The following is a 57,671-nucleotide window of genomic DNA, read 5'->3' on the forward strand; positions in this document are numbered from 1 at the left end:
AAATCCAGTCGCCCCGACCATACTTTTCTCACCGGTAATCCAATCACCAAGCAGAGCCTGGAAAGGCTGGTTCCGAGCTCTTTCGAGAGCCGGCGCCCTTTTTTTGACCTTCCTTCTCCTTTCGGTTAAAATGCGCACGTGGAGCGGGCGCGCCGCGCCTCCTCTTCGGCAAGCAACCGGTTTTTCTTCTCGAGCGCCGTCGTGGCCCCCGCCTCACGGCTCTTCTTTTAAGGGGAGAATACTCGATGCAGATCGGCATCATCGGCGCAGGCAGCTGCGACGCCGCGACGGCCGGGAAGGCGGAGAAAGTGGGGCGACTCATCGCGGAACGCGGGGCCGTTCTTGTCTGCGGCGGAATGGGAGGAGTGATGGAAGCGGCCGCGAGGGGCGCCCGCGAGGGGGGAGGGATCGCCGTCGGCGTGCTCCCCACCGCGGATCCGGATGAAGGCAATCCTTATCTGACGGTGCGGATCGCCACCGGTTTCGGCCAGGGGAGAAACGTGCTGATCCCCCGCTCCTGCCACGGGGTGATCGCGGTGGCGGGCGGTTACGGCACCCTTTCCGAAATCGCCCTGACCAGAAAACTGGGGGTGCCCCTGGTCGGAATCGACACATGGGATCCGGACGGTTCATTCCCGGTCGTTTCCGAACCGGAGGAGGCGGTGAAGCTCCTGTGGAAGCAGATGGGAGAGTGAGCGACACGATCCGCAGGCAGCTCCTGGTGCGGGGCCGCGTGCAGGGGGTGGGATTCCGCTATTTCACACGCCTCGAGGCGGAGAGGCTCGGCCTGACCGGTTTCGTTCGAAACCTCCGGGACGGCGGCGTCGAGGCGGAGGCGCAAGGTCCGACGGAGGACGTGAACCGACTGACCGAGTCGGTCCGCCAAGGACCGCCCGGGTCGCGGGTCGACGGGGTGAACGTGCTCGCCCGTCCGGTCCGGGAAAACGAGGAAGGCTTCCGGATCGAGACCACGATCTGAAGGGGAAGGGATGAACCGGGAACCGCGGGAGAAAATGTCGGACCGGGGCCGCCATCTGATCCGGGAGGGCCGGAAAAGAGGGTATATCCGATCCGAAGAGATCGATGAGTTGGTCTCCTCCGGAAACCTGACCGATGACGATCTGGAATCCGTCCTGCAAGCAGCGGAGGAAATCCGTATCCCGATCCGGGAGGCCGAAGAGGAGAAACGGGAACCCAGAAACGCGGACGAGGCGTCTCCCCTCAGAATCTACCTGGACGAGATCGGGAAGATTCCCCGGATCACCCCGGAGGAGGAGGTGGAGCTCTCCCGGAGGATACGCGCCGGCGACGAGGAAGCCCGCAGGAAGATGATCCTCGCCAACCTCCGGTTGGTGGTCACCATCGCCCGGCACTACTGGAGCCGCGGTCATTCCTTCCTCGACCTGATCGAGGAGGGAAACCTGGGATTGATCCGGGCGGTCGATAAATACGACGGAGATAAAGGTTATCGATTCAGCACCTACGGCGCGTGGTGGATTCGCCAGTCCATCTCCCGGGCGATAGCCAACCGGAGCCGCGTGATTCGGATCCCCATCTACATCGTCCAACTCGTGAGCCGCTTCGAACAGACGCGGCGCCGCTTCCACCAGGAAAACGATCGTGAGCCGACCGCGGTGGAAACGGCGGAGATGATGAACATCCCGGAGAAGCGGGCCCGCATGCTCTCCCGGTTGATCGAAAGCATCCGCGCCCTCGACTCGGTGGCGAGCATCGAAACGATGCAACGGATCGTGAGGCAGATTCCCGAACGTTCCGAGTCGAACCCCTACGAGCTGGTGGAGCTCCAGCTCGAGCACGAGCGCCTCAACCGGCTCCTGCAACGCCTCTCCTCGCGGGAAGAGTCGATCCTCCGGATCCGCTTCGGCTTTGACGACGGCAACCCCAAGTCGCTGGCGGAGACCGGCGAAACCTTCGGTCTCAGCCGGGAGAGGATCCGCCAGATCGAGAAACGCGCCCTCGCCAAGCTGCGCCGCCTTTTAGACTTGACCTGAAAAGGGGGTTGTTCCCCCTCCACGGCGGTGGTATTTTCCGGAGACGAAACCGGAGGAGGACGCCCATCATGAATTGGAAAGAGCGACTTCGGGTGATCCGGGATTTCCCCAAACCGGGGATCGGTTTCATCGACATCACGACTCTGCTCGGCGATCCGGTCGCCTTCGAAGAAGCGGTGGAGGCGATGACCGAACCGCTCCGATCGCGCGGGGTGGACAAGGTGGTTTGCATCGAGTCACGGGGGTTCCTTTTCGGCGCGCCCATGGCTCTCCGGCTCGGGGCGGGCTTGGTGCCCCTCCGCAAGCCGGGAAAGCTCCCGGCGAAGATTCTTCGGGAGGAGTACTCCCTCGAGTACGGCGTCGATTCGATCGAAATGCACGCCGACGCCCTCCGCGAGGGGGAGCGTGTGGTGATCGTGGACGACCTGCTCGCCACGGGGGGAACCGCCGCCGCCGCCGCCCGGCTCGTCGAAAGGGCGGGGGGGCGCGTGGAGGCGATGCTCTTCCTGGTGGAACTCGCCTTCCTGAACGGGCGGGAAAAATTAAACGGGCGCGAGATCCTCTCGATCGTCCGTTACGACACAGAGGCTTGATCGGTTCGCCCCCGTAGCTCAGTTAGGATAGAGCGCCGGTTTCCTAAACCGGGTGCCCAAGTTCGAGTCTTGGCGGGGGCATTTCGACGAGTCCGGAGGGTCCGGGAGTGAAGGTGCAGCGGCGCGAACGGGACGGCGTGGTCGTCCTCGATTTGAGCGGCAAGATCCTCGGCGGCAACGACTCGGAGGACCTCAAAAACGAGATCGACCGCGCGATCGACGAGGGGATCCCCTCGCTTCTGATCAACCTGGGGGGAGTGGCGTGGATGAACAGTTCCGGGCTGGGCATTCTGCTCTCCGGTTTCCTTCGCCTGAAAGAGAAGGGGGGGGCGACCAAGTTTCTCCGCGTACAGCCGCGGGTCAAGGAGATCCTGGTCACGACCAAGCTGATTCAGGTCTTGGAGGTATTCGACGATGAGGAGGAGGCGATCCGCTCTTTCGCGGAGGGAGGAAGCCGAAGCGTCCCGCGCCCCTAGCGAAATCGCGGTGCGCGCCGTCCGGTTGGTCCTTCTCCTCGCCCTCGCCGGCTGCCTCGCGTACGCTTTCTACGTCTTCTGGTACGGCGTTCTTCCACGTACCGGCCCTTCCCCTCTTCGTTGGATTCTTCCCGCTCTTTTCGCGGTCAGCGTCCTCGTCCTTCTGCGTCGGGCGATTCGCACCGCCATCGAGATCCGAAAGGGACTCCGCCGATGAACGACCGCGGCCATCCATTGACGGACGAGGTTTTCATGCTGCTCGCGTCCCTCCGCGAACACCGCGGCTCCCGGGACCGCATGCTCCGGCATTTCCTTTCGGAGATCCTCGCCCGAAAGGGTTTGATGGACGCGACGATCCTTCTCCGCCTGCCCGGCCGGCGGGCGCTCCTCTGCCGCGAACGTCGGGGCGTTTTCGCCTGCGAGGAACGACCCGCGGGGACGGAACTCCCTTTCGGAGCGGAGGGGCGATTCGACGGATCCCCTCCCGAATGGATCGCCCCGAAAGGTGAGAGTATCCACGCCTTCCCGTTGGGGGAGGGGATTTCGTCCCACGGCCTTCTGCTGGTCGGATCGGAAGGGGACCGTCTCGACACGGGCGTGAGGGAAGACCTCGTGCGGCTCGCCCGTTTCCTGGCGGTGGGCTTGGACAACGTCCACCTTCTCGACGAAGCGCGGCAGGAGAGCCGACTCGATCCCTTGACCGGTCTTTTTAACTACAAACATTTAAACGAACAGCTCCGCCTGGAGATCGAACGGGCGCGGCGGTTCGGGAGCCGTCTCTCCATCCTGTTGGCCGATCTGGACCGGTTCAAGGATCTGAACGACCGTTTCGGCCACCCTTGGGGGAACGAGGCGCTCAAGGAGGTCGCCCGCCTTCTCGCCGATTCCACACGATCCATCGACACGGCCGCCAAATACGGAGGCGACGAGTTTTTGCTCATCCTGCCGAACACGGACCGACGCGGCGCCTGTCGCGCCGCGGAGCGGCTGGTGAAAAAGATGCGGGGGCTGCGGCTGCCGGGAGTGGGGGACCGTTTCCGGCTCACCCTCTCGGTGGGAGTGGCTTCCTTTCCGGAGGACGGAACGGATGTCCGCGCGCTGATCCGAGCCGCCGACGAGGCGCTTTACCGCGCCAAGGGGCGGGGCGGCGACAGCGTGGCGGCCTGACCGAACCCACCATAGACGCCCGCCGGTCGCGACCGGGGCGCCAAAGGAACGGCTCACCATGACCTTGAAAGAACGAATCGAAACGAAACGGGCGCGGGTCGGCGTGATCGGACTCGGCTACGTGGGACTCCCACTGGCCGTGGAGTTCGCCAAAGCGGGTTTCACCGTCGTCGGGATCGACACGGACCGGGAGAAGGTCGAAGCGATTCACGCCGGACGAAGCTACGTGGGCGATGTGTCGTCGGAGGATCTGGCGCGCGCCGTGAATGGCGGGGCCTTCACGGCCACCACCGCCTACGACGCGATCGCCGAGCTGGACAGCGTGAACATCTGCGTCCCCACGCCGCTCCGCAAGACGGGAGACCCCGATATCTCCTACATCCACGCCGCGGTCCATGAAATCCAGTCCCGTCTGAAACCGGGCATGTTGGTCATTCTGGAAAGCACCACCTACCCGGGCACCACCGAGGAAGTGATTCTTCCGATCCTCTCCGCCGAGGGTCTCGAGGTGGGGAAGGATTTCTATCTCGCCTTTTCGCCGGAGCGGGTCGATCCGGGCAACAAGCGTTTTCTGACCCGCAACATCCCCAAAGTGGTGGGGGGGGTGACGCCGGCCTGCACCGAACTCGCCATGAGCCTGTACCGCGCCTGCCTGGAGCAGGTCATCCCCGTCTCCTCCACCAAGGTGGCGGAGATGGTGAAGCTGCTGGAAAACACCTTCCGCAGCGTCAACATCGGCCTGGTGAACGAGATCGCGCTCATGAGCCGCGAGTTGGGCGTCAACGTCTGGGAAGTGATCGACGCGGCGGCCACCAAGCCCTTCGGCTTCATGCCTTTTTATCCGGGCCCCGGCCTGGGCGGCCACTGCATCCCCATCGATCCCTTCTACCTCAGCTGGAAGGCGCGCCAATACGGTTTCGAAGCGCGCTTCATCGAGTTGGCGGGGCAGATCAACGGCTACATGCCCCGCTTCGTGGTCGACAGGATCGCGGACGCGCTGAACGGGAGGGAAAAGAGCCTCCGGGGATCGCGGATTCTGGCGTTGGGCGTCACCTACAAGCCGGACATAGACGACATCCGGGAGTCGCCGGCGATCGATGTGATCGAACAGCTGAAGAAAAAGGGCGCCTTGGTCGAAGCGTGCGATCATCATCTGCGCCCCGCCGACCGGGATCTGGTCGGCTGTCCGATTCGGGAGTATTCCTTGGAAGCCCTCCGCGAGGCGGACTGCGCGGTGATTCTCACCAACCACTCCGATTTCGATTACAAGACGATCCTCAAGGAGAGCGCCGAAATTGTCGATACGAGGAATGCGCTGAAAGGCTTCTCTTCGAAGAAGATACACCTCCTCTAGGGGCTGCTCGTACCGGCCGCCGGAGAACGGAAGGACGCGCGGGGCATGAATGACGTAATGGTCACCGGCGGAGCCGGTTTCATCGGATCCCATCTCGCGAGGCGGCTGGCCGAGCGGGGGGATCGGGTCCGGGTTCTGGACAACTTCTCAACGGGAAAAAGGGACAACCTGGCGGACATCACCGACCGGGTGGAGGTGATCGAGGGGGACCTGCGGGACCTGGAAACGGTTCGCCGCGCCGCCCGGGGGGTCCGCTGGATCCTGCACCAGGGAGCGCTGGCTTCGGTCCCCCGTTCCCTGGCCGATCCCGTCGCCTGCAACGACGTGAACGTCGGTGGGACTCTCAACGTTCTGATCGCCGCGAAAGAGGAGAGCGTGGACCGCGTGGTTTTCGCCTCCTCGTCGTCGGTTTACGGGAACTCGGAGAAATCGCCGAAACACGAGGACGACCCCACGGACCCGCTCTCCCCCTACGCGGTCAGCAAGAGGGTGGGGGAGATGTACGGCGGAGTGTTCCACGGGCTTTTCGGCGTCCCCTTCACGGCGATTCGCTATTTCAACGTCTTCGGTCCCTACCAAGACGAGAAATCGGCTTACGCCGCGGTGATCCCGATCTTCATCCGCTCTCTTCTGGCGGGGGAAAGGCCGACCATCTTCGGCGACGGGACGCAATCCCGGGATTTCACATTCATCTCGAACGTGGTGGACGCCAATCTACTCGCCCTGGAGCGTCCGGACGCGGTCGGCCGGATCCTCAACGTCGCATGCGGCGGAAGCTACGACCTGAACCATCTCGTGACGGTCCTGAATCGTCTGCTCGGGACGGATCACGAACCGGTCTACGAAGAGCCCCGCGCCGGGGACGTGAAACACTCGCGGGCGGACATCGAGCGGGCGCGACGACTGCTCGGGTACGAGCCGAAGGCCGGCTTCGAGGAAGGATTGGAACGGACCCTGGATTGGTACAGGCGGAAGATCGCCGCCGAGGAAGAGAGCTTCTCCACCGGCCGGGGGAAAAACCGTTCGGAATAAGTCGGGCGCGCCGCCCCGAACGCGCACCGCGGGTAGGCCCATGACACCCAGTTCTCCATCACGAACCCCCGCGGATGGGGCGCGGCTCCCCGCGGACCTGGTGGACTCACTCCACGTGGGTGTCCTTCTTCTCGATCCCTCGGGCCGCGTGGAGCGGATGAACCGGACCGCCGAACGGCTGTTGCTCTGCGCGGGCGCGACGCGCGCCGCCGGCGTCGACTTTCGGGAGTTCCTCCCGCCGGAAAGCGTGGTGCGCGAGGCGATCGAGGAAACCTTCCGGGACGGGCGCGCCGTTCCGAATCGGGTCGGCCCCGTCTCCGGGGCGCGCGGCGCCCGAACGGTCCGCTGCATCACCTCGATCCTTCGCTCAGCCGCGGGGGAAACCGAGGGAGTGGTCTGCGAGCTGCAGGACGTGACCTCCACCACCCGCCTCGAGGAGGAACTCCACCAGCTGGACCGCCTCGCCACGGTGGGGCGCTTCGCCTCCACCATCGCCCACGAGATCCGCAATCCACTCACCGGTATATTCGCCGGCATCCAATTTTTGGAAAAGACACTTCCCGCCGAGACGGAAGAGCAGAGGATGACTTACCAGATCGTGCAGGAAGAGGTGGAACGGCTGGGCCGCGTCGTGACCGACATGCTCGAGGCGGCGCGGCCGCCGAAGCCGAAACTGATCGAGTCCGACCCCAACCGTCTATTGGAGAAGGTGGCGCGGCTGCTCGCGGAGGACGCACGCCGGCGAAGAGTCCGTGTCGTGCTCGCCGCCGACGACACGCTCCCGCGCATTCGGCTCGACCCGGATCTGATCAGTCAGGTCCTTCTCAATCTGGGCCGGAACGCGGTGGAGGCGAGCCCGCCGGGAGGGAGCGTCACGATGGAGACTTCCGTTTCCGTCGGCGCGCCGACCCGCGGGATCCTCCCCCGGAGCGGCACCCTGCCCGGTATGGAGTTCCGCGTTCGCGACGAAGGACCCGGGGTCCCCCCCGATGACCGGGAGAGGATCTTCGAGCCTTTCCACACATCGAAGGACGGGGGGACCGGCCTCGGTCTCTATATCTCCTTTCAGATCATGGAGCGGCACGGCGGCGCGCTCTGGGTCCGCACCGGTGAAAGGGGGGGGGCGGAGTTCGTCGCGCGCGTCCCTTATCTCCCGGTCGAAGAAGGGTCGGGCGGATGCGGGGGAGAGACCGGTGCGCGGTAGCGTTCTCGTCGTGGACGATGAAGCGGCGATCCGTCTCACCTTCACACGCTCCCTCTCCTCGGCGGGTCACCGCGTGTACGAGGCGGAGGACGGCGCCGCGGCGATCCGCCTCTTCGAGACAAAAGACCCCGATCTCGTCCTTCTCGACCTCAAGCTTCCGGACTGTTCCGGTATCGAGCTGCTCGATCGGTTCCGCTCGCAGCGCCCCGACGCGATGGTGGTGATCGTCACGTCCCAGACAGACGTCCGCTATGCCGTGGAGGCGATGCGGAAGGGCGCCTTCGACTATCTGGCCAAGCCGGTGAACCTGGAGCATCTCCGTATCCTGGTCGACCGCGTGCTCAGCGTTCAGAGAACGAACAGCGAGCTGGACCGCTTCCGGCGCGAGCGTGCGGTCGAGCTGGGCGAGGATTTCGTTCTGGGCGAGGGGAGCCCCATGCGGTCGATCCTGGAGACGGTCCGACAGGTGGCGGAAAGCGAGACCACCACCGTGCTCATCGAGGGGGAGAGCGGGACGGGGAAAGAATTGATCGCCCACAGGATCCACCGGCTGAGTTCCAACGCGGAAGGCCCTTTCCTGGACCTGAACTGCGCCTCCCTGCCGGAGTCGCTCCTGGAGAGCGAACTCTTCGGCCACGAGAAGGGCGCGTTCACGGACGCGCACGCCGCCAAGAAGGGGCTTTTCGAGCTGGCCGACGGAGGGACCCTGTTTCTTGACGAGGTGGGGGAGATGAGTGGTACGATCCAAGCCAAGCTCCTCCGGGCTCTCGAGCGGATGATCTTCCGACGGGTCGGTGGGGTGGAGGACATCCGGGTCGGCGCGAGGATCGTTTCCGCCACGAACCGGGACCTGGCCGAGGAGGTTCGGCGGGGACGATTCCGAGAGGATCTCTACTACCGTCTCAAGGTGATCCCCCTCCGGCTTCCGCCTCTGCGCGAGAGACCGGAGGACGTCCCGGTCCTTGCGGCGCACTTCCTCCGTCTCTACGGCGGTCGTTTCCGCCGGTCGATCCGCGGGTTCACTCCCGATGCGATGGACGCCCTCAGAGCGTACGCATGGCCGGGAAACATACGGGAGATGCGGAACCTGATCGAACGGACCGTTCTTCTCGGACACGAAGAATGGATCGACCGGGAAGCACTGGGCCTTCCGGCCCACGGAATGGAAGGGGCGGGGGGGACGCTCCTTCAAAAACTGGAGCGTGTGCTGGACGGCCGGATTCCCCACGAGGGGTATCCTCTGGAAACTGAACTGGAGGCGATCGAGCGCCGGGTCATTCTCCGTGCCGCGGAGGCCGCCGAATGGAACCAGACAAAAACATCCCGACTGCTGCACATGAATCGGGACAAGCTCCGCTATCGTATGAAACAGTACGATCTGCGGCGCGAAGAACCCGCCTCTTCCTAGCGATCCCTCTCGTGCTTGTCTTCTCCGCGGGGTGTGGTTACAGCCTCTCCGGGAAGACGAACCCCCACATCCGCACGATCGCCGTTCCCCTGTTCGAAAACGAATCTCTCGAAAAGGGAATCGAGGAGATCCTCACCGCGGAGATCATCGACGTGATTCAGGAAAACCGTGTCCTCTCCCTGACGGGCGAACGGAACGCCGATTCGGTTCTTCTCGGCAAGATCGTCGACTACAGGCGGAGCGTCTCCTCCTACGACGCGAATGAGGACGTGCAGGAGTACAAGGTGGAGATCGTCGTTTCCGTCGAATATGAGGATCGCGTGAAGAGGAAAACCCTCTGGAAAGAGCCTCGCATGCACGGCTGGTCCACCTACTATGTAGTCCCCACAGCGGGTTATGAAGTGGAGGAAGAGGAGGACGCTCAGCTCCGTGCCGCCCGCAAACTCGCCGAGGATATCAAGACCAAGACCGTCGAAGGCTGGTAACCTACTTATTTATAATATATTTATGCCGTTTTTCGACCTTTTTTCTTAAGTTTCCCTCGTTTTCATCTGTTTTTATTCGTGTTATGCCGCTTCTTCCCTTAATCCTGAATCCTCTCCTCGCTCGTATCGACCTCCTAAGGGGTTTTCCTCGATGGAGCTGGTATATTTGCCCCTTTTCCACCTGTATTACGACTACAGACGCCGTACAGGCCTTAGAGGTACCCTCCACAGGGATGCACATCCGGAATCTCTCTCAAACCCACTCTTTCCGGCGTCTTAAGCGCGTTACACAGTAGAGATCCTTCCTTACCTCGGGAAAGCACTTCAATCGCTCGCCGTAAACATGCTGTTTTTCCTCGTTTCGCCTTTCATTTCCCGCTTCCTTTTCTCTCCATCTCTCTTCTTCTCTCCGTTTCTTCTTAGGACTTCTTCTCGCAACCCACTTCTATTTCAACAGTTACTTCCATTGGCGGGGAGGGAGGGTCTTCCTTTTCCCCATGCTTTCCACACCACTTCTATGTTGACATAATATGTATTCTACGACATATCAGAACTGTGGATAAAACAACCCCTTCCATCGCCTTCCGCCAGAAAGTCGATCTATCAAAGCTCGACTCCCTGCCTCCATGAAACCGAATATCTCGTATCGGAGAAGCGGATCTTGGATTATCCCCGGTGGGACCTCTGAGACGACTGGCGCCTCATCCGTCCGAAGTGACGGATGGAATCGTGCGCTCGATCGAATGGCCGACGCTCCTTCCGGCGGAGGAAAGTAAACGAAAGGGACGGAAGCGAAGGCGGTCCGGATCGAGGAAATTCACACGTGGACGGCGCCTTTCCCTTCCGGCATTCCGGATCGCGGAGAAACGTTCGAAAGCCGGATCGAGGGTATTGAAAAGGAAGAGCCGCCCCCAAAGAGGCGGCTCCTGAATGCAATCGGTCAAACCCCGCTCAGGGGGTGGATCGAGCCATGCCGTTGTCGGCGAGTTCCACTTCCTTCTTCAGCCAATCCAACCCGGCCAGATCGATGGCGTCCAGCTTCGTCTCGTCCAAATCGGCGAGAAGCGCCGCCGCCCGTGAAAACTCGCCTCCCGCCCGATAACACCGGGCGGCGGAAAAGCGGAGATGCGCCTTTCTCTCCGGGTCATCCTGAGACTCGCCGAGTTCCTCGTAGAGACGGGCCGCCTCCAAGGGTCGCCCTCGCCCCTCCTCCACGGCGGCGAGCCCGGATCGGGCGCCGAAGTGGATCGTATCCCCTTCCCGGGTCTTTTCAAGCGCCATCCGGTAGTACCTCTCGGCATCGTCCCAGCGATTCAGGTAAAAGTTGGAATCGCCGCAAACCAGCGCGGCATACCCGGCTTCGCCGTGACGGGGATGGGACTGGAGGAAAGTGGAAAGACGATAGGCGGCGTCCGCGTAGTTCCCCGCCTGATACATGCCGACCCCCTGGCTCAGGAGAGCCTGGCTGGAGCGGACGGAACCGCTGCGGAACTGGATGAAGAGGAAAATCACCACGACGAGGAAAAGCGCCCCGCCGACGCCCAGAAGAACCTGGTTACGGTGGGACTGCATGTACCCCGCGACCTGAAATGTCGTGGTGACGAACTGATCCTCTTTCAGCTGTCTTTTTTTCAATCGTTTCCCGGTTGCCAACGCGCGTCTCGCTCCTTTCCTCGACATGAGTACTTTAATTGAATGACGGTAACACAGCTCGAACGAAGGGGCAACCGTTCGATGCCCGAGGAGAAAAGAATCGCCGGCCTCCGCGCGTCCCTCTTCCGCACGCGGGCCGCCATCCGATTTTTCTTGACAGTCGTATCCGCATCTTCTTATTCTGTAGACACTTCGGGTCTCTCCTCCCGGAGCGACCCGCACCCCCCCGATCCGGAGGCGGGAGCATGAACGGCGAGCGGCACCCTCGACGAGGCGGATTCGCCTTCCGGGCGTTGGTGTTTTTCGCTCCCTTCCTGATTCTCTACGGCCTAAGCGGATACGCCACGATCGATCGCCTTCCCGACTACGGCATGCGGCAGAGGCTCTTTCAGGTTCTGCAGGTCGATGCGGGCAGGCCCGCGGACCGCGCCGGACTTCTGCCGGGCGACCGCATCGTCGAGCTGAACGGCATCCCCATCGACGATACGATTCGTCTCTTCAGCGAGAGCGCCCGGATCCGACCGGGGGACGAGGTCACCTTCAAGATCCGGCGCGGCGAGGAGACGCGCGAAGTGACCCTCAGCCCCGATGCGCACACCCGGGACCACCGTCTGGGCGTTCTCGCCCGCGGACTAACGGGGATCGCCTTTCTCCTCGTCGGTCTTCTGGTTCTCTGGAACCGCTCGGACAGGATCGGCCGCACTTTTTATTTGGCCGGCGCCTGCTTCGCAATCACCCTCTTCGAGCCACCCGCGACGGGGAGCACCATCGCCCAGTACGGAATTAAGATCCTGCGCGACGCGGCGTTTTTTTTCCTGGCCCCCCTCTTCCTCCGGTTCTTCCTCCTCTTTCCGCGGGAAAAGAGAATACCCCGCTGGCTCGTTCCGCTCCGGCCCTGGCCGGCGGGCGCGAAGCGGCCTCTCTCCTTCCCTCTCTTCGGGATCAGCCTGATCCTGTGGATCGCCAGCTCTCTCATCTCGCTTCAGGTCTTCATCCGGGGCCGCGCCGACGTCACCCTCTTCGGACTTCTGCAATTTCTCGGCGCGATCTTCATTTTCTCCTGTCTGATCGGCGGGATCGCCTCCTTCTTTCACAGCTGGGCGCGAACGAAAACGCCGGCGCTTCGAAGCAGGCTACGCTGGGTCGTGGCCGGGACCGTGATCCCGCTCGGCGTGCTCGCGGTGGTGAACGTGGTGCAACAGGTCAACCCCGAGATCATGCCTCCGGGGAGGCCCTTCTATCCCCTACTGCTTATCATCCTCCCCATCAGCTTCGCCCACGCCATCGTCCGCTACGGCCTCTTCGATTTCGAACTGATCCTCAAGAGAAGCATTCTCTACACGCTTCTCACGACCTTTCTGGCGATGAGTTACCTGGTCTTCGTGGAACTCCTCAGCAGGCTTTTGCGGGACGTGGCGGGAAACACGGACATTCCCGCCACGCTGGTCTCTCTCTTCCTCCTGGCTCTTCTCTTTTCCCCCGCGCGGGACAGGATCCAGCGCTGGGTGGACCGCACCTTCTATCCGGAGAAACACGCCTACCGCCGGACCCTGCAGGAGTTCAGCACGGCCGTCACCACCATACTGGACCTGGAGACCCTCGTCCCGCTGATGGCGCAGAGAATTTCCTCCTCGCTCCGGATCCCCAAGGTAGCCGTCTTTCTTCCCGGTGACGACCTCTCCCTCGATCTGCGCGCGGAAACCGGCTTCGGGGCAATCGACCCCGCGCGGTTCCGCTTCTCCGAGGGGGAACGTGTCCTGGAGATGGCGCGCTCCAGCGCCGATGTTCTCCCGGTGGAGCAGATGTTGCACCACGGGGGCGCCGAACCCCTCTCGCTGCGGGAACTGACCCGTCTACAGGAGTTGGACACGTCTCACCTTCTCCCCCTCCACTCCGGTAAATCCCTGGTGGGCCTCATCTCGCTGGGGCGCAAATCATCGCAGGAGGTTTTCTCCCACGAGGACAGGCAGCTTCTGAAAATCTTCGCCGCCCAGGCGGCGCTGGCGATCGAGAACGCCAAGCTGCACAGGAACACGATCGTTCAGGAGAAAATGCAGCAGGAAATGCGTCTCGCCCGGGAGATTCAAAAACAGTTTCTCCCCAGCGCACCGCCGCGGATCCCCTCCATCGAGGTCGCGGCGATCAACGATCCCTGCGAGGAGATCGGCGGCGATTATTACGATTACGTCGATCTCGGCGGTCGCAGTTTCGGAGTGGCGATCGGCGACGCGGCGGGAAGCGGCGTCACCGCCGCGCTGTTGATGGCGAGCCTCCAGGCCTCCTTCCGCGCCGAAGCGGTGAACAATCACTCCCCCTCGGACGTGCTGCACCGGATCAACAACTTCACGTTCCAACGGACCCACACCGCTCGCTTCGTCACTTTCTTTTACGGCTTGATCGACTTGAAGAGCGGTCTCTTCCGCTACGCCAACGCCGGCCACAACCCACCCATCCTGGTGGGAGCCGATGGCTCCTCCCGGTTTCTCACCGAGTCGGACCTGATCCTCGGAGTCGACGCGGACGTGGTTTACCACGAACACGCCCTGCAGCTCCGGAGCGGCGACCTGGTCGTTCTCTTCACCGACGGCGTCACCGACGAATTGAACGCCGAAGACGAAAGTTTCGGAGAGGAGAGGCTGCGCGACCTGATCGTCCGCCACCGCGATCTCCCCGCGGCGGAACTCATCGAAAGGATCCTCGTCGAGGTTCGCGACTTCATGGGAGACGACCCGGGAGACGACGTCACCCTTCTGGCGCTCCGCTACCACCCAGGCCACTGAGCCTCGGATCACAGATCAAACTTTTTACACCTTTGAATAAAAATCGGTAAGAATCGGAACAGTCCCTGCAGCTCCCTTCCCTTCGTCTCCTCGAAACTCCTTATCAAACAAGGAATTCCCTTTCTTAATGACTTTGGCATCGATCCTGCAACTTTTCACTCTCGTTGGGCGGAAAGACGCCGCAATTCGTTGGATCGCAGAAAAAGCTAAAGCTCACGAGCCTCATGGTCGAGAAGCGGTTCGGAGCGCCCGACAAGAGGCGAAGCGCGATCCCAAGGGGGGTGAGGCCTATGGATGAAGTGATTCGCACCCGTTTTGCCCTGAACAAGGGAAAGGAGGTGGAATCACCGTGGATTATTTCCTCTTCACGTTTTGGGGCCTCTCCGACATTTTCTTCTGGATGAGATAGTCGGGGCCCTAAGTAACAGCGCGAGCCACACGAACAAGGGGGTCGATCGTGAAAACACTGGCCGCGACGCTCGGGATCGGAATCCTGGCGCTCCTCAGTTTCGGTTTCGACCTTTGGCAATGGCTGCCCGTCGGGTTGCCGGGTTGCCCGGCCGGTCTTCCGTTCTGACCCGATCGATAACGACTGGGGAGGCCGAACCGCTCGAGACGCACCTGGGGGCCTCCCCAGTCGAACCCTACCCTTTCCGCCGCAGGTCCATCCTTTTCTCCGCTCGGGAAAACGCCACCGGCTTCCGTCTCCTCGCCTGAGCGTCCGCCCTTTCTTTCCCGGATCATCCGTACCCTCCCTGGCCGGACCTCGCCCCGGTGCAACGGCGTTCTTCTTCCATGAAGGGCGGGCTCCGGCGGCGGGCGACGCGCATCACCTCAAGAAGGGGAAAAGGGGACCGCCGAACCGGGTAGAGAGAGTGGTCCGATGAAAAGGAGAGAGACTACGAAGACGGAGTGGAAACGAGTCGTACGGGCGGGACGGGCGGGATGGTCCGCTTCCGTGTCTCCCGCGGTTCCGGGAGTGCGACGATCCAGCAGTTCCCCCCCTCGATGATCACGAGATCCCCCCCCTCCTCTCGCAGGAAGGATCGGGCCAGGGAGAGACCGGAGCGACACGGAGGCGCCAGGCGGCGGTCGGTGCGGCCGCCGCGGATCGTCGTCTCCACGCGGCCGGCGCGTCGTTCCGCCCGGATCAGCAGGCGCGAACGGGGCGGCGCGCCGCGCATCAGCTCGATGAGCGCAAAACGAAGCGTGCGAACCACGCCGGGACGGAGCGCGCTCAGGAGGATCGGTTCCTCCGGCAGGCGAAGAACGATGCGGACTCCCCTGGACCGGGCGGCGCATCGCATCTCTTCGGCTACGTCCCGTATCGCGAAACGGAGATCGAATCGGTTCCGCTCCCCCTCTCCCCCGTTCCCGGCCGGCCGGCCGAGAAGATCGATCACGGCCTCCGCCGCCGAAAGAGAGTCCAAGGCCGATCCGAGCGCCAGCCGATGAGCGGCTCCGACCGGTCCCAGCTCGCCGGAGAGAATGAACCCGATACGGCGCTCCGCTTCGCGCAGAGGATCGCGCAGGTCCGCGGCGAGATGTTCCGGCACCGGGCCGTCCGGATCCCCGTCCGGCTGAGCCGCGGGGGGTACGCCGCCCCCATCGACGATCCGCAGATGATCGCGCGTGGTACCGCTCCGGTTCATGCGATCCCCAGCATGGCTCGAGCGTAATCCCTCTTTTCCTCTTCCCGGGTTTCCTCGGATAGGTTGAGCGCCCGCGTCTCTTCCTGAGCGGAGGCGAGCAACTCCGAGTCGGCGCGCAAACGGGAACGGAGGCGCGTGATGGATTTGGTGTGGATCTGGGAAACGCGGGATTCGGAGACGCCCAGAATGGAGCCGATCTCCTTCAGGGTCATTTCTTCGTAGTAGTACAGAATCAGGACCAGGCGCTCGCGCTCCGGCAGATTGTCGAGGGAGCCGTCCAGCACCTTGCGCATCTTCTGCACCTCCAGAATGGCGATCGGATCGATCACGTCCTTATCCGGAACGGTGTCGTGGACCTGGGTCGGCGAGTTGTCGTCTCCGGAGACGGAGTGCTCGTTCAGAGAGAGGAGCGTGGCGCCCCGGACGTCCTCCAAAAGCTGGAAGTACTCTTGCATGCCGATATCCATCGCCTTCGCCACTTCCTGATCCGAGGCGGCCCGCCCGTAGCGGCTCTCGAGACGGTTGTAGGTCTCCTCGAGCTGGCGCGCCTTGCGCCGGACCGAACGCGGCACCCAATCCATGGAGCGGAGTTCGTCGAGCATGGCGCCGCGGATGCGCGAGATGGCGAAGGTGGAGAACTTGTTGTCACGGCCCGGGTCGTAGCGCTCCACGGCGCTCATCAGTCCCAGCGTTCCCGAACCGATCAGGTCTTCGATCTGGACGGACGGCGGAAGCCCCACCGCAAGACGGCCGGCCACGTACTTGACCAGAGGCATGTACTCCAGAATCAATCTGTCGCGCAACCGCTTGTTTCTGCGAACCTGGTACTTCCGCCACACGGTTTCGATCGAATCCATAAGGTCGCCTCCCCAAGGGCACGGTGCCCGCTATGATCTGGTTGGGCTGTTCGTTTCGACGATCGCGCGTTCTTCTCCGGTCCGCGAATCGATCGCCTCCGATCGGATGTCCTGTGTGACTGGGAGGCCCGAAAGGGCCGGTTGGAGTTCCATTCTTCTCCACTCTCACCAGAGGTCATCGCGGGCGTACGAAACAGCAACCGGCATGCCACGCGGTTTTTTGAAAATATTTGGATTGAACCTAATGAAAAATCAGGCGTTAGAAAAATCTTCCCGAGGGAGGGCTTTGCGGGTTGTGGATGGTATTCGAAGGCGGAAAACAGTACGATTCTGATAACTATTTACAAAATCGCGCATTAAGGGAGATCAGCGTTGTGCATAAAATTTGACCGGTGGATGAAAATTGAGCAGGTACCGCGCACACAACTCCCGGGAGGCGCCGGGAGCCGCCTTTGAGCACAAAAAGAGAGATTCGGCTAGGAGGAGGCCTTGCGGGCCTCGTACTGCCTTAGTTTCTCCCGGAGCGTCTGCCGGGAGATCCCGAGGGTCCTGGCCGCTTTGGTCTTGTTCCCCCTCGCCCACTCGATCGTGAGGAGGATCTGGCGCCTTTCCGCCTCCGACAAGGTGATCGGCACGAACTCCTCGTCTTTGTCGTCCGCATCCAACATATCGGCCATGCCGGCCGAGATCTCCAGCGGAAGATGCTCGAGTAGAATCAGGTCCTCGCTCTCCAGGAGGATCGCCCGCTCGATCACGTTCCGAAGCTCGCGGATGTTCCCGGGCCAGGAATACTGCTGGAGCCTTGTCCTCGCGTTCGGGGAGAGCCCTCGGATGTTCTTGGAAAGTTCCCGATTGAACAGGTCGATGAAGTAGCTCGCCAGAATCGGCAGATCCTCCACCCGCGCCCGCAAGGGGGGGATGTGAATCGGCACCACGTTCAGCCGATAGAAGAGATCCTTGCGGAAACGCCCCTCCGCTATGGCGGTCTTCAGGTCTTGGTTGGTGGCGGCGGTGATCCGAAGGTCCACCTCGATATCGACCGTCCCCCCCACCCGCTTGAACCGCTTGGTTTCGATCACGCGGAGAAGCGCCGCCTGCAGCTCGATCGGCATCTCGCCGATCTCGTCGAGGAAAAGGGTCCCCCTCGACGCCATTTCGATGAGTCCCTTCTTCTGGTGCTTCGCGTCGGTGAACGCGCCCTGTTCGTGGCCGAAGAGTTCGCTTTCCAGAAGATTCGCCGGTAGGGAGCCGCAATTGATTTCCATGAAGGGGCCGGTGCACTCGGGGGTGCTGTGATGGATCGCCTTGGCGATCATCTCTTTCCCCGTACCGCTCTCCCCTTCGATCAGCACCGTCGCCCTCGGGCTGCGGGAGACCCGTTCCACGATGCGGTATACGTCGCGCATCTTCCGGCTCCGCCCGAGAATGAGCCGGTCCGTCTGCCGGTTTCCGATGATGATCGGGTCGAGCCGTTTCGCTTCCTCGCGAATCTGCGTGTCGGCGAGCAGGTCCCTCACGATGCCGGCGAGCCGCACGTTGTCGATCGGCTTCTCGAGAGTGTGGCAACCGCCCAGTTTCTCCGCTTCCGACGCGTCATCCCGGGATTCCTTGGAGGCGAGCTGGAGAATGAGAACCTCCGCGTTCGCCTCCCGGATGCGGCGGACGCATTCACGGGCTTCACCGCCCGGAGGATCGAAATCCACGAGCACCAGTTGGGGATGGGCGACGCCGACCTTCTCCACCGCTCCCGCCCCGTCTTCAGCCTCCTCGACGGCGTACCCCTCGCCGAGGAGAGCGGACCCCATGGACCAACGCAGTCCCTTGTCCCCACTGACGATCACGATACGGGAGAGATCCTTCGCCACCGTTTCCATCCTCCTACCGGTCGTCGCAATCCCTCTCCAGGAGCCCCGGATCGGCGGGCGGCTCCTCCTCTTCCCGACGCAACACCGCGTCGAGAAGCGCCTCTTTCTGGTCGGCTCCCAATGTCCCGACGGCCACGGCCATTTCGTAGCGGGAAGGATCGTCCGGGTCCTTAGAGACATGAACGACCCGCCCCTCGAAACGGATGGGGCGCCCGCCGTCCCGGCGAGCGGACAAGTGGAGCATCGTTCCCACATCAAAAGGCTCGGGAACCCCATACAGACGGATGCGACCTTCTTCCAACCGCACGGTCCGATCCGCCTCCCGAATCAGCCTTTGTTCGGGCGCGGTGTATTCCACCTCGAAATCCGCCTCGATCCTCGCGCTGGCGCACCGCTCCACGGGATCGAGCCTCTCCGGCCTTTGAATGACGACATAGGGAGAGGAGTCCTTAAAATGTTGGGCCAATCGCGCCGCGCCCACGTGCGGCTTCCCCCGCCAGTGGGTACGAAGGGAAACGGCGGTTCCCTTCAACAGATCCACGAAACGAAGGGGGTCGAAACCGGGAACGTGGAGCACCACGTTCCTTCGATCCGCCTGGGTCACCTGGGCGCGGTACAGCTTGTTGTCGACCTTCTCCCCGATGGTGATTTCGAGGATCTGGCCAACGAGAAAAGAATTATCCATCCCCATCAATCCGCCGGCTGGGAGGAACGGCTGCCTATGCTTTCAGTTTATTCCGGGTTCGGGAGGCGGTCAAAGTTATTTCGGGTCCGTGGAGGGGCGCCGGCCTTCGTCTTCGAGAAGCGCTTGGAGCAGCGCGTCGACGATTTGCGCGCGCACTTCGGGGCGATCGTAGTATCCTCTGGCGATTTTCCTCCGGACTCTCTGCACGCGCCATCGCGAGGATCGTCGCTTCCATTCCGGGTCGTTGGAATCCAGGTCCGGTCGCATCCTTATCCCTCGGGCATCCATCCGGCGCATGAAGCAACGACGCCGGGCGGGGGAAAACGGCCAAAGGCGGCGCGATTTCACGACGCCGGTTCCCGGCCCGCCCCGGGCGGGACCAAACCGGGCCCTCGATCGAATGTTCGACTGGGAAGAGGAAACGCTTGAACGGTTTCAGTGCGGCTCAGGCTTCGGCGGCCGCGCAGAGACGCATGACCCCCTCCAACCGGTCGCGGATCCACCCGCTGTCGGGACTCCGCGACAGGGCGAAGGAGAAAGCGTCCGCGGCGGACCAGAAATATCCCTGGCGGAACAGGCAGTCCCCCATTCGGGCGTATCCGCGCGGACTCCGGGGCCGAAGTTCCTGATAGTGTTCGTAGAATCGGAGCGCCTCCTCGAAGCGCTCCACGGAGGCGAACAGATCACCCGCGCGCAAAAGGAGTCCGGGCTGCCCCGGATCCATCTCCAGGCTGAGGAGCACGCACTCCAGCGCCTCCTCCACCCTTCCTTGGACGGCGAAACACTTCCCCAGCCGGGCGAGCAGCTTGGGCGATCGCGGGAAACGGTCGAGCGCTTCCCGAAATCCTCGTTCCACCCGCGCCGCGTCCGATGTGCGTTCTCCCGGCCCCGGCGTCATGCCTCTTCCTCCCCCTGCACGGCGCACAGGTCGTCCATTCCGGGAATGCGGGAGAGGGCGGCGCTCCGGTTCTCGGCGGCGATTTCCTCGACCAACTCCCTCGGCGCGATCCCGGCGGCTTCGGGCGCCCACACGCGCAATCTCACGCGGTCTTTCTCGATCTTTTCGACACGGATCTCCACGGCGTCGCCGATGAGAACGCTCTCGCCGGCGCGCCGTCCGATTTCTTTTTCCCGCACGCTACGTTTCATACCGTCAATAACTCCACCTGCTCCCGCTCCCACTCCTCCACGAGGAGGGCGCGCACGGGAAGGTCCTCGTCTTCCAAAAGGATCTGCGCTCCGATACCGGACTGTTCGTTCACCAGGAAAGGGGCTCGCATGTTCGCGGTCATGCCCCGAGCATCGTCGGGCGTATTGACCACCACGTAGGTCTCCCCCGCCTCCCGGAGTTCCAGTTCCTCTAAAGCGCCCGCGGAGATTCGCGGCTGGTAATCGGGCCGGATCAGAAGAGGGTCCATCAGGGAGAAGCGGATCTGCGGTTTCTCCTCACTGACCAGAAGAGAGAAAGGATTCCCTTCGCTCGGACGGACAAGTCGATAGCGGGTGAGACCGGGAAATCCGATCATGCCGTGGGGGATCCATAGGGACAACCCCTCCGAAGCGCTCTTACTCGGTTGCATGGTCGCCTCCTTTCGGCAATCGAATCTGCAATGCCCGTGCCACGACGTTGCAAACGCTTTTCCGCGCGCCACAAGAAGAGGCGACCTTGTATCGTGTTGTCATATAGTCTGTTAAAAGCAGGACGGCGAGAGAGACTCCATGGGAGGAACATAGGAGAGGCGACAGAAAGCTGACCGGTAGACGCTTCTTGGCCGCCCTCTACGGCTCCCTTTTGGCCGGTGGCGGGCGAAGAGGGATTCTACGGCCGCGGCTGCGCGGAGAGGGCACACCGTGAAGAGAAGCACGTAAAAAACGCCCCGTGGGCGACCGGGAGAAAGGGAGGAGGAGAGGCGCGGGATTAGGCGGCGAGATAACTACGAAGCGCCTCTCCGCGGTTGGAGCGACGGATCCGGCTCATCGCCTGTTCCTTGATCTGGCGCACGCGCTCGCGGGATAGATTCATCCGGTGTCCGATCTCCTCCAAGGTTTCCCCATCGGTCCCGTCGAAACCGAAATAGGAGCGGATCACGTCCGCCTCGCGGGGGAGCAGATCCCCGAGCGCCGACCGCACGTCTCTTCGCAACCGGTCCTCGATGAGATTCCGATCCGGAGCGGGGGTGACCCGGTCCTCCAGGAACTCCTGAAGGGCGCTCTCCCCCTCTTCGCCGAACTCCGGCGCCTCCAAGGAACGGGCGAAGGAGGCGGCGTCCATCGTCTCTCGGATCTCCTCCTCCGAAAGGGCTACGGCATCGGCGACCTCGACGAGGCTCGGTTCGCGTCCGAAAGCCTGGCGCAGGCGGTCGGTTTCCCGCAGGATCTTCTGCACCGATCCGCTCTTCCCCAGGGGAAGACGGATCAGACGGGCCTGGTCGGCGAGCGCCTTGAGGATCGCCTGTCGAATCCACCAGACCGCATAGGAGATAAAGCGGTTTCCCCGCTCCGGATCGAATCGCCGGGCGGCCGTGATCAGGCCGATGTTCCCCTCGTCGATCAGATCGGAGAAGGCCAGCCCCTGGTTCCTGTACTTCTTGGCGACGCTGACGACGAAGCGCAGGTTCGCCTGCACGAGTTGCTGGAAGGCGTTTTCGTCCCCCTCCCTCAAACGGCGGGCCAAACGAAGCTCCTCATCCGGGGCCAGCAGAGGAACGCGGGCGATCCTTTCCAGATACACTTTTAAAGTGCGATCGTTCTCACCCGGCTCGCCTTTTTTCCCATGCTCGCGCAAAAAAGATCTCCTTCCCAAAACCTCATGAACTTCCGTGGACCAAACGCGCTCTTCCTCTCTTTTGTTATCAAGACACGTTCCAAAAACCCCAATTGATTACAAACTTTGTATTTCTTTTAAATACAATTAATTATAGAGCTTTCATCGAAAGCCGCCTGCAATGGGACGGGCAGACTTTTCCCGATATCTGCCTAAACGGCAGAAAAAGAAGGCGGGGTTGACGTGCGATGGCGGCTCCGCTCTATTCGAGGGAGTCGAGGTATTCCTTGAGCAGGCCCTTCTTCTCCGGGGGGAGCGGCAGGAAAGCGCACCCGATTCTATAGCTCTCCCGGCCGGGGATCTCCGCCTCCGGGTCGCTCCAAACGACGATCATCTCGGTCTCGAAGAGCTTCTCCTCACGAACCCCGCTCTTCTGAGGAGCGGGCATCGGAAGAACCAGAGTCGCCTGGAGCTTGGTCATGAGAGGGATGTACCGTGGAACGAGGCAATAGATGCCGCCCATGCTGATGTTCAAGCCCTCCGTGGCGATTCCCTGATCGTGTGAAACCGCCTCGGAACCGATCTTAAGCGCGAAGCGGGCGTCATGGCGTATGTGCTTGCGTCGATCCTCTGGTCTTGACATCTCTCCCTCCGTCGCCTGAAGACACTCTAACGGTATTTTCGCACGACAGGTGGGCGGGGTCCACCCTTTTGCCATGCGCGACGGAGAACGATTGTGGGGGACCGGCCCCGCGAAAGGGATCGGGGCGGTCCGCGAAAAAGCCCGGGGCATCCCCGGGCTTTCCCTTCCGGCCTTGGTGAGACTCCGTCAGCGGCTTTTCTTCTTCCCTCCCGACGAACCGGATCGCGAAGAACCGGAAGATCGGCTCGGCGAGGCGGGTTCCTTGGTCCGGGAAGCGCCCGTGGATCGGGAGCGGTTCACCGTCGGCGAAGGCGACTTCGAACCGCTCGAACGGCTCCTCACCTGCGGCGTGGAAACCGCGGTGGGGCTCTTCTTCCTCTCCGTCGCCCTGTACCGGTCGGTCGAACGGACGGTAGGCGATACGGCGCTCTTCCCGCGCGTGCCCGTCGCGGCACGGTAGCGGCTTTGGCTCGTTCCGGAAAGAGCCTTGGCGCGAACCGTTTTCTCTCTCGTGGAATAGGAACCTGTCCGAACCACGCTCGCGTTGCGCTCCACCTGAGTTTTCCTCTTCCAGGAACTCTGCGCCGCCGCGGCCGTGTGATAGGTTCTGCCGTGATCGCGATTCACCACGTAGTGGTCGTGATCGTACCAGTGATTGTAATGATAAACGGGCCAATAGACGGGCCGGTACCAGGACGATCGGAAATACCAGCTCGACCGATACCAGGGATAGTGGACATAAGAAACGTAATAGGGGGTTTCCCACCACCAGGGATCCCACCACCAGGGGTCGAGATCCACGTAGGTCACCGCGGGAACCGACCAGGGAACGAGCCGCACCACGACCTGGTTGGGACTCTGATAACGGTAGTAGCCGAGGTGGCTGGGAACGGCGGAGTATTCCTCCACCTCTTCCTCTTCCACGTACTCCGTCTCCCCCGAGGCGCTTCGGATCATCGCCTCCATCACCTTTTCCGGAACGCCCATCTCCTCCAGATCGAGGATGTCCTCGGTGGAGAGATCGAACTCCGAGCCGCTCTCCTCGATTTGCGCGATCACCACGCGCTCGCCGACACCCGCTTCGAGGAGGCGGATCACGTCGTCCACGGACATCCGCCCGCCGGCGAAAACGAGGGTCGGCGCGATCAGCAGCATCAGCGCGAATCCCAGTCGTCGAGCCATGGTCACACCTTTCCTAAGGGGATCGTCCTCCGCTTCCTTATCAGAAGCGTAACCGACATCCCACATCTTGACAACCCGACCACCCCGTATCGGTTCCACCCCAAAAACGTATCGTTCTATATTTCAACAAGATACGGACATCCGGCGCCGGGGAAAAACGCAACCGGCCCGATAGACGGGGGGATCGCTCCCTCCGATCCATCAGGCCGATACGCGATTGTTCCGTTCTTGCTTCTACAGATCCTGCGGCTTCAGCGTTTTGCGCTTGTTGGCGATCGCCCGCTTCTCCGCGTCCTGAATCATGTCCCGGACCTTCTTGTCCAAGGCGCCGTAAAACTCACCCGAGACGTTGCACTTCTTCGCCATCGCCTTGGTTCTCGACTTCGAGATGATCAGTTCGGTCGGCTTCGCCATATTCTTTCTCCTTCGCGAAATGGGACGTCTCACCGAGGAGCGCTTCGCTCCCTACCCCGGATGTTACTATTCCGGCGTCGTAAGAGCCTGTCAACGGAAAAAAGGGCTTTCTCAGCCGTTTCCGCGCTTTCCCCGCCGGAGAAGCAGGGCGGCGAGGAGAGCGCAACCGATCGAAACGAGGATCCAGGTAGTGGAAAAACCCTCGATCCGTTCGAGGAAACGGTAGCGGCTCGACAGCACCACGAAGCCGTTGTAGAGGAAGTGCAGGGCCATGGAGGGGAAGATCGATCCGGTCCACACCGCCAGGGCTCCCGCCACCACGCCGAGAAGCGCGGTGGGGAGAATCCGGTAGATGCTCAGATGGAACAGACCGAAGAGAAAGCCGCTCAAGAGAACCGCCCGGACGGGGCTCATGGCCCGCCGGAACCTGCCGAGCAGCAGCCCGCGGAAGAGAATCTCCTCGCAGATCCCCGGACTGACCGCTATGGCGAAGAGCATGACGGCGAGGCTGAATTCGGATCCCTCCATCACCTTCTGCAGCTCCGACAGAAGTTGCTCGGGAACGGGGAGAACGCGGCTCTGGAGCCGGAAGAGGAACTGCGCCGCGAGCATCGACGGCGAAGCGAGCAGCAATCCGGCGAGAACGTGCCCGACCCGCGGCCGGCGGAACCCCAGATCCTCTCGTCGGGAAAGACGTTGCGCGCGGGCGAAGAGGAGCGTCGGAACGAGCAGCAGCCCCCAAAGCGTGATCAGAAGACCGGGAATCAGCTTCCAAGCCTGTATGAGAGAGCCGAAGTAGTAAAGAGCCAGCATAATCGAGGCGTAAAAGACGAGGGCCGATCGGACCGACGCGGTCCCGCCGTCCGAAACGCCTCCCCGCCTCTCCCCGCCCACGCCGAGGATCACCGCTTCACCCGTCAAATAGTTACGGGCCCGGCGGAGGAGCCACGCCGCGCAGAGCGAGGTCGTGAGGATGGTCACCGCGAGGGGCCAGACCGGGTACTCGCCGAGGAGGGCGTCCCGCACCGCGAGCGCCACATTGAGGATCGGCACCACCGCCAACACCGAATCGAAACGGATCCCCGGCACTCCGGAGAGAACGGCGGGCAGAATACCGATGAACATGGTGGGGAGAAAGAGGGTTTGCGCCTCGCGGTAGCTGCGGGCGTGGCTCGACACGAGAACGAGAAAAGCGGAGATCAGGAAGGCGAGGGGGAGCGAGACGATCAGGACGATCGTCGCCGAGAAAGGCTCGATGACGAGGCCGCCGGAACCCGTTTGATCGCCGATCCAGCCGAGCCGGGTCATCACGATGCTGGAAAGAAGGAAGAGCGTGGCCGCCGTGATCGCGGCGGTTACGACGGTGCCGAATTTACCCGCCACCACCGATCCTCGATCGGCGCGCGACGTGAGGAGCGTCTCGATGGTCTTTCGCTCCCGCTCTCCGGCGAAGAGGTCCACCGCCGCGAAGGAAGCGCCGTTCATCAGAAGAAAGACGATGAGCGCGGGGATCAGTTTGGCGAGTTTGCCGCCGGTCATCCTCTCCTCGGTGGCGATGTTGGTCTTCCGGATCGGAAGAAGCGTGCTCGGGAGCGGAACGCCGAGCGAATCGAGCCTCGCGTCCCGTTTCTCCAGGCGCCACTCTTCCGCCGCGTCCCGGAGACGGCGCACCGCGTCACGGGAGACGTCCCGAGACTCGTCGAACAGGATCGTCGCCTCCGGTGCCGGCGTGCCCGGTTCGGCGAGGGCCGGCGGGAGGAGAAGCGCCGCGTCCGCCCCGCCGGATCGCACCACCTCCCGGAGGTCCGTCGCGTCGACGGGATGAATCAGCGAGTCGGAGAAGATTCTTTCGCGGAGCTCCGTGAGGCCATCCGTCGCCGCCACCCACACGGGCCGCCGCTCCATCCTCTTCTCCCCGTAGGCCTGCAGCTTCCCCATGCCGAAGATGAGAATCGGGTTCAGGAGAATCGGGAAGACGAACATGGCGAAGACGGACCGGCGATCCCGCAACAGGTCCGTCATTTCCTTGCGGAAAACGGTGAAGGTGACGTCGAGCCTCAAGACACCCGCTCCCCCCGCACAAGGGAAAGGAAGATCTTCTCCAGGAAGCGCTCCCCCGTCTCGCGCCGGAGATCCTCCAGCGAACCGACGGCGAGGATGCGGCCTCTGTGGATGACGGCGATTCGATCACAGAGGCGCTCCGCCTCACTCATCACGTGCGTGGAGAACACCACGCACTTCCCCTGGTTCCGGCACTCCTCGATGTAGGTGAGGAGCGCATCGGCGACGAGGATGTCGAGCCCCGCCGTCGGCTCGTCGAAGATCAGGATCGGCGGATCGTGCACCACCGCCCGCGCGATGGAAACCTTCTGCCGCATGCCCGTGGAGAGCTTCTCGCAACGCGTGTCGGCGAACTCGCCCATCTCGAAGAGCGCGACCAACGACTCGATCCGCTCCTCCAACCGGTCCGCGGGGAAACGGTTCAGCCGGCCGAAATAACGGAGGATCTCACGGGGCGAGAGCCGCCCGTAGAGCCCGGTCTCGCCGGAGAGGTATCCGATCGACGCGCGAACCTGTTCCGGCTCCCGTTCCACCGACCAGCCGTTCAGCAACGCCTGCCCGGCGTCGGGCCGGATGATCGTGGCGAGAACGCGGAGCGTCGTCGTCTTGCCGGCCCCGTTCGGACCGAGAATGCCGAACACCTCCTTCTCGGTGCATCGGAAAGAGACTCCGTCCACGGCCCGCACCTCGCCCCTCTTGGAGTCTCGGTAGGTCTTGGTCAATCCGTCCACCGCGATCATGACTGCCATGCCGAAGAACCTCCGCGGGAGAAAAGCCCCTTCCAGGGTGAGCGGCGCATGCCGGCGCCGGCGATGACCAACTCCTCCCTCGCGAACACGCGCCTGGCCAGGAAAAGCGCCACCGAGAGATAGAGGGCGAGAGAAAGAAAGACGACGGCGGCGGCGAGGGTCGGGATCTTCCCGACCAGGGCGCCGCGGAGGAGAAGGGCCACGTTGGCGATCGGAATCCACGCGGTCTTCGTGGTCAGCTCCACTCCGGGAATGGACGCCGCGATCGCCGGAAGAATCGTGAGCATATAGAAGGGGGTCAGATAGCCCTGCCCCTCCTTGAACGTGCGGGCGAAGGAAGCGACGAGGATCATGGAGGCGGAAAAGAAAGCGCCCAGAAGGAGCCCCGCCGCGAGAATGGTCGGGATCGCGTTCCAGGGGACGCCGACGCTGAACCCACCCTCCTCGCCGAAGAAATGAACTTGGTGGGCGATGGTGGCGAGCATGCTCGCCAGGTTGATCACCAGGGCGCTCATCGACGCCGCCAGCACGGTGAGGAACTTGCCCGCCACGATGCTGATCCTCGGCGCGCCGCTCGCGAGGAGGGTCTCCAGTGTCCGCCGTTCCTTCTCCCCCACCAATACGTCGATGGCCGGATACATCGCCCCCATGGAAAGCATGATGATGAGAATCATCGGAAGAACCATGGAAAGCAGGAAGCGTCCCATTTCCTCCGGCGAGGCGATGTTCTCCTCCCGCACGTCCAGGACGCGGACCGATTCCAGGGTCTCTCCGAGCGGTTCGAGACGCTCTCGGAGCAGGTCCAGTCGGATGCGCGTACCGATCTCCGAGAGCCTTCTCCAGGCGACGGTGGACCGGTCCCGCGAGAGATCGAGAACGACGTGGATCTCCGGAGAGCCCCCCTCCCCCGCCTCGACCCGGAGCGCCGCGTCCAGCTCGTCCTCCGTCAAGGCTTCTTCCGGCGACGGCGCCGGGAGCCGCGTGAAATGACTATCCCCGTGGACCGCTTCGAAAAAGAGGGGGAGGGCGCGCTCGTCCTTCTCACTCCAGGAAACGCGGGAGATCTGCTTCTCCAGCGACCCCTCCCGATAGGTCATCCACTGGGCGAGCCCCCAGAATAGGGCGGGGTAGAGAAAAATCGGAACGATTAAGGAATAAACGATGACATGGCGGTCCCGGAGTTCGGAACGAATCTCCGAAAGAAAAATGGTGCCGGTCATGGAGAGGCCGCGAAGCGACAAGTTCGATCCCTCTTGCGGCGCGCCCGTGCGCGCGCGCTCTACGCGCGTCCCGGGAATCGCTCCGCCGCCGGTGCGGGTCGCCGTCAGCCGGCGTCGCCCGTGAAAAGCCCCGCCATCCCCTCCAGAGCGAGGAGCTTCTCCTTGCGGAAAATCCCGCCGGAGAAACCGCCGACCCTGCCGGTGTGCGAGATGATCCTGTGGCAGGGAATCACCACCGGGATCGGGTTCCGGGCGAGCGCTCGACCGACCGCGCGCATCCCCCGGCTTTTCCCCACGTCCCGGGCGATCTGTTTATAACTGCGCACCGAGCCGAAGGGGACCCGGGCGCAGGCGTCGAGCACGGAGGCCTGGAAACCGCTCACGCCGATCAAACGCCACGAAAAGGTGAAGGCTCTGCGCTTCCCTTCGAAGTACTCCCCGAGCTGCCCGCGCGCCGGCTGCAGGGCCTTGGGATCTCGCTTCGCTTCGGCGGCGAGCGACGGCACGACGCTCCGGATCCACGCCTCCTCGGAAAGGTCGCCGAATACGATCCGCACCACCGCCCCCTCCATCGCGCCGACGTAGAGGTCGCCGAGGGGGCTGGGGAAGCGGTCCCATCGAAGAACCGCGCCGTCCCCGGGCAGTTCCCGAAGCAGCCGCCGGCGCATCCTCTTCCAATCCCCCGCCCGGAGGGCGGATCGATAGAGACCGCCCACGAGGACGATCGCCTCGTCCAGCTCCGCCTGCGCCCGGGCGAGTGGAGGAGAGCGGTGCAGCGCCTCTTCCGTTTTCGCCGACCGCGCTTCGTTCCGCGGGCCGAGCCGTAGATCGAGAAGCGCTCCCCGAGGAACGATGCGCGTCGGCGTCACCTTCCCCCCCACTCCCGCCGCGGCGGCCCGGAAGGAGAGCAGTCCCCGCTCGATCCGCGCGGAAACCCGCTCCGGCTCCCAGCCGAGCACGCGGGCGACGGCCTCCGGGCTCAGCCCGCTCTCGAGACGGATCAGCGCGGCGATCCGTTCCGGAAGCGGGAGCCGTCGCCAGGCGCGCCGCCCCGCCGCCGTGCGTTCCCCCCCCTCCCCCGCCGATTCCTCCACTTCCACCGGGCGGTAGCCCGCCCGTTCCCGCCGGGAGCGCGTTCGCCGGACGAGGCGGACCGCCGCCCCGTAGGCCTTCTCTTCTTCGAAAGCGCCGCTGCGGGGATCGAGAAGGCGGAGGAAAAGACTCCGGAATGAATCCTCCGCGTCTAAAGGATCATTCTGCAGGAGAAGAAAAAAACGGGCGAACTTCTCGCCATAGCGGTCGATGAGCTCTTCGGGTTTTCGGTCTGCCATCATGTTGCCATCCGAAGTATGGTGTTCCCCCGTACTTTAGCCGATCCGTCCCCCCATGAAAAGCCCTTCCCTCGTTTCCCGGAGAACGGCCGCGCCTCCGGGCGGCGGTCGGGAGAGGGCGCCCTCCGCGACCACGCCCGGCGGGAAGCCGAAAGGGGCGCGTCCCCGGATCCGGGAATGCGACGCCCGCCGAAGGGGGCGCGCGGAACCCACGGTTTCGCGCCTCCCGGCGGAGAGCCGCCCGAATCGGGCAAGAGATCAATCGGCGGGCGGGGAGGAACGGGGACGGCCTCGGCCGCTCCGACGGCGGCTGATGGCGGCGAGGTCGTACTTCTTGAAGAGATGCCACATGCTCCGCTCGCTGATGCCCAGCTCACGCGCCGCCCGGGCCTGCACCCAACCGTTGCGTTCCAGCGCCTCCACGACGGAGTTCCGTTCGAACTCCTCCACCCGCGCGCGAAGCGACCCGGGCGGAACGGCGATGGCCGCCGGCGCATGAAAGGAGGCGAAGATGTGCGGAGGAAGGTCCTCTCGTCGAAGCGCTTCCCCCTCGCCGACCACGACGGCGTGCTCCACGGCGTTCTCCAGTTCCCTCACGTTCCCCGGCCAGGAGTACTGCTGCAGAAGATCGAGCACGTCCCGGGGAATCCGTTTTCTGGGAAGACCGTTCTCGCGGCAATAGAGATCGACGAAGTGTTCCACCAACGGGGGAACGTCCTCGATCCGCTCCCGGAGAGGGGGAATCGTGATGGTGATGACGTTGAGACGATAATAAAGATCCTCCCGGAACCGCTGCCCCCGGATCTCTTCGACCAGGTCCTTGTTTGTCGCGGCGATGATCCGCACGTTGACACGGATCGGGCGCCCCCCGCCGACCCGCTCGAACTCCCTCTCCTGCAGGATGCGGAGGACCTTGGACTGGGTAAGGAGGCTCATGTCGCCTATTTCGTCGAGGAAGATCGTACCGCCGTCTGCCTGCTCGAACTTCCCCACCCGCATGTCGACATTGGTGGCGATGTTCTTTTCAATGCCGAAAAGTTCGCTCTCCAGGAGCGTTTCCGGGATGGCCGCGCAGTTCACCTTCACGAAAGGACGGCGGAGGCGAAGGCTCTCGTGGTGGACCATCGCCGCGATCAACTCCTTGCCGGTGCCGCTTTCCCCGCGGATCAGGAGGGACGAGTTGACGTTCAGGATCTTGCGGGCGCTCTGGAGCACCTTGCGGATCGCCGGTGAGCGCCCCACGATCATCCGATGCGGGGCGCGGACGGTCTCGCCTTCCGGCCCGGGGATGATCGCCGCCGTCCCGTTCCGCGGCCCCTTGGTGCGGTCCCGCGCGAACTCGATCAGATAGGGGAGCACGTCCAGCCGCCGGCGGGGAACGACGGTCACCCCCTCCCGTCCGTTCCCTCCCCCCTTCCCGTTGGAGCTGTCGGTGATCCAGACGAGGGGGAGATTGGGTAGGCGGCGCCTGAGCCAGTTCTGGAAGATGGCGTCCTCGAACATCCGCCCGATGACGATCACCATGCCGAGGGTGGAGCGGGAGAGGAGCGCGGAGAGGTCCTCCGGTTCCTCGATGGAAAGGCAGTGAACCGTGCTCGTGGATCTCTCCTCGATGAAGGAGCCGATCCGTTCGGCGCCGCGTCCACAGATGAGCACTTGTCGGGAATCCATCTTCAGCCGGGTCCGATCCGGATCCGGATCACGCGGGGGAGAGTGCGGCGGCACACGGGCCGATCCGGAATCCACAATAATGGAACGAATCACATAATAGTATAGAAGAGACGATGGAGCCGTGTCAACCGGGAGCGGGATCGGGGGGGGTCGACCGCGCCGCCGCGTATGGGGGCGCTCCCCTCTCCCGAGAGTCCGGACAATGCCCTTTCAAGCGCGCCTCGGGCTTACACGCCGTTGACATCGCGCGGATTCTCCCCTATCTTCATCCAATATTCTCGGGTGTCCCCATCGTCTAGCCCGGTCAGGACACCGCCCTTTCACGGCGGCAACACGGGTTCGAATCCCGTTGGGGACACCATTTTTGTTTTTTCCCCGACCATTCATCGCTAGGAGCGATCCCCCCTCTTCATTCCCCTCAGACCGCTCAGATTGAGCAGCAAGGAGAGAAGAACGAAGGAGAGGGAGAGACCGTCGAGCAACCCCGCGGCGAAGGGATCGTCACCGATCAGAAACACCCTCGGCCCGAAGCGTCCGAGCAACAGGCCGATGGCCAGGCTGAGCTGGCCGGCGGCGATCCGCCGCCGCGGATCACGGAGATGTCGTCGAAGCAGCATGGTCATCACCTCGTTCGGGATCTCGTCCCGTCAATTATTCCTTCGGTAATAAAGCAAAGCGCCGATTTTCACGATCGCCATGGCGAGCAGAATGATCATCAGATCCCACCGCATGACGTGTCTTCCGTACAGGTTGTAGAGCGCCCACCCCCCCATCCCTACGCCGCCGACCACGGCGGCCAGGCTGGTCGATTTCAGGCGGTGCATCAGGAAACGTTCATCGATCACGGTCTTCTTCCTCCCGATAGAACAGCTCGTCGGTGGAGCGGTGGAAAAACGCGGCCATGCGGAGCGCCAGCGCCAGGCTCGGCGTGTACTTCCCTCGCTCGATGGAGATGATGCTCTGCCGGGAGACGCCGACGGCCGCGGCGAGATCCTCCTGGGTCATCCCCCGATCCATTCGCGCCTCCCGAATGCGATTACTCACTCGATCTCCCATTTTTCCTCCGATTGTCAAGCGCACTTTACAGTATAGAGAGAGGCGCGCCAATTGTCAAGCCGGCTTGACAATTTTCTTATCCTATTTTATTACAATGTGTTCAGTGAAGTTTTCGGGGCGCGGCTCGCGGGGGCCGCGCCCCGAAAACGGGAGGAAGGAGCGGATCAGGGTTCGACGGTACGCGCCGACTCGTCGGTCCGTCCGTCTTCATAGCGGCCGATCAGTTTGGTCGGTCGACCTGTCGTCGGCTCGAGCACCAATTCGAGGCGGAAGAACTCGACTCCCTCCAGTCCGAAGAGCGTGTCGGTGAGGGGGAGCAGACGCCGGCGAGGCATCTCTCCCCTCTGATACCAGAGATCGTTTCCATCGAAAGTGATTTTCCGCTCCCCGTAGAGACCGGCGTAACCGGCGAAGCGCGCGGGATCGGGCGCCGTCCCCTCCAGCTCGGCGTCCAGTCCGGCGATCACCCAATCGAGCCGCGCCGCCGGGGCGGGGTCCTCCGTCCTCTCTCGGATCCCGCGAAGCGCCATCCGGTAGGCGACGTCGAGCGCGTCCCTCCCCGGATCGACCATCTCGTCCGGTTGCACGCCCGTTCCTTCCCAGTTCGAGCCGGTGATCGGGTTGATCGCCCGCCCATAGGGAACATTACAGACCACGCGCAGGTCGGGCCAAACGACCGTCTCCACCGGATGCGCGCCCCCCCAGGTGACGCCGCCCACGAGAGTCCCACGCTCGAGCGCCTGCACGTTGTAGGCGAACTCCTCCGCCGCCGACCCGGTCCTCTCGCCGACGAGCACGTAAAGATCCGTCCCCGCCATCGATGGACCGGGCACCCAGGGGGCGGACCAGAACTGCTGATAATCGTTCTCCCTCCGCCTGTAAAAGGTGTTCAGATGGGTCGGCTCCTCCATAAGATAACCCATTATGAATTGGATCAGCGAAGGAGAGCCGCCGCCGTTCCACCGGAGATCGATGACGAGGGCGTCGCAGCCGGCGAGAAAGCCCATCGCCGCCGCCGCCGTCGGCCCGGAGAAGACGGCGTCCGCGAATCCATCGAAGCGGAGATAGCCCACGTTTCCCGCGAGGATCTCCGCTTTTCGGAACCAATAGTTCTCCCGGGCGAGCTTCTCCCGTTGCGCCTCCCGCTCCTCATCCGTCTCCTCCGCGCCGAAGAGGAGCACCTGTCCGGGAGGCGAGTAGAAAACGGCCAGGTGGGGATCGCGGTGCGCCTCCTGCAGGTCCCGTGTGACCGCCTGGGTGAAATCGAAGAGGCGGTCCACGCCCTCGTATTTGCCGAGGCGCAGATTCTCCCGGAGCGCGCCCGCCATTTTCTCCGCAGCGTCCGGGAAGACATAGATCCTCTCCAGAGCGGCGCAGACCGAATCGATCACCGCCGCCCGCGTCCGCGCGTCGACGGGAAAGGCGGTGTCCCCGGGGTTGATACGGATCTGTGCCCGCGAGCGGACGGGCGACGACGCCGCGACCAACACGCACAGCAACAACAGAAACCCTCTCTGTTTCATCCTCTCTTCTCCTCCGCTTCTTCTTCCTTCTCTCTCCTCGCGCCGCCCCTTCGTCCCCGGCGCGGCGGCGCCCCTTCCAGCGTCAAGGTCATGCCGATGGTCGGCCTCGCGAACCGCTCCCGGTTCTCCCTCTCCCGGCTCGTGAGAACGAACCCGAGAGACCGGTAGAGGAGGAGCGCGCCGCGAAGCCGGCGGCTCGTAAAGAGAATCACCCGTCGCGCGCCGCGCCGTTTCGCGCGATCGATCGCCTCCAAAGCGAGCGCCCTTCCGATCCCCCGCCGGCGCGCCGCCCCGTCCACCGCCATCTTCGCGATCTCGAAGGTTCCGTCGTCCACGCGGATGAGAGCGACCGTTCCGACGATCTCGCCGCGCAGGCGAGCGAAGAGCACCTCCCCCCCCTTCCGCAGGATCCGCCCGCTCGGATCGTCCAGGATCCGCTCGTCCTCCGGCTCCACGGCGAAGCTCTTCTCCAACCATTCCCGGTTCAGCCGGCGGAAGTGCTTTTTGTAGGCGGGGCGATAGGAAACGATCTCCGCCTCGCGCGCCCCCGCGCCCCCCTGGATCCGTTCACGGAGATCCTCCCCTTCGAGCGCCTCCTCGACCCGCGCGAGAGCGCCGATCAGGTCGACCCCGGCGTCTCCGAGGATCTCCTCGGTCCCCTTCCGGATCTTCTCCCGGATCGGGCGGAGCTCCTCCAACACCCGGCGCCCCCGGGCGGTGAGCGACAGGAGCCGACGCCGTTCGTCCCGCCGATCTTTGCGCGAACGGATCAGTCCTCCCCGCGCGGCGGCCGCGGCGATCTGGTGCACCGCCGGATGCGTCATTCCCAGACGGTCCGCCGCTCCGACGACGGCCATCTCTCCCTCCTCGGCCAGAAGCATGAGAAGAGGAAACCAACGGGGCTCCATCGGAATGCCCGTTTCCCGGTAGAGTCGCGCCGCGTCCCCGTAGAGGCGGTCGCTGAGACGCCGGAGCCGGCTCGCCAGGCCGAGTGTCCCCAGATGCCCGAAGTAGTCTTTTCTCCCGGAGACCACGATTCTCTCCTTTCCCGACATTTATGTAAGTGCTTACACAATATTGACGCATCGGTTCCCTGCGGGGATCAAAAAAAAAGGGAAGGGACGGAAGGAAACCGGCCGAGTCGAAGGGCGTGTTCCCCCGGCGGCGGCCGCCGAGGAGGGGGCGGGGAAAACAAAAACCGGGGAGATCGATCCTCCCCGGTTCGATGATCGTTCCTTGGCGACGGCGCGGTTTACCCGAAGAAAACCTCCGCCATCCGGTAGAACTCCATGTCCACCTTCTTGGGCGCGTGAACCGCGTCCTCGAGGGGAACCAGCTTGATCTCCTCGCCGCGAAGGGCGACCATTTTACCGAAACAACCGTCATGCACCGCCTCGACGGCGGCCACGCCGAAGCGGGTACCCAGAATCCTGTCGTAGGCGGTGGGCGTCCCCCCCCGCTGGATGTAGCCGAGCATGGTCACGCGCGTCTGGATGCCCGTCTTCTCCTCGATCTGCCGGGCCACCACCGAACCGACGCCTCCGAGGCGGACATGACCGAACTCGTCCACCATGTCGGATTGGACGGTGTAGTGGTCCTGCCCTTTGGCGCGGGCTCCCTCGGCGATCACCACGATGGAGAAGCTCTTGCTCTTGTGGCGCTCTCCCAGGTTCCGGCAGAGCTCGTCGATGTCGTAGGGAACCTCGGGGATCAGGATCGCGTCGGCGCCGCCGGCCAATCCGGCCATCACGGCGATCCAACCGGTGTGGCGCCCCATCACCTCGACGACCATGATTCGGTGGTGCGACTCGGCGGTGGTGTGGAGCCGATCGATGGCCTCGCAGACGATCTGCGTCGCCGTGTTGAAACCGAATGTGTAATCCGTGCCGTTGATGTCGTTGTCGATCGTCTTGGGAACGCCGACCGCGGGGACACCGTCCTTGGCGAGACCGAGGCAGACCGAGAGGGTGTCGTCGCCGCCCGTGGCGATGACCGCCTCCAGCTCGTGCTTCTTGATGTTCGCCTTGATCTCGACCATCAGCTCCGGGTTCTTCAGAGGGTTGGTCCGGGAGGTCCCCAGGATCGTCCCTCCCCGAGGGAGGATCCCCGAAACCCGGGGAAGATCCAACACCTCCAGATCGCCGCTCACCAAACCCTTCCAGCCGTTCTTGATGCCCATAACGGTGTCGCCGTAGCGGACCATGGCGGTCCGGGTCACGGCGCGGATGACCGCGTTAAGACCGGGACAGTCGCCTCCGCCCGTAAGAATTCCGATACGCATCGCAGTAAAAACCCTCCAGTAAGGAATCGGGTGTCTATCCAGCGCGGTACTGAGGAAGATTCTCTTGTACGGTACTCCTCGAAGCCCGGAGCGACAACCGGAAAAAACGCCGTGTCCCGGTCGGTTCAGGCCGGGTAGCTCCCCGCCCCTTCCTCCGAAACGCGCCCCTCCCGAAGGAGACGGATCAGGTCTTCCGGGCCGTGGAGGATGTGGAGTCTTTCCACTCCCGCCTCCGCGGCCGTCCGCTCCGGCGTCCAGTCGTCCAGGAAGAGCCCCACCGAGCGGGAGATCGCTTCGGCGGGGATCGCCGCGTCTCCGCGGACCCCCGCCGCGGCCAGGGCGCGCGCCACGTCCCGCCCGGCGAGAAGACCGGCGACGGTGACGCCTCCGCCCAGAAAACCGTTCGGCGCGGGGATCGAAAAAACGCGGGCGCCGGTCCCCCTCTCCGCCCGCCGGAGGAGGGGCTCCAACACCGGGGCGAAGAGCGTTCCGCTCACCACCGCCAACTCCCGGATCGCCGGGCCGTCCCCGGGGGACACCCCATCGACGGCGTCGTCGAAGCGATCCAGAAAATCGCGGACCATGCCCACGCCGTCCTCGAGCATGCCGAAATCCTCGTACGCATCGGCCGGAGGAATCGGCGTCCCCGTCAGAAGAAGAAACTCGTCGGCGGGGAAGACGAAGCGGGTCCCCAGACGGGGCATTATCTCCTTTCGGAGCCGGTCGATCGTCTCGAGCACGGCGCGTGCGGCGTCCGGCGTTACCGGATGCAGGCGGTCGTCCTCGCGCCGATGGCCGGAGAGACCGAGCGGGACGACGGCGACGCCGCGGAAACCCGGATGGAGCGCGGCGAGCCTCCGGACCGTGTCCTCGAGCACGGGGCCGTCGTTGATGCCGGGGCAGAGCACCACCTGCCCCCACACCTCGATCCCCCCCGCCAGCAACCTCTCCAGAACCGGGAGAAGGGGCCGCCGGGGCCGGACTCCGAGGAGAAGGGCGCGAACCTCCTCGTCCACGGCGTGCACCGAAACGTAAAGAGGGGAAAGCCGCTGTTCCAGAATCCTCTCGATCTCGCGATCCCGGATGGTGGAAAGCGTGGTGTAGTTGCCATGCAGAAAGGAGAGCCGGATGTCCTCGTCCTTCACGAGGAGCGAGGGGCGTACGCCGGGAGGGAGCTGGTCGACGAAGCAGAAGATGCAGCGATTGCCGCAGGTTCTCGGCCGGAACTCCTCCAGCACCAGGCCTCCGAGGGGGTCGGGACCCTCGGGGACCCGCACACGGATCCTCTTCCCCTCGCGGTCCACGACCGCTTCCCAATCGCCGAGGGCGGCGTGAAAACGCACATCCAGGTGATCCTCCACGGGGCGTCCGTTCACCTCGAGAAGGCGGTCCCCGGCGCGAAAACCGGCCCGGCCCGCCCGGGAAGAGACCGGGACATCCTCGACGAGGACCCCCGGCGGCGGCGCTCCGTCATTCGGCCGCTCGGACCGCCGATCCATCGCTTTCTGCAAAACGCCCCCCTCCCATCTGCGAAAAAGGCTGTTCAAAAGATATACGATTCGGGTCGAACGCCCAACAAATGAACAGCCGCCCGGGGTCCCCGGCGGCGGCGGCGGCGGACCACGCGCGCAACCGCTTCAAGGATCATCGATTCAGAAATCGCCCTCCGGCGCTTCTCTCCTTGGCACGCGCCTTGCGTTGGAGCCGTGTACAACCTCGAATCAACGGGATTCGCACCATGTGGTCAAGAGGAGGTAACGACCGATGAAGAAAACGATCGCTCTCGTCATGCTCGTGCTGCTTTTGGTTCCCTACACCGTATTCGCGGGCCAGATGCCGAGCGTGCGGGACGCGCAGCCGAATTCGCATCACAGCTCCGTCCTGGGAGACCAGTCCACCGGTATTCAGGAGAACCGGGGAACGGTGAGTTGGGCCAACAATCTCTTCTGGTACCAACTGCTCCTTCTCTATCGCTGGGCCACCCGGTGGGCCTACTTGGGCGGCGCGATCTAGTTTCTCTCCGTCCCGTCCCCCCCCCTCGCCGAAAGGCGGTGAGCCCCTCGGGGCTCACCGCCGAATTCTTTTTTCCGGTTTTCGCGAAAGACGGCCGCCCCGGACCGGCGGAAACGATTGCGGGCGGAAGAAGCGCCGCCTCCGATCAGTTCAGGTAACCGAGGGCACGGAGCCCCTCCCGAGTGGCGGGATCGATCTCCACGGTGTCCACGCGGGCCGGCGCGCGCCCGGAGATCTCCCGGACCAAAGCGGCGAGCATCTTCCGGTGCTCCGCCGCCTCTTCGGCCAGGTCCCGGATGGCGTTCCGGGTCTCCTCCGGGTCCCGGAGGAGGTCGTAGAAGCCGTCGTCCAGATCCCTGGCCCCTTCATACGTAAAAGTCATCACGTATTTCCGGTCCTTCGAGCGCAGGCCCCGCATATCGTACGGCCCGTATTGGTTGAGGATCTCCTCGCAGTAGGCGCGCCGCTCCGGACCCGACTCTCTGCCTCCGAGGGCGAGGCGGAGAAGGCTCGAACCGCGCACGTTCCCGTCCGGTTCGATCCGGACGATGTCGAGGATCGTGGGAACGATGTCCACGCTGGAGGCGACCTCCTCCACCGTCCGGGATGTGCGGCCCAACGGCGGGAAACGGACCGGAGAGGGGATCGATAGAATCAGGGGCACGTGGATCGATTCCTCGAAAAGCGTTCTCTGGTGCCCCCACTCACCGTGTTCCCAGAATTCCTCGCCGTGATCGGAGGTGTAGACCAGAAGGGTGTTTCGATACTCGCCCCTTCTCTCCAACTCGCCGACCAACCGGCGAAGCTCCGCGTCCCAATAGGCGATGGAGCCGTCGTACTGGGCGAGAAGGTTGAAGAGGGTACGCGGCTCCGGCTCGCCCAGCTCGTGCTTCCAATCGCTCACCGGCCCGCTCTCCCACTCCGGATCGAAGAGGCGCTGGAACTCGGGGGGAGAGAGATAGGGATTGTGGGGGTCCACGTAGAAATGAAAAGCGAAGAAGGGCCGCACCGTTTGGTTGTCGAGCCACTCCAGGAACTTGTCGTTTACCATTCCCGCCGGCGTGTTCCGCCAGCCCGGGTCGTGCCCGAAGGTATCGAACCCCTGGCCGAAACCGACCCCCGGGCGGATGTGCGGATTGGTGGCGTAGGCGTAGGTGGCGTAACCCGCCCCTTTCAGATACTCCGAGATCAGCGTGAAGCGGTCGGAGAGCACGTCGGAATACCCCCGGATCCCGTGCTCGCTCGGGTAGCAGGAGGCGAGAATGCAGGGGGTGGTCACGATGGTGTGCGAGCCGGTGGAAACCATGTTGGTGAAACGGATCGACGGCATTTCCCGGAGGAAGGGGGTGGTGTCGCGGTCGTAGCCGTAGACGGAGAGGTGATCCGCTCGGGTGGCGTCGGTGACGAGGAGGAGCACGTTGGGACGCGGCTGCCGGTTCCAGGGGAGGAAGATCGCCAGGACGACCACCGGCACGACGAGGGCCGCGCCGACCCGGAGCGCCCGGGAAACGTTCTCGCGGGCGAACACGAGCCGGACGAGCGCGCCGCCGATCAGGGTGAGGAGGACGCCCGCGATGAGGAAGAACCCCCAGAAGAGAAGCGCCTGGTCCGCGCCGACGCCGCCGAAACGTAGCATACGGAGCTGGAGCAGCGCCCCGGCCGCGCCCGCGGCCGCGCCCATGGCGAGAAGGAAGGGCCAGGTACGCCCCGCCCGATCCTCCTCCGGTTCATTCGCGATACTCTCTCTCTGCTCGGTCACTTTCATCTCCCGTCGTGAGTCAAGAAGCGAAACGTCCGCAAGGAAAAGAGCCGGACAGATTCGTTCCAAAACAGCCTTTACCTAGATGTATAATCGGGATCACTCTTCCGTCCAAGCGGAAACGACGAGAGAGGACCAATTCGCTAGTCGAGGTATCCGAGAGCCCGCAGGCGCTCGCGCATAGCCCGATCCATCTCCTCCATCTTCGAATCCTCCTCGATGGAGATATAGTCCCCCTTCTCGAGACGTTTCACTTCGCCCCGAAGAGTATGAATCAAGGCCTCGGCCTGGTCATTTTCGGTTCCGGCTCGATCTTCTCTCTCTCCCGGGTCGTTCCTTATATCGAACAGGAAAGATTCATTCGAAGCAAAGTCGTACACGGCCTTCCACTCGGTGTTCCTCAGTCCGTATCGCTTACCCGAGTTTGCAATTACATATGGTCTCGGCGGCGCCCGCAAGCCATCGAATAATGGGGTCAGATCTTTCCCCTCTACACATGCCGGCACCTTCAGTCCAACCATGGAGAGAACGGTGGGTACGATATCGCGGTTCTCAACCATTTCCTCTATGAGCATTCCGGAGTCGATTCTTCTTGGCCATCGTATAATCAAAGGAACCTGCAAACCGGAATCGAAAACATCGTGGTGCGCGAAATAGGGCTCGTGGTCACCAAGATTCTCCCCGTGGTCGGCCGTATAGACAATGATGAGGTTCTCCATTAAGCCGCGGTCCTCGAGAAACCGGAAAAGAGAATTGATTTTCCGATCCGTCTGCGCGACTTCACCATCGTACTGCGATATATTTCTGGCCAGTAATTCTTCGTCTTTCCCTTGAAGAATCCAGAGTAGATCCCTGTCACGTATCGGTTCCGCTGGAAACATGCGTAGAAAAGGCTCCAGAGGCGTGTAGGGTGTGTGCGGGTCGAGCAGGTGCAGAAATATGAAAAACGGTTTGTCCTTCCGTCGCTTCATCCACTTTTCCAAACAGAGAAGAGTCTGATCCTTTGCCCCAAGATACTGATACGCGAGTTTATCGTATATTTCCTTCGCCAAGAGTGTTTGGAGAAGGAGTCCCGATTTCCAAGACGTTATCTTTTCTACGTGGCCTGATTCCACGTAGGTATCGAAACCCTGACTGAAACCGAAGCGTGTCCCGATCAATGGATTGGTTACGAAACCAGCCGTTTCGTAGCCTTCATCACGCAGCATTTCCGCAATGGTGAAGAATGTATCACTTAATGTGTAAGCGTTCTCACGAACTCCGTGGGTTTGCGGTGCTATACCCGCGAGCATCGTGGCGTGCGATGGTCCCGTCGAAGGTACGGGACAAAAGGCCTGCAAAAACTGGGCTCCTTCCTTGGCAAGCCGATCCACGCGTGGAGAAACCGAACGAGAGTGGCCGTAGCACCCGAGATGATCCGCCCGCAGAGCATCAATTGATATAAGGAGCACAGAGGGCATCTTATCGGTCGCGCGGGAAGCGCCGTCCCTTTCGTGCCCGGAGAGGATTAGGGGAACGGTACACAACGGTATTCCCAGCACCAGGCAGATCGTGACGAGAAGCCGGTTCCGCAGCCTTCTCCTTCCGATTACGTCTCGTTTTTCCATCATTCTCGAGAAAGGAAACGCGAGGCCAAAGCCCGATAGTATCGAGACGAGCAAAACCACCGAATCCCAAGCGAGGCTTTTCGGAGTGCGAAAGGGTTCCCCGGCAAGAAACCACTTGTTCAACCAATAGCCCAAAGCAAGACCGATAAAGACGGCCGCCCATCCCCCGCCGGCTATCCTTATGGTCCATCTCTCCGAAAGAAACTTAGAAAATACGATGGCGGTGAGCGCGGCGCATATGCCTCCGATCAATCCGTATACCGAAGTGGATATGGAGTAAGCGATGAGCAAACGGGGGTTGAATAGAAGGGTCCATAGTATACCGACAACAACTCCCGACAGGGCTCCCAAAAGGGCGGCTATTAGCCAATCCAGGCGATTTCGCATCAAACACCCCCAATGCGAAACAGTATACGGTTTTCCTAACTCGCTTTAAAGACAGCTTTTCGACTCCCCTCTCACCCCGCTCTTTTCTACGCACACCACGATCCGTAAGTGGCTTATTTCTTGCGACGAAGAGTCATCACGGACCCCCCCAAGAGCAGGACAAAGCAAACGTGTTGGAACACAATATGTTTCGATTCCGGCGGTCGCGCCGGTCGACATCGATTTCCGCAAAATGCGATTTTTCTCGCCTAGGTGCGCGACTGCTCGATCGTGGTGTTCGTCCGCTCTTCCTGTTTGGACTTCTATGGATTCTATTGCTATCCCTCGCCTCTCCCTGTAGCGCCGATTCCGCTCGTGTCCCCCCCATGGATCGATATCCACTGATATACGGCTCTCTGAAATTCCGCTTGGAGGAATCCGATTTTACACGCATGAACCGTTTTGACATCATCGAAATAGGCACGTGGGCCCTGGACGGAGAGAAAGGTTACATCGACTCCCTGCGGGTTCTTCGGGAAAGAAATCCCGATCTCGTCGTTCTGCTCTACGTGGTATGCAGCTTCTATTGTTCGAATTGGGGCAATCAAGACCTGCCGGGAAAGGCCGAATGGGACGCGTTGCTGGCGGAACACGACGATGACTGGCTTTTGCGGGACGTAGACGGGGACTTGGTCCGCCAAGAGAGCGTAGAGATGACATGTGACAACGGTAGGCTCAACTATATCCATAACGACATGGCCAGGGCCTATGCACGATTCATCGCCGATTCCCTTTTTATGGAAAACGCCGATGTCCTTGACGGGATACGGTTAGATGCAATCGTCAGCAGTGTTTACTATATGAATAATATGTTGGAGCGTGCGCTCCCCGGCTTGGATTCTATCGACACCAATCAAGACGGTATTCCGGATAATCGCGAGGATCTTCTCGAGGCATGGAGTGCGGGCGTTGACACATTCACGACCACGCTACGAAGACAACTCGGACCGGAACGATTAATTACGTTTAACGGAGCCCCACCCCTCGAAGCGTACCAGTGGTTGAACGGTCGCTATGTTGAAGAGTTTCCATTCGAATATGGTGTGGGGTGGGAAGGGAGTATGCTTAATTCGAAAAAAGGCTACCTGTCTTGTCAGGAGGACTACTCGGATCAACCACGCCGTCTCTCCGGTGGATTCACACTCAATTGCGTCTCTCCACACGATTATGATCCGTACCGCCTATCCACGAAGGACGAGCCTTATCCGCACCCAATGTTACCTCAATATCTTCGATTTACGCTCGGTTCGGCATTGCTCGGCGACGGCTGGTACACGATGACCGGATGGGGGAACACGGTCGATTGGAAGGACGACCCCGTGCCAATCATCCGTTCGACCCTCTGGTGGTTCGACCTGTACGACACGCTCCGGACCCACCTGGGAACGCCGACGGGAGAGGCGGTGCGGGACACCGCGAACGGGCTGGATCGTTTCGTCCGCGAGTACACGGGCGGAAGGGTGCGGGTCTACCCGCAGCTGGAGCGGGGGATCTTCGATCTGCGCCCCCACGTCGCTTTTCACGGGGAGACGCCGGAGACGGCGGTCCCCGGCGAGGCGATCCCGATCCGCTGGAGCGCGGAGGACCCCAACGGGGCCGCCCCTCTCGAGGTGGAACTGCGCCTCTCCCGCGACGGAGGCGCCACCTTCCCGGAGAGGATCGATCTCTTCGGGAGAAGCGATTCACTCACCTGGTGGACCGTGGACGGGGAGGCGGGGGAGAGCTGCGTCTTCCATCTCACCGCCGCCGACACCTCCGGCCTCAGCGACACGGTGACGAGCGCCCCCTTCCTCCTCTCGGACCCGCGCGTCGCCGACGGAGGCGCCGCCGAGGTGCACCCCGCCTTCTGGATCGTGAACACGCCGGCGCTCTACTGCACACTCTCGGTCGCCGTGGAGGACACGAGCGGGAAGGGATCGGGATGGGACCGCGCCGACCTGTTCCTCCCCGCGGGAATCGCCTTCCTCTCCTTCGCCGGCGCGGAGAGGGAGGGCGCCCCCCTCACCGCGGCCGCCTCCCGCGAAGAGAACGTGGTCCGGATCGCGCTCGCCCAGACCGCCGACGGACCGGAACCGGTCCACTTCCGCCTGCTCCTCGGCACTCCCTCCCTCCCGCGGCCGGACTCGCTCCTCTTCTCGGTCTCGGTGGAACACTCCTCGGCACCCGGCGAAACGCTCTGGCTCCCGCCGGGAAACGGAAACGGCATACCCGGGGACGGCGACGGGCTCGCGGTCCTCTGCGACTTCGGCCCGCCCGCCGAGCTCAGCGTGGAGCCCCCCTATGCGATCCTTCAGGCGGGGGACACCCTCCGATTCGACGCCGAGGGATGGGACCAGGCGGGGAACAGCGTCGAGGTGGAGCCGATATGGAGCGCCGTCGATTCGATCGGCGTCGTGGACGGGGGCGGGCTCTTCCTCGCCCTCCGCCCCGGTTCGCTCTCCGTGGCGGCCTCGGTGGCGGATCTGGAGGCGTACGCGACGATCCGGATCACGGCGGGCGACCCGGAATCGCTCCTCGTCCTGCCGGAGAGTCTCGCCGTCACCACGGACGACTCGGCCCTTTACGAGGCGTGGGCATGGGACGGCCTGGGGAACCCGATCGACACCGCCGTCGCCTGGTCCGTGGAGGACACGATCGCGTCCATCGACTCCGCCGGGCATCTCGAGCCGGAACGCCCCGGCTCGACCTTCGTGATCGCGACGCTCGGCGCCCTCGAAGCGCGCTCCCCCCTCCGGATCGCGCCCGGCGCGCCGGCTCTCGCGCGGATCGAGCCCCGCTCCCCGGCGATGGGACTCTGCGACTCCATCTCTTTTACCTGCGATCTTTTCGATCTCAAGGGGAATCCGACCGGGGGGACGGTGCTCTGGTCCGTCACGGACGGGGTCGCGGCGATCGACTCCGCCGGTCTCCTCCGCCCCGTCGCCGTCGGCGAAGGGTGGGTGCGCGCCGCATGCGGCGCGGTCCGCGACTCGGTTCCCTTGCGGGTCCTCTCCTCCGCCGTCGTCTCCTGGATCCTCGAGCCGAGTCGCCCGACCGTTTCGGCCGATTCGACCCTTCTCTTCACGATGCGGGGCGTCTCCTGCTCCGGAGAGACCCTCGCCGTCTTCCCCGATTGGATCCTCGAAGGAGGCGCGGGGGCGCTGAACGATTCGGGCGTCTTCACCCCTCTCCTCGCCGGCGAAGCGCTCGTGATCGCCGACGCGGGAGCCCACCGGGAAACGACCACCGTCACCGTGACCCCCGGCGCGCCGGCGGCGGTCGCCATCGATCCTCGAGAGGCCGAAACGGAACCGGACTCGACGATCCTTTTCCACGCCGTGGTGACCGACCGGCTCGGCAACCCGATCGACACATCCGTGGCCTGGGCGGGGACGGACTCCGTGGGATCGATCGACGGCGGAGGTCTCTTCACCGCGATCGCGCCGGGGAGGGCGCGGGTGACGGCGACCCGAGGCGACGCCGCGGACACCGCTTGGGTCACCGTGCGCGGGCCGGTAGATCCCGGTCCCGTGGAAACGGCCCTCTACCGAATCGTCGTGACGGACGCCCGCGCCGACGGCCCGGAGGGCGCGCGCGCCGACTCCATCCGCTTCACGGTCACCCCGCACGACTCCCTCGGGGATCCCTTCCCGGCCATCGGGCCCGAGTCTCTCCAAGTCACCTTCCGCCCCCTCGATCCGACGCTCCTCTTCTGCGGCGGCGAGGCGGAAACCTTCGACCTCCACGTCCCTCTCCCCGCCGAGATCGCCCTCCCCGCGGGCGGCGCGGGCGGTTGGGGATCTTTCGCGATCGAGGCGACCTCCTCCCTCGCGCGTTTTTCCGTCGCCGACACGGCGGCGATCGCCACGGCGGACCCGAACGGCGATCTCCGCGCCGGACTCGAGGACGCGGCGCTTCTCCTCGCCGACCGGGCGTCGGGCGGCTCCTTCCGTTCCGATCTGGACGGGAACGGCACGACGGATCTCTTCGACATGGAGGCGCTCGCCGCCGCATGGGGCGAAGGGTGCGGCGACCCGCCGGCCGAAGGAACCTGGCCCGGCGAGCTCCCCCTTTGGATCGGTCGGGAAGAGTTCGATCCGTCCTGCGCGGCCGGGTCGACCTCCACCCTGCTCAGCCTCTACGCGGGAAGCATCGACTCCCTCAGGGCGTTGGAGATCTCCCTTCCCAATCCCACGGGCGGCGTCTATCCCGTCGACCCGGTCGCGGGAATTCACTGGAAGGGTCCCGCGGTCTATCGGCTCCCGAGCGGGAAGGAAGAGATTCGCCTGTTCGTGGTGGACACCGTCGGCGCGCACCGCCCCGCCGGCGATATTCTTTTAGAGGTGCGCTTCTGCGGCGTCGAAATGGACGACTTCGCCGGCGGTCATTCTCTCTTCCGCACGCTCCGCTCCTCCGGCGTCGTCACGGACCGATGCGAGGCGCCCATCGAGTTCCATCTCGACACGGACGACGATGAGGAACCGGGCTTGGATCCGGACGACGGCGGTGGGACCGACGCGCCCGTCGATTTCGCCCTCTTCCCGGCCCGCCCCAACCCGTTCCGGAGCAGCGCCTCGATCCGTTACCGGGTGGCCGCCCCCGGCGGCTCCGTCTGGCTCGGCGTCTACAACGTCCGCGGCGAGAGGATCGCCGTGCTCGAAAACGGCCACCGCTCCCCCGGCGAATACGACCGGAATTGGGACGGGCGGGACGTCAACGGCCGCTCCGTTTCTCCGGGCGCCTACTTCGTCCTCTTCCGCTCCCCCGCGGAGACTTTTACTCGCAAGGTCGTTCTGGTCCCCTGATCGCGGGATTCCGGGGAGGCCTTCGTCTTCCGAAGGCTCAGTACTGGCCGAGGGTGCCGTCCTGCCGGGCCTTCCGTATGGCGAAGCGCGCCGAGAGAATGCCGAGAAGCAGGGCGGCGGCGGTGAAGATCAAGAGGGCGGCCAGCTCCTTTTTCAGCTCGCCGATCCCCGCGCCGGTCAGGAGCGCCATGCGCATCCCCTCCAGCGCGTAAGTGAGGGGAATCACCCAGGCCGCCTTCTGCAGCCAAGCGGGGAGAATCATCACCGGGTAGTAGACGCCCCCCAACAGCCGGGAGAGGGAAGTGAAGACCCAATTCACCGGGTTCCCGCGCTTCAGCACCAGGATGAAGCTGGCGGCCAGGATGCCGAGGCTGGAGAAGGCGATCACCGTGAGGCCCAGGAAAAGAAGCGCCGCCGGCAGATTGGGATGCTCCATCTCGAGACCGAAGAAGAGGACGCCGAGGAGCAAGTAGATCAGAATCTGAAAAGAAGCCCAGAGAAAACTCCAGATCGCCGACGAGAGCAGATAGGTCGAAAAACGGGTGGGCGTCGCGAGGACCGCCTCGAGCGTTCCCAGCACCTGCTCGTCCCGGATCCGCGAGGAGAATGCGTTCAGCCCGGTGGAGAGGTAATTCGAGAGGGCCACGCCGATCAGCACGAAAGAGAAATAGTCCCCGCCGTACTTCCCGAGATAGGGATTCATCGTCTGATCGATCAGTTTGGATAAAAAGTAAAAAAGGGTGAGCGTGAATGCGATCCCGAGGAGTTGCATGCCGAAGGCGAGCCGGTAGCTCGTCGTTACCTGCAGGTCTTTCCGGAGGAAAGCGAGCGGGCGCGCGATCTTCATCGCCGGTCCTCCTCCTCGGCGAACCGCCGGTAAACCTCCTCCAGCGAACCCCGGCCCATCTCCATGCGAAGGATCTCATCGCACGACGCGCGAACCGCTTCGAGGAGCGCCGAGGCTCGGAAACCCTCCCGATCCGCCCGGACGCGGCAGGCGTGCGTCTCCCCCTCCCTCCCGTCCGGCGGATCGACACCCCGCACGCCCGGGAGAGAGGCGATCCGCTCCGTCCATTCCGCCGTGGGCCCGCGCACCTCCAGGTCGATACGGATGGGAACGTCGAAACGGCCGAGGATCTGTTCCGGCTCGCCGCAGGCGAGCAGCTCCCCCTTGTGGAGAAAGGCGAGACGATCCGCCACTCGATCCACCGCCCCCAGGTCATGGCTGGAGATCAGCACCGCCCTCCCCGTCTCGCGGGAGATGGAACGGATCCTCTCCAAAAAACGGCCGGCGGTGTAAGGGTCGAGTCCGCGGGTCGGCTCGTCGAGGAGGAGCACCGGCCTGCCCCCGAGAAGGGCGCGCGCCACCGAGAGCTTCTGGCGCGTGCCCGTGGAATAGGTCATGAAACGGTCGTCGATCTCGCCGATCCGAAGCAGCTCCGCCGCGTCCTCCAGGTCTCTCTCGATCCGTTCCGGCGGGAGACCGAGGAGCCGTCCGAAGAAGCGGAGGTTCTGCCGCCCCGTCAGGCGGTAGTAGAAGCTGCGCTCCTCGCTCATGCAATAGCCGATGCGGCCGCGGGTCTCCAGACTCCTCCGCGTCACGTCGAAACCGTGCACCTCCGCGCTTCCCTCGGTGGGAAGAACCAGCGAGGCGAGGATCTTCAGCACCGTCGACTTCCCGGAACCGTTCGGGCCGAGGAGGGCGACGATCTCCCCTTCCTCCACTTGGAAGCCGACTTCGTGAAGCGCGCGAAGACGGGACCGCCGGAAGGGCGCGCGCATCCATTCGCCGAGTCCGCGGCGGATCGGGTACCACTTGGTCAGGTTTCGGACCCGGACGGCCGGCATGAGTTCCCTCTCAGCGTGGCGCACGCAACCAGGCGATCAACAGGTGAAGAATCAGGTCGCCCGAAGCGTAGAGCCCGGCGAAGAAACGACGGAGCCGGGAGCCGAAGGGCGGCCGGCTCTCCTCGGAAAAATACACCTCGGCGCGAAACGTCTCGTCCGGAAAAAGCAGCCGGAAGAGAAAAACCGCCGGACGCCGATATCCGAAATGATACCCGCACCAGAGGCGGAGGCGAACCACACGTCCCTGCTTGATGCCGAAAAAGTCGGTCCAACGGAAACGGAAGGCGAAACGGCGGATTCGCGGGGGCGCCTCGCGCAGCCTCCTTTTGTCGCCGCGAAACTTGTCCAGGAAGAAGAGCGCCGTGCGCGCTTCCTCCTCGATCGACCACTCCCGGGCGCGCCCCAAAAGAGCGTCGCGGTTCACCTCCCCTCCCTCTTCGAGCACCCGGTCCAGGTCGACGATCCTCTTTAACGACGTGAACTGGTCGAGTCGGAGGCTGGCGCAGAGAAAGACCGCCTCGTCCAGAGGGTTCAACACGCGGATCTCGCCGCCCCGGAACGGGATCTCTCTCCCCTTGCGGAAGAGTTCCGCCGTGTCGACGTTCCGATTCACCGGGAAGGGGAGGAGGTTCCAGTGAAGCTCCACAACCTCCAGAGCGGCGCGACGGCGCACGAATACCAAGTGGAAGTGATGCCGCCTGTACCATGCCCGCGACTGCACTCCCTCGAACAGGTCATAGCCGAGACGGCGCAGTACCCGTTCGCCCAAGGAGAGGCTCTCGGGGGGAATGAGCAGGTCCAGGTCCCTCACGTCCCGCCGCGCGGGATCGCCGAAATACCGCGCGCCGAAAGGAAGCCCCTTGAGAACGATGTGCGGAAGCCCCATCGCCCGGAACGCGCCGGTCACCTCGTCGAACTCGCTCTCCTTGACCAGGGAACGAAACGCGGCGCGCTCTCCTTCGCCGATGATCCGACCGGCGAGCGCGTCGGGGAAAAGGGAACGGATCGGTTCGTCGCCCGCCAGAATCGAAGCGGCGAGAGAAACGGTGCGCGAGCAGAAAAGGAGTTCCTCGAGAAGATCCCAGTCGAACCAACGGTCCCGGGAGAGCGTCTCCCGGAGATGATCCGAATTCGGTTTCTTCCGGAGCAACTCCAGCAGGAACTCCGCCTCCCTTTGCCTGCGCATCGGTCCTACCCTTCTTCCCGTTATTCGCGGCGCGGGAGCGTGAACACGCAGGTGTATCCCGCGAGGTCCTCTCCCCTCTCCAGGAACGGTTCGCCGCCGAGAACGAGCCATGCGTGCCCCTGCAAATCGGCGCGCTCGGGGCTGACCCCGAAACCGATCTCCGTTTCGAGGCCGCTCCCGCGCAACAGATTGGCGAGGATCAGCGCGCGGCGCAAGCAGGTTCTTCGGAAGGGGAACCAGCGCGCGCGCAGAAGACCCTCCGTGACGGCGACGGCGATGGCCGCCTTCTCGACGTCGAAGGGGAGCGCGGCGCTCGTGGAAGGGGGCGGGTAGAGCGCCTCCACGCGCCGAAAAGAGAGCAACACCGGTAGGCGGATCGCCTCCCAGGCGGCGCGCAGGAGAAAAGGGAAGTTCTCCGGATCGAAGAGCACGCGAGCGGGGAGAGGCTGCTCGAGGATCAGCCGCTCCAGGCGGGCCGGCGTTTCCTCGGTTGAGCGCTCGTTCATCCGATCTTCCTCCCCGGGGAGAAGCGCCCCACCGGCCCCCCTTCCCCCGCCTCTCACCCGGAGGGCGCCTCCTGCAGCCCGGCGATCCTCTCCGGAAGCCGCCGTAGGTCCCTTCCGAAGAGAAGGCGATAAGAACGCACGCTCTCGACGAACCGCGAGAGGATCCGGATGTGCCTCTCCATCGCGTCCCGCCGCGCCGGCAGAACGGACTGGGGCATCAGCCGGATCATCGCCTCATGCGGGGGGAGCGGCTCGAATTCGCTTCTCGCCCGGTTCACGATTTCCGGAAAGAGAAGCAGGCTCGGCGTGACGCCGGTGCGTCGGCCCGGACCGGGCAGCCTTTCTTCGGGAAGAAGGAATTTGCGTCCCGAGGGAACGAGATGTTCCTTCCATTCCGGGAAGAAGCGCGCGGTTCCCTTGCCGACCTTCACCGACTCGGGGAAGGAATCGAGCCGGATCGCCTCCTCTTCCAGGGAGACAAAGAGAGTGTCGTCTGCGACGAAGGGTGCCCCCGCGGCGATGGCCGAAAGCACGGCCGTCGACTTGCCGGCGCCGCTCGGGCCCGATACCACCACCCATCTCCGGTCGACCCGAAAACAGGATCCGTGCACCGGATAATGCCCGCGATGGCGCATCCATTCGAGCAGGGGAATGAAAAAGAGCCTGTGGCCGATCACCCATCCGCCCGGCAGATGATCCGGATGAATCCTCCCTTCCACTTCACCCCGATCGAGTCGATAGCTCGCGATCGACTTTCCGTCCACCACGATCCACCCCTCCTCGCCGGCGCCGTAGAGGGAGAAATCATGATAGGGGGACGCGCCCAGTTCCTCCATGCGATCGAAGTCGGGGAGGTCCCGTGCGCCGTCTTCGACGTGGAAGCGGAAGGAAAGGTCGGGAGGATCGTCGAAGGGTTCGGTGCGCAGCTGATGGGCGACGTCGAGGATTCTCTCCACGATCGTGGAGTCGGCGGAACGGACCCGGATGCGCTCCCCGAGAAGGGAAAGGTAAAGGTTCTGCATAGGGAACCCGGAGGTCAGGAGGAAACGGTGACGACGAGCCCCTGTTCGAGCATCCTCTCCGCCAACTCCAGGCAATCCCGGAGCGCTGTCTCCTCGTCCACCTCGAACCGATCCACGACTTTTCGCGCGATCGCCGACAGAGGTTTGCCGCCGTCGATCTCGCCCCAAATCACTTGCCCTGTACGATTCAAGCTGAAATAAAATCCGCTGTCCAGATCGACGAGAATCCCCTTCCCCTCGATCGTTCGCCACGGGACGTTGGAGGATCGTTTGATAACGGTGTCGGGACCGACTTTCACCTTCGCACTCTCTCCCTTCCTGATATCCGCCGCCGAACCGAGCCCGTAAAAAACGGGGAAGCCTTGCCGTGCTGGCTTCCCCATCTTATCACGAGACCGCGAGACCGAATAACAGATCAACCGCCGGTTTGCTTGGCGCTGGTCTCTTCCTTGCCGACGTAGAGGGCGTCATGCGAGAGCAAGGTGATCTCCTTCAGACTGCCGTGTCGGAGCAACTCCGGCCGCTCATAAGATTCCCGCTCTCTCTTGTCCACGCTATCCATGGTTCTCTTCACTCCACCCCAAGTGCCCCCCGCCTTACCGAGAGTAACTTACTCACGGCTTCGGCGATCAAGCGGCGGACCGAGGTTTACCCGCCGCCTCAGGGGTCCATAACCTAACAGAAAAGCCTTCAGACTCTTCAATCTACACGCTGATAAAGAGGATTGTCAATCACGTTCTTGTGCCGGAACGTATATCTGTATATATGATTATATGTTGTGGTGTTTTCCTGAAGTTGTTTCTTGGCTTCCCCTCCCCTCCCTCTTTCCCCTCTTTCTACGGCCGGGCGACCCCCTTGGTCCGGAAGCGGAGAGAGACGTGAAGAGGATCCCCCGACATGCGTGGGTCGGTTCGCCACTCCGGCCCCCTGAACCCACCCGCGTGTTCGTGGCTGTTCCGCTCCGCGACCGGATCGACGAGAACGCCGGTGGCGGGCGGCGCTCCGCGGGGCCGGGATTATCGGGGCTTCTCCTCACCGCCTTCTCTCGCGCGATGCAGCCATCGCCGATACCAGAACCATCCGGCGATCACGAGGGCATGACCGATTTCCCCCCTCTCCACCATGCCGTCGATCTCGTCGGCGCCGGCGAGAAGCACGTCGATCTCCTCGCCGGGATCGAGACGGAGTTCGTCGGTCTGAAGGGTGTTCTCGGCGAGAAAGGTGTAGCAGCGATTCGTCTGGAAAGCGGGATTCGGCTCCACGGTTCCGAGGAGAAGGAAGCGCTCCGCCGTGTATCCGGTCTCTTCCCGAAGCTCCCGCCGAGCCGCCGCTTCGGGGCCGCCGTCGGAACGATCCACCGCCCCGCCGGGAATCTCCACGGTGTACCGCCGCGCGCCCACGCGCCATTGCCGGACCAGGACGAAGAGCCCCTCGGGGGTGCGGGCCACCACGTTCACCCAATCGGAGCATTCAAGAATGGAGTAGTCCTTTTGGTATCCCGTGTGGGGCGAGACCGCGCGGTCTCTTCGGACGGTGAAGATGCCGTGATCCCCGACCCGTGCCGTTTCGATTACCTTCCAGTCCGAATCCATTTTCCCTCCTCGCGACGAATCGGAGTATAGAGAGGGTGTCGGTCTTCCGCAAGATGGGCCGTCTCGTTGACTTTCCCGCCCGGCTTCAGTACGTTCGTGAGGATGGTCGCGAGTCCCGCCGGAGCACGCGCCCCCCTCTCTTTGCGCGGCGGGCGGGGCGATCGCGCCCGACAAGCGCCGCCGGATCGGAGGGTCCTTCACCGTGAGCGATTGGTCTTTCCCGAACGGGGGCTTTGTCCCCGCTTTCCTCATCGTTCCCGTTCCGGAGAACCGGATGGATAAGCTTCGCGGCGCGACGGGCTCTCTCTTTCCCCAAACGGCTTCGGTCGTCGCCTTCGATCGCTGGGAAGCTTCCTCCGCCCACGCTCGCCGGCGTTGGAACAAAAAGGTCCATCAGCTGGTTCTGAGCGGCCCGAACCTCGCCGACGAGGGGATTCCGATACGCCGGGAAGGCGAACACTTCCGCATCGACGGCGAGATCCACGAGAGGCACGTACTCAATCTCCGCATGCCTACGCGCCGTCAGGTGAGCGCGGGCGGAGTGGTTCGCCACGGCACGCCGTCGAGTTCCGTTCTCCTGTTGATCCAGTTCGACCGAAAAGGGGCGCTCCGTTGGGAGATCCCCAAAGGGAAGATCCGGCGTAGGGAGACCTGCCGGCGGGCGGCGATCCGGGAGGTGCGGGAAGAGACGGGGATCACGGTGCCTCTCCTCTTACGCGACCGGATCGGTCGGGTGGACTATACCTTCCCCTGCGGCGACGGCCGGCTCGTCTTCAAGACGGTGCACTATTACCTGATCGAAGCGGAAAGGGAAGGCGCCGTCGAACCGCGCACCGAAGAGGGGATCCGTGACGTCCGCTGGTTCTCCGCCGAAAACGCCCGGGAGATCGTCTCTTTTCCCAACCTGAGACCGATTCTGCGGCGCGCCGCCGAGGCGCCCGTGGGCGACGACGGGAAAAGGGCTTCCCCGTGAACGTGACGATGTTTCTCTTTCACACCTTTCGGAACGACCACCGGGTGTTGAAGGAGGCGCGGAGCCTGATCGGCGCGGGCCACCGGGTCACCCTGATCGCGATCCGCGAGGAGACGAAATCGCCGGAGTGGAGCACCGAGGAGGGGATCCGTGTCCGGCGGATTCGGCTTCATCGCTGGCCCTCTCCCAAGGGACGGTACGCCGAGTACTTCCTGCGCGCCGCGTGGGCGGCGCGCGCCACCCACGCCGACGTCTATCACGCCCACGATCTGGACACTCTTTTCCCCGCCGTTCTCGCTTCCCGCTTCGGCCGGAAACCGGTCGTTTACGATTCCCATGAACTCTTCACCGAAACGCATTTTCTCATCGGCCGGGAGAGGGAGAAGAGGATCTGGTCCGCCCTCGAGAGAAGACTGATCCGGCACGCCCGGCGGGTCGTGACCGTATCCGAGCCGATCGCCGAGGAACTGAGTAAACGGTACGGGATCCTCCGGCCCGTCGTGATCCGCAACTGTCCCGTCTACCATCCTCCCCCCGCTCCGCGTCCTCTCTTCACGGAGAAACCCGGGGAGCCTCTCTTCCTCTGTCAAGGATATCTGCAGGAGGGGCGTGGTTTGGAAACTCTCGTCCGAGCGATGGCCTTCGTCCCGCGCGGTAGACTTCTCCTCCTCGGCGACGGTGACCGCATGCGTGAAGAACTGGAGCGCCTTGTTCGGGAGACGGGAGTCTCGGAAAGGGTCCTTTTCCAACCCGCCGTCCCGATCGAGGATCTCCCCTCGCGCACCGCGTCGGCCACGATCGGACTCATCGCCTACACCGCCGCGTCGCTGAACTTCCTTTACGCGTTGCCGAACAAGTTCTTCGAGTACATCATGGCGGGCGTCCCCGTCCTTTCCACCGATCTCCCCGAACTGCGGCGGTTGATCGAACAGCACGGCGTGGGAGAGATCGTCGAGCCGAGCACTCCGGAGGCTTTCGCCGGCGCGATGAACCGTTTGGCGGCCGACCCGGACCACCTGGGACGTCTTCGAAAACGATGTCTGGACGCGGCGCGGACTCTTCACTGGGGAGAGGAGGAGAAAAAATTGATCCATCTTTACGGAGAGTTTGAGGAGCAGGGTTCCCGTCGCGCGGGATGAGCGGACGGCGACTCGATCGCTGAAAGAAACATCACCTTCCGTCCAGAACCCCGACTCGCATTCCTCTTCCGCACGGCTATCGAAGCCCGCTCCAACTTCACCGCCGTGCCTTCATGGTCGCGAGAAGCCGAACGACCGTGAAAACCTCGTGGGAGTGGCTATCGATTCGTGGCTCGTTCCATCCTCACCGCTAAGCCTTCATGGTCGCGAGAAGCTCAACGACCACAAAAAGCCCGGAAAAACCGCCATCGCTTTGTGGCCCGCTCCAACTTCCCGCCGTGCTTTCATGGTCGCAAGAACCCGAACGACCGTGAAAAGAAGTCCGGAAATAGCACTACCGTTCGGTTGAAACGAGCGCGGAGGAAAGAGCCGGGCGCTCGTCCAAGAGACGATACCGTGAAAAGCGATGCGAAACTCACGTCTCAGCCGCGCCGATCACCCGAGATACTCAAAACCGCCTGAAAAGACCGACGACCTTCCCCACGATTCGGAACTCTTCGCTGGAGGGATCGACCGCAATCGGTTGCATCGTTCGGTTCTCCGGCCGGAGTTCGATCCGGTTTCCCTTGCGATAAAAACGCTTCACGGTCGCTTCCTCCCCGATCAACGCCACGACGATCTCGCCGTTTCTCGCTTCGGAAGCCGGACGAACCAGGATCCAATCGCCGTCGTCGATGTGGGCTTCGATCATGCTGTCCCCGTTGACGCGGAGAAGAAACTCGTCTCCCCCCTTTCGGAAGGAGGGATCGACCACGATTTTCTCTTCAATGTTCTCCTCGGCGAGAATAGGCTGGCCCGCCGCGACTCGGCCGACGAGGGGAACCAGGTTCGCGTCCTCTTCCCGGTCGATATGGATCAGTTCCAGCGCTCTCGACTTACCGAGCCCCCTACGGATATACCCTTTTCTCTCCAGAGCGGTGAGGTGATCCACCACCCCCTTGGTGGATCGAATCCCGAAGCGGAATCCGATCTCCCGGATCGTTGGGGGATAACCGTTTTCTCGGTAGTGCTCGACCAGAAACTCATAGATCTCGTTTTGTCTCTCGGTCAGCTCCTTCATGACACCTCTCTCTCTCCGGATGACGGAACGGCCGCACGGCGGCGGCCGCCCACTCCTTCGGCACGATCGAGGAAGGGGAACGCGGTTTGCGAATCGGCCCTCTTTCCATGAACCCCTCCGTTTCTTCCGGCGAGCCTCCTCGCGGCCGCACTCTCCCTACGGGGAACGACGGAACGTCCTCTGTCGGGAGGTCGGCGCGCGGGGACGGGCAGTGTTCCCCCCTTCTCGCCACTCTCCTGAAAGGCGCGCGCGAGCCGAAGCAGCTCCTCCCTCGGGAACCGATCGCGCGCCAAGCGTTCCAGTAGATCGGCGTTGGAAAGGAAAGGACCCTCACGGTCCCGCGCTCTCTCGAAACGCGCCGCCTTTTCCCCGTCCATGCCGGGCACGGCGACGAGGCCGATGCGAACCGCCCCCTCTTCCTCGAGAAAAGCGAAAACACTGCGGTTTCGATCGAGAGGAAGAAGCCGGATCCCCTCTCTGCGGTAGCTCGCCATCCTTTCCCTCAGCGTCTCCCTCCGCCACGCCGCCGCGTTCAGCGAAGCGCAGGCGAATCGCACGGGATCCACGCTCTTGCGCGCCGCGGCGCGCGCGATCCGCGCGGCGAGCGCTTCGAAATCCGCCCTCCTCGCCGCATGAGGAGCGAGGCCGAGAAGGATCGAGAAGATCCTCGCCGCGCGCGCCGGAGACGCGCCTCGATCCGCCGCCCGGCGCAAAAAGAGAGAGCGATCTCCCGCCAGATCCGCGCCGTTTCCGGCCCGCATTTTCCTGAGCAACCCTTCCGCTTCCTCCCATCCCCCGCCGGAAACGGAGCGGATGATCTGCAACAACTGTTCCTGATAGAAGGGAATTCCTTCCGTCTCCCTGAGAATCGTTTCCAACCCGGCGGCGAGAGGAGGGGGTTGTCTCTCTCCCTCACGAATCCGAACGATACGATCGAAAAGTTCGGTCAACTGGCGGTTCCCTCCGGCCGCCGCCAAGAGAACGGTGAGGTCCGACACGGATCGAGGAGGAAAACGGCGCATTCCGGCCGCCATCGCGGCGCTTCTCCCCTCGAAAAGACCGGCCCACTTCCCATCGCGCAATAGATAGAGAGGATCGGCGCCATTTCCTGGAATCGAGCCGCTCTCCCGTAGCGTTCCGAGAAGGGTCGATGCATGAACCGCGATCCCTACGGCTTCGGCGGCGCCCCGGCTTTCCGGATCAAAACGCCAAAGGTCGACCCCTCTCTCGACCCACACCAACGTTTTTCGATCCCTGCGGAAGCCGACCACGAATCGATTCGCACTCGTCGTTTTATTCCCACCGAAAAGAGGATCCGGACTCGGGTTCCCTCGATTGTTCGCGTCGAAGGGTTGTCGGGTGGGTGGTTTTTGGTTCGTTCCGGATCCTTTTTCCGATGGGCCGATCGCTTTTCCCGCCTCCGATTCGTTGAGACGCTCCGCGAGTGTGACAGGGAGAAGGGCGGGAAGGACGCCGCCGGGGAATCGCCGCTCTAAAACCCCGGGGAGAAGGAGAGCGCTCTTGGGATCCGCCTCCACGAGAATCCGCGCCTCCCTCTCGGCGGACACGAAGGAATCGATGGACGAAAGGACCTCTTCTCCCCCCATTTCAGCCGGCTGGAGCCCGGAAAGGCGTCCG

The 57,671-nt window shown here is 63.3% G+C and carries 54 protein-coding genes and 2 tRNA genes (1 of these 56 running past the window's edge); 19 read left to right on the forward strand and 37 right to left on the reverse strand.

The window, feature by feature from the left end:
* Positions 1-245: 245 nt before the first annotated feature.
* The 13 genes from JW958_12425 (at position 246) to JW958_12485 (ending at position 9,731) form a co-directional block, all read left to right on the forward strand.
* Entirely contained in the window at positions 246-695 is a 450-nt protein-coding gene (locus tag JW958_12425) for a TIGR00725 family protein (protein ID MBN1827056.1), read from the forward strand.
* Positions 614-979 carry an acylphosphatase gene (locus JW958_12430; protein MBN1827057.1) on the forward strand — a complete coding sequence of 122 codons (366 nt, stop codon included), beginning with the start codon at positions 614-616 and terminating at the stop codon, positions 977-979. The genes JW958_12425 and JW958_12430 overlap by 82 nt, the downstream gene beginning before the upstream one ends.
* Positions 980-989: 10 nt before the next feature.
* The gene (locus JW958_12435) at positions 990-2,012 is read left to right on the forward strand and encodes a sigma-70 family RNA polymerase sigma factor (GenBank protein MBN1827058.1); all 1,023 of its coding nucleotides are present in this window, start codon (positions 990-992) and stop codon (positions 2,010-2,012) included.
* Positions 2,013-2,080: 68 nt separating this feature from the next.
* A complete protein-coding gene (locus tag JW958_12440) occupies positions 2,081-2,605 on the forward strand; it encodes an adenine phosphoribosyltransferase (GenBank protein ID MBN1827059.1) in 525 nt (174 codons plus the stop codon).
* 7 nt (positions 2,606-2,612) lie between these two features.
* Positions 2,613-2,686 (forward strand) — tRNA-Arg (locus tag JW958_12445).
* A gap of 26 nt (positions 2,687-2,712) precedes the next feature.
* Complete coding sequence (locus JW958_12450) at positions 2,713-3,081, forward strand: STAS domain-containing protein (GenBank protein MBN1827060.1); 369 nt, start codon at positions 2,713-2,715, stop codon at positions 3,079-3,081.
* A gap of 10 nt (positions 3,082-3,091) precedes the next feature.
* On the forward strand, positions 3,092-3,298 hold the full coding sequence (locus JW958_12455) for a hypothetical protein (GenBank protein ID MBN1827061.1): 207 nt from the start codon (positions 3,092-3,094) through the stop codon (positions 3,296-3,298).
* Positions 3,295-4,248 (forward strand): GGDEF domain-containing protein, encoded by a 954-nt coding sequence (locus tag JW958_12460; GenBank protein ID MBN1827062.1) that lies wholly within the window; start codon positions 3,295-3,297, stop codon positions 4,246-4,248. The genes JW958_12455 and JW958_12460 overlap by 4 nt, the downstream gene beginning before the upstream one ends.
* A 58-nt stretch (positions 4,249-4,306) precedes the next feature.
* Positions 4,307-5,602 (forward strand): nucleotide sugar dehydrogenase, encoded by a 1,296-nt coding sequence (locus tag JW958_12465; GenBank protein ID MBN1827063.1) that lies wholly within the window; start codon positions 4,307-4,309, stop codon positions 5,600-5,602.
* A 45-nt stretch (positions 5,603-5,647) separates the two neighbouring features.
* Entirely contained in the window at positions 5,648-6,634 is a 987-nt protein-coding gene (locus JW958_12470) for an SDR family oxidoreductase (protein ID MBN1827064.1), read from the forward strand.
* A gap of 40 nt (positions 6,635-6,674) precedes the next feature.
* Positions 6,675-7,838 carry a PAS domain-containing protein gene (locus JW958_12475; protein MBN1827065.1) on the forward strand — a complete coding sequence of 388 codons (1,164 nt, stop codon included), beginning with the start codon at positions 6,675-6,677 and terminating at the stop codon, positions 7,836-7,838.
* The gene (locus JW958_12480; GenBank protein MBN1827066.1) at positions 7,828-9,246 is read left to right on the forward strand and encodes a sigma-54-dependent Fis family transcriptional regulator; all 1,419 of its coding nucleotides are present in this window, start codon (positions 7,828-7,830) and stop codon (positions 9,244-9,246) included. Before JW958_12475 ends, JW958_12480 begins: the two co-directional genes overlap by 11 nt.
* 11 nt (positions 9,247-9,257) lie before the next feature.
* A complete protein-coding gene (locus tag JW958_12485) occupies positions 9,258-9,731 on the forward strand; it encodes an LptE family protein (GenBank protein MBN1827067.1) in 474 nt (157 codons plus the stop codon).
* A gap of 951 nt (positions 9,732-10,682) precedes the next feature.
* Here the strand turns inward: JW958_12485 and JW958_12490 are convergent.
* Positions 10,683-11,366, reverse strand: a complete 684-nt coding sequence (locus JW958_12490; protein ID MBN1827068.1) for a tetratricopeptide repeat protein — start codon at positions 11,364-11,366, stop codon at positions 10,683-10,685.
* A gap of 263 nt (positions 11,367-11,629) precedes the next feature.
* Here JW958_12490 and JW958_12495 point away from each other — a divergent pair, with 263 nt between their 5' ends.
* Entirely contained in the window at positions 11,630-14,164 is a 2,535-nt protein-coding gene (locus JW958_12495; GenBank protein MBN1827069.1) for a SpoIIE family protein phosphatase, read from the forward strand.
* A gap of 899 nt (positions 14,165-15,063) precedes the next feature.
* Here the strand turns inward: JW958_12495 and JW958_12500 are convergent.
* The 17 genes from JW958_12500 to JW958_12580 form a co-directional block, all read right to left on the reverse strand.
* Entirely contained in the window at positions 15,064-15,816 is a 753-nt protein-coding gene (locus JW958_12500) for a hypothetical protein (GenBank protein ID MBN1827070.1), read from the reverse strand.
* Positions 15,813-16,673 carry a FliA/WhiG family RNA polymerase sigma factor gene (locus JW958_12505; protein ID MBN1827071.1) on the reverse strand — a complete coding sequence of 287 codons (861 nt, stop codon included), beginning with the start codon at positions 16,671-16,673 and terminating at the stop codon, positions 15,813-15,815. Before JW958_12505 ends, JW958_12500 begins: the two co-directional genes overlap by 4 nt.
* Positions 16,674-17,149: 476 nt before the next feature.
* Positions 17,150-18,538 carry a sigma-54-dependent Fis family transcriptional regulator gene (locus tag JW958_12510; GenBank protein MBN1827072.1) on the reverse strand — a complete coding sequence of 463 codons (1,389 nt, stop codon included), beginning with the start codon at positions 18,536-18,538 and terminating at the stop codon, positions 17,150-17,152.
* Between the two features lie 13 nt (positions 18,539-18,551).
* Positions 18,552-19,223: a hypothetical protein gene (locus tag JW958_12515; protein ID MBN1827073.1), complete on the reverse strand. Its 672-nt coding sequence runs from the start codon at positions 19,221-19,223 to the stop codon at positions 18,552-18,554.
* 75 nt (positions 19,224-19,298) lie between these two features.
* Complete coding sequence (locus JW958_12520; GenBank protein MBN1827074.1) at positions 19,299-19,490, reverse strand: hypothetical protein; 192 nt, start codon at positions 19,488-19,490, stop codon at positions 19,299-19,301.
* A 178-nt stretch (positions 19,491-19,668) separates the two neighbouring features.
* The gene (locus tag JW958_12525; GenBank protein ID MBN1827075.1) at positions 19,669-20,121 is read right to left on the reverse strand and encodes a tetratricopeptide repeat protein; all 453 of its coding nucleotides are present in this window, start codon (positions 20,119-20,121) and stop codon (positions 19,669-19,671) included.
* Positions 20,118-20,372 carry a carbon storage regulator gene (locus JW958_12530; GenBank protein ID MBN1827076.1) on the reverse strand — a complete coding sequence of 85 codons (255 nt, stop codon included), beginning with the start codon at positions 20,370-20,372 and terminating at the stop codon, positions 20,118-20,120. Before JW958_12530 ends, JW958_12525 begins: the two co-directional genes overlap by 4 nt.
* On the reverse strand, positions 20,369-20,803 hold the full coding sequence (locus JW958_12535) for a flagellar assembly protein FliW (protein ID MBN1827077.1): 435 nt from the start codon (positions 20,801-20,803) through the stop codon (positions 20,369-20,371). Before JW958_12535 ends, JW958_12530 begins: the two co-directional genes overlap by 4 nt.
* Positions 20,804-21,141: 338 nt before the next feature.
* Positions 21,142-22,008 (reverse strand): RNA polymerase sigma factor RpoD/SigA, encoded by an 867-nt coding sequence (locus tag JW958_12540; GenBank protein ID MBN1827078.1) that lies wholly within the window; start codon positions 22,006-22,008, stop codon positions 21,142-21,144.
* Between the two features lie 241 nt (positions 22,009-22,249).
* Entirely contained in the window at positions 22,250-22,630 is a 381-nt protein-coding gene (locus tag JW958_12545; GenBank protein ID MBN1827079.1) for a PilZ domain-containing protein, read from the reverse strand.
* A 186-nt stretch (positions 22,631-22,816) separates the two neighbouring features.
* Positions 22,817-23,812, reverse strand: coding sequence for a hypothetical protein (locus tag JW958_12550; GenBank protein ID MBN1827080.1), 996 nt, complete (start codon positions 23,810-23,812; stop codon positions 22,817-22,819).
* Positions 23,813-24,046: 234 nt separating this feature from the next.
* Positions 24,047-24,226, reverse strand: coding sequence for a DUF1931 domain-containing protein (locus JW958_12555; protein ID MBN1827081.1), 180 nt, complete (start codon positions 24,224-24,226; stop codon positions 24,047-24,049).
* A gap of 111 nt (positions 24,227-24,337) precedes the next feature.
* Positions 24,338-26,287 carry a CPBP family intramembrane metalloprotease gene (locus JW958_12560; GenBank protein ID MBN1827082.1) on the reverse strand — a complete coding sequence of 650 codons (1,950 nt, stop codon included), beginning with the start codon at positions 26,285-26,287 and terminating at the stop codon, positions 24,338-24,340.
* Positions 26,284-27,027: an ATP-binding cassette domain-containing protein gene (locus JW958_12565; protein ID MBN1827083.1), complete on the reverse strand. Its 744-nt coding sequence runs from the start codon at positions 27,025-27,027 to the stop codon at positions 26,284-26,286. The genes JW958_12560 and JW958_12565 overlap by 4 nt, the downstream gene beginning before the upstream one ends.
* On the reverse strand, positions 27,024-28,277 hold the full coding sequence (locus tag JW958_12570) for an ABC transporter permease (protein ID MBN1827084.1): 1,254 nt from the start codon (positions 28,275-28,277) through the stop codon (positions 27,024-27,026). Before JW958_12570 ends, JW958_12565 begins: the two co-directional genes overlap by 4 nt.
* An 83-nt stretch (positions 28,278-28,360) precedes the next feature.
* Positions 28,361-29,590, reverse strand: a complete 1,230-nt coding sequence (locus JW958_12575) for a methylated-DNA--[protein]-cysteine S-methyltransferase (protein ID MBN1827085.1) — start codon at positions 29,588-29,590, stop codon at positions 28,361-28,363.
* A 255-nt stretch (positions 29,591-29,845) separates the two neighbouring features.
* Positions 29,846-31,258 carry a sigma-54-dependent Fis family transcriptional regulator gene (locus tag JW958_12580; protein ID MBN1827086.1) on the reverse strand — a complete coding sequence of 471 codons (1,413 nt, stop codon included), beginning with the start codon at positions 31,256-31,258 and terminating at the stop codon, positions 29,846-29,848.
* A 284-nt stretch (positions 31,259-31,542) separates the two neighbouring features.
* Between JW958_12580 and JW958_12585 the strand changes: the two genes are divergently transcribed.
* Positions 31,543-31,619: transfer RNA gene (locus JW958_12585), tRNA-Glu, on the forward strand.
* Between the two features lie 28 nt (positions 31,620-31,647).
* Here the strand turns inward: JW958_12585 and JW958_12590 are convergent.
* The 7 genes from JW958_12590 to JW958_12620 all read right to left on the reverse strand — a co-directional run bounded on the left by JW958_12590 (position 31,648) and on the right by JW958_12620 (position 37,629).
* Positions 31,648-31,875 carry a hypothetical protein gene (locus JW958_12590; protein ID MBN1827087.1) on the reverse strand — a complete coding sequence of 76 codons (228 nt, stop codon included), beginning with the start codon at positions 31,873-31,875 and terminating at the stop codon, positions 31,648-31,650.
* Between the two features lie 30 nt (positions 31,876-31,905).
* A complete protein-coding gene (locus JW958_12595) occupies positions 31,906-32,103 on the reverse strand; it encodes a hypothetical protein (protein MBN1827088.1) in 198 nt (65 codons plus the stop codon).
* Complete coding sequence (locus tag JW958_12600; GenBank protein ID MBN1827089.1) at positions 32,093-32,314, reverse strand: helix-turn-helix transcriptional regulator; 222 nt, start codon at positions 32,312-32,314, stop codon at positions 32,093-32,095. Before JW958_12600 ends, JW958_12595 begins: the two co-directional genes overlap by 11 nt.
* Positions 32,315-32,478: 164 nt before the next feature.
* Positions 32,479-33,837, reverse strand: a complete 1,359-nt coding sequence (locus JW958_12605; GenBank protein ID MBN1827090.1) for a S41 family peptidase — start codon at positions 33,835-33,837, stop codon at positions 32,479-32,481.
* On the reverse strand, positions 33,834-34,871 hold the full coding sequence (locus JW958_12610; protein MBN1827091.1) for a GNAT family N-acetyltransferase: 1,038 nt from the start codon (positions 34,869-34,871) through the stop codon (positions 33,834-33,836). Before JW958_12610 ends, JW958_12605 begins: the two co-directional genes overlap by 4 nt.
* A gap of 218 nt (positions 34,872-35,089) precedes the next feature.
* The gene (locus tag JW958_12615; protein MBN1827092.1) at positions 35,090-36,118 is read right to left on the reverse strand and encodes a 6-phosphofructokinase; all 1,029 of its coding nucleotides are present in this window, start codon (positions 36,116-36,118) and stop codon (positions 35,090-35,092) included.
* Positions 36,119-36,243: 125 nt separating this feature from the next.
* On the reverse strand, positions 36,244-37,629 hold the full coding sequence (locus JW958_12620) for a DUF512 domain-containing protein (GenBank protein MBN1827093.1): 1,386 nt from the start codon (positions 37,627-37,629) through the stop codon (positions 36,244-36,246).
* A gap of 253 nt (positions 37,630-37,882) precedes the next feature.
* Between JW958_12620 and JW958_12625 the strand changes: the two genes are divergently transcribed.
* Positions 37,883-38,131: a hypothetical protein gene (locus JW958_12625; GenBank protein MBN1827094.1), complete on the forward strand. Its 249-nt coding sequence runs from the start codon at positions 37,883-37,885 to the stop codon at positions 38,129-38,131.
* A gap of 145 nt (positions 38,132-38,276) precedes the next feature.
* Here the strand turns inward: JW958_12625 and JW958_12630 are convergent, their stop codons facing one another.
* Positions 38,277-39,890, reverse strand: coding sequence for a sulfatase-like hydrolase/transferase (locus tag JW958_12630; protein ID MBN1827095.1), 1,614 nt, complete (start codon positions 39,888-39,890; stop codon positions 38,277-38,279).
* A 143-nt stretch (positions 39,891-40,033) separates the two neighbouring features.
* On the reverse strand, positions 40,034-41,884 hold the full coding sequence (locus JW958_12635; protein ID MBN1827096.1) for a sulfatase-like hydrolase/transferase: 1,851 nt from the start codon (positions 41,882-41,884) through the stop codon (positions 40,034-40,036).
* 431 nt (positions 41,885-42,315) lie between these two features.
* Here JW958_12635 and JW958_12640 point away from each other — a divergent pair, with 431 nt between their 5' ends.
* Positions 42,316-46,707, forward strand: a complete 4,392-nt coding sequence (locus tag JW958_12640) for an Ig-like domain-containing protein (protein MBN1827097.1) — start codon at positions 42,316-42,318, stop codon at positions 46,705-46,707.
* 37 nt (positions 46,708-46,744) lie between these two features.
* Here JW958_12640 and JW958_12645 read toward each other — a convergent pair whose 3' ends face one another.
* The 8 genes from JW958_12645 to JW958_12680 form a co-directional block, all read right to left on the reverse strand.
* Entirely contained in the window at positions 46,745-47,554 is an 810-nt protein-coding gene (locus JW958_12645) for an ABC transporter permease (protein MBN1827098.1), read from the reverse strand.
* Complete coding sequence (locus tag JW958_12650) at positions 47,551-48,555, reverse strand: ABC transporter ATP-binding protein (GenBank protein ID MBN1827099.1); 1,005 nt, start codon at positions 48,553-48,555, stop codon at positions 47,551-47,553. Before JW958_12650 ends, JW958_12645 begins: the two co-directional genes overlap by 4 nt.
* A 10-nt stretch (positions 48,556-48,565) precedes the next feature.
* Positions 48,566-49,741 (reverse strand): nucleotidyltransferase family protein, encoded by a 1,176-nt coding sequence (locus JW958_12655; protein ID MBN1827100.1) that lies wholly within the window; start codon positions 49,739-49,741, stop codon positions 48,566-48,568.
* Between the two features lie 20 nt (positions 49,742-49,761).
* A complete protein-coding gene (locus JW958_12660) occupies positions 49,762-50,247 on the reverse strand; it encodes a lasso peptide biosynthesis B2 protein (GenBank protein ID MBN1827101.1) in 486 nt (161 codons plus the stop codon).
* 53 nt (positions 50,248-50,300) lie between these two features.
* The gene (locus JW958_12665) at positions 50,301-51,269 is read right to left on the reverse strand and encodes a hypothetical protein (protein ID MBN1827102.1); all 969 of its coding nucleotides are present in this window, start codon (positions 51,267-51,269) and stop codon (positions 50,301-50,303) included.
* A gap of 14 nt (positions 51,270-51,283) precedes the next feature.
* Positions 51,284-51,568, reverse strand: coding sequence for a PqqD family protein (locus tag JW958_12670; protein ID MBN1827103.1), 285 nt, complete (start codon positions 51,566-51,568; stop codon positions 51,284-51,286).
* A gap of 116 nt (positions 51,569-51,684) precedes the next feature.
* A complete protein-coding gene (locus JW958_12675; GenBank protein MBN1827104.1) occupies positions 51,685-51,831 on the reverse strand; it encodes a lasso RiPP family leader peptide-containing protein in 147 nt (48 codons plus the stop codon).
* Positions 51,832-52,285: 454 nt separating this feature from the next.
* The gene (locus tag JW958_12680; GenBank protein MBN1827105.1) at positions 52,286-52,861 is read right to left on the reverse strand and encodes an NUDIX hydrolase; all 576 of its coding nucleotides are present in this window, start codon (positions 52,859-52,861) and stop codon (positions 52,286-52,288) included.
* A gap of 274 nt (positions 52,862-53,135) precedes the next feature.
* On the opposite strand from JW958_12680, the gene JW958_12685 reads away from it, so the two are divergent.
* Together JW958_12685 and JW958_12690 are read left to right on the forward strand one after the other, a co-directional pair.
* Positions 53,136-53,834: an NUDIX domain-containing protein gene (locus JW958_12685; GenBank protein ID MBN1827106.1), complete on the forward strand. Its 699-nt coding sequence runs from the start codon at positions 53,136-53,138 to the stop codon at positions 53,832-53,834.
* A complete protein-coding gene (locus JW958_12690; GenBank protein MBN1827107.1) occupies positions 53,831-54,973 on the forward strand; it encodes a glycosyltransferase family 4 protein in 1,143 nt (380 codons plus the stop codon). The genes JW958_12685 and JW958_12690 overlap by 4 nt, the downstream gene beginning before the upstream one ends.
* A gap of 448 nt (positions 54,974-55,421) precedes the next feature.
* On the opposite strand, the gene lexA is transcribed toward JW958_12690, so the two are convergent.
* Positions 55,422-56,033, reverse strand: coding sequence for a transcriptional repressor LexA (gene lexA / locus JW958_12695; GenBank protein ID MBN1827108.1), 612 nt, complete (start codon positions 56,031-56,033; stop codon positions 55,422-55,424).
* A protein-coding gene (locus tag JW958_12700; protein MBN1827109.1) for a PHP domain-containing protein crosses the window boundary here: on the reverse strand, positions 56,030-57,671 show its 3' portion. It continues 1,094 nt past the right edge of the window; only the last 1,642 of its 2,736 coding nucleotides appear in the window; the start codon falls outside the window, past its right edge; it ends in the stop codon at positions 56,030-56,032. Before JW958_12700 ends, lexA begins: the two co-directional genes overlap by 4 nt.

The sequence above is a fragment of the Candidatus Eisenbacteria bacterium genome (assembly GCA_016930695.1).
Taxonomy (GTDB): Bacteria; Orphanbacterota; Orphanbacteria; order Orphanbacterales; family Orphanbacteraceae; genus JAFGGD01.

What these genes read in the sequence shown, in the direction of transcription:
- JW958_12565 (MBN1827083.1), bottom strand. Translation starts at nt 27,027, where the DNA reads ATGATCGCGGTGGACGGATTGACCAAGACCTACCGAGACTCCAAGAGG.
- JW958_12515 (MBN1827073.1), bottom strand. Translation starts at nt 19,223, where the DNA reads ATGGATAATTCTTTTCTCGTTGGCCAGATCCTCGAAATCACCATCGGG.
- JW958_12475 (MBN1827065.1), top strand. Translation starts at nt 6,675, where the DNA reads ATGACACCCAGTTCTCCATCACGAACCCCCGCGGATGGGGCGCGGCTC.
- JW958_12665 (MBN1827102.1), bottom strand. Translation starts at nt 51,269, where the DNA reads ATGCAGAACCTTTACCTTTCCCTTCTCGGGGAGCGCATCCGGGTCCGT.
- JW958_12675 (MBN1827104.1), bottom strand. Translation starts at nt 51,831, where the DNA reads ATGGATAGCGTGGACAAGAGAGAGCGGGAATCTTATGAGCGGCCGGAG.
- JW958_12435 (MBN1827058.1), top strand. Translation starts at nt 990, where the DNA reads ATGAACCGGGAACCGCGGGAGAAAATGTCGGACCGGGGCCGCCATCTG.
- JW958_12555 (MBN1827081.1), bottom strand. Translation starts at nt 24,226, where the DNA reads ATGGCGAAGCCGACCGAACTGATCATCTCGAAGTCGAGAACCAAGGCG.
- JW958_12660 (MBN1827101.1), bottom strand. Translation starts at nt 50,247, where the DNA reads ATGAACGAGCGCTCAACCGAGGAAACGCCGGCCCGCCTGGAGCGGCTG.
- JW958_12525 (MBN1827075.1), bottom strand. Translation starts at nt 20,121, where the DNA reads ATGACGCCGGGGCCGGGAGAACGCACATCGGACGCGGCGCGGGTGGAA.
- JW958_12605 (MBN1827090.1), bottom strand. Translation starts at nt 33,837, where the DNA reads ATGAAACAGAGAGGGTTTCTGTTGTTGCTGTGCGTGTTGGTCGCGGCG.
- JW958_12580 (MBN1827086.1), bottom strand. Translation starts at nt 31,258, where the DNA reads ATGGATTCCCGACAAGTGCTCATCTGTGGACGCGGCGCCGAACGGATC.
- JW958_12615 (MBN1827092.1), bottom strand. Translation starts at nt 36,118, where the DNA reads ATGCGTATCGGAATTCTTACGGGCGGAGGCGACTGTCCCGGTCTTAAC.
- JW958_12470 (MBN1827064.1), top strand. Translation starts at nt 5,648, where the DNA reads ATGAATGACGTAATGGTCACCGGCGGAGCCGGTTTCATCGGATCCCAT.
- JW958_12685 (MBN1827106.1), top strand. Translation starts at nt 53,136, where the DNA reads ATGGATAAGCTTCGCGGCGCGACGGGCTCTCTCTTTCCCCAAACGGCT.
- JW958_12625 (MBN1827094.1), top strand. Translation starts at nt 37,883, where the DNA reads ATGAAGAAAACGATCGCTCTCGTCATGCTCGTGCTGCTTTTGGTTCCC.
- JW958_12550 (MBN1827080.1), bottom strand. Translation starts at nt 23,812, where the DNA reads ATGGCTCGACGACTGGGATTCGCGCTGATGCTGCTGATCGCGCCGACC.
- JW958_12545 (MBN1827079.1), bottom strand. Translation starts at nt 22,630, where the DNA reads ATGTCAAGACCAGAGGATCGACGCAAGCACATACGCCATGACGCCCGC.
- JW958_12600 (MBN1827089.1), bottom strand. Translation starts at nt 32,314, where the DNA reads ATGGGAGATCGAGTGAGTAATCGCATTCGGGAGGCGCGAATGGATCGG.
- JW958_12650 (MBN1827099.1), bottom strand. Translation starts at nt 48,555, where the DNA reads ATGCCGGCCGTCCGGGTCCGAAACCTGACCAAGTGGTACCCGATCCGC.
- JW958_12635 (MBN1827096.1), bottom strand. Translation starts at nt 41,884, where the DNA reads ATGCGAAATCGCCTGGATTGGCTAATAGCCGCCCTTTTGGGAGCCCTG.
- JW958_12495 (MBN1827069.1), top strand. Translation starts at nt 11,630, where the DNA reads ATGAACGGCGAGCGGCACCCTCGACGAGGCGGATTCGCCTTCCGGGCG.
- JW958_12640 (MBN1827097.1), top strand. Translation starts at nt 42,316, where the DNA reads ATGAACCGTTTTGACATCATCGAAATAGGCACGTGGGCCCTGGACGGA.
- lexA (MBN1827108.1), bottom strand. Translation starts at nt 56,033, where the DNA reads ATGAAGGAGCTGACCGAGAGACAAAACGAGATCTATGAGTTTCTGGTC.
- JW958_12465 (MBN1827063.1), top strand. Translation starts at nt 4,307, where the DNA reads ATGACCTTGAAAGAACGAATCGAAACGAAACGGGCGCGGGTCGGCGTG.
- JW958_12590 (MBN1827087.1), bottom strand. Translation starts at nt 31,875, where the DNA reads ATGCTGCTTCGACGACATCTCCGTGATCCGCGGCGGCGGATCGCCGCC.
- JW958_12505 (MBN1827071.1), bottom strand. Translation starts at nt 16,673, where the DNA reads ATGGATTCGATCGAAACCGTGTGGCGGAAGTACCAGGTTCGCAGAAAC.
- JW958_12680 (MBN1827105.1), bottom strand. Translation starts at nt 52,861, where the DNA reads ATGGATTCGGACTGGAAGGTAATCGAAACGGCACGGGTCGGGGATCAC.
- JW958_12460 (MBN1827062.1), top strand. Translation starts at nt 3,295, where the DNA reads ATGAACGACCGCGGCCATCCATTGACGGACGAGGTTTTCATGCTGCTC.
- JW958_12440 (MBN1827059.1), top strand. Translation starts at nt 2,081, where the DNA reads ATGAATTGGAAAGAGCGACTTCGGGTGATCCGGGATTTCCCCAAACCG.
- JW958_12535 (MBN1827077.1), bottom strand. Translation starts at nt 20,803, where the DNA reads ATGCAACCGAGTAAGAGCGCTTCGGAGGGGTTGTCCCTATGGATCCCC.
- JW958_12575 (MBN1827085.1), bottom strand. Translation starts at nt 29,590, where the DNA reads ATGATGGCAGACCGAAAACCCGAAGAGCTCATCGACCGCTATGGCGAG.
- JW958_12425 (MBN1827056.1), top strand. Translation starts at nt 246, where the DNA reads ATGCAGATCGGCATCATCGGCGCAGGCAGCTGCGACGCCGCGACGGCC.
- JW958_12530 (MBN1827076.1), bottom strand. Translation starts at nt 20,372, where the DNA reads ATGAAACGTAGCGTGCGGGAAAAAGAAATCGGACGGCGCGCCGGCGAG.
- JW958_12655 (MBN1827100.1), bottom strand. Translation starts at nt 49,741, where the DNA reads ATGCGCAGGCAAAGGGAGGCGGAGTTCCTGCTGGAGTTGCTCCGGAAG.
- JW958_12430 (MBN1827057.1), top strand. Translation starts at nt 614, where the DNA reads ATGGGATCCGGACGGTTCATTCCCGGTCGTTTCCGAACCGGAGGAGGC.
- JW958_12520 (MBN1827074.1), bottom strand. Translation starts at nt 19,490, where the DNA reads ATGCGACCGGACCTGGATTCCAACGACCCGGAATGGAAGCGACGATCC.
- JW958_12500 (MBN1827070.1), bottom strand. Translation starts at nt 15,816, where the DNA reads ATGAACCGGAGCGGTACCACGCGCGATCATCTGCGGATCGTCGATGGG.
- JW958_12645 (MBN1827098.1), bottom strand. Translation starts at nt 47,554, where the DNA reads ATGAAGATCGCGCGCCCGCTCGCTTTCCTCCGGAAAGACCTGCAGGTA.